Here is a 55326-nt window from a genome sequence, read left to right on the forward strand (position 1 = left end):
CCGGCGCTCGCCGATCTCGGGGGCGGCCGCCGGGCAGGTGAGGCCGGTCTCCTCCCGCAACTCCCGGATCGCCGCCTCCAGGAAGCTCTCGCCCGGCTCGACGGCGCCGCCCGGCGTCGCCCAGTACTCGCTCCCGGCGAGCGCGCCTTTGCGGAAGGCGAAGCGGAACAGGAGCAGCCGGCCCTCGCCGTCGAGGACGAGGAGCCGGGAGGCGGGGCGCTCGCGCATCGTGGCCTAATGGTAGGGATCGGCCGCGTCGCGCAGGCCGTCGCCGAGGAAGTTGAAGGCCAGCACCACGATCACCACCGGCAGGATCGGCGCCAGCAGCCAGGGATGGAGCTGCACCGCCGCGAGGTTCTGGGCCTCGTTGAGCAGCACGCCCCAGCTCGTCACCGGGGGGCGCAGGCCCAGGCCCAAGAACGACAGAGCCGTCTCGCCCAGGATCATCGAGGGGATCGACAGGGTCGCCGAGGCGATCAGGTGGCTCATGAAGTTCGGGATCAGGTGGCGGGCGATGATCCGGCTCTTCGAGGCCCCCATCAGCTCGGCGGCGCGGACGTAATCCTCCTCGCGGAGCGCCAGCAGCTTCGAGCGCACGGCGCGGGCGAGGCCCGGCCAGTCGAGGAGGCCGAGGATCAGCGTGATGCCGAAGAAGACCAGGATCGGGCTCCAGTTCGGCGGCAGCGCCGCCGAGAGCGCGAGCCAGAGCGGCAATTCGGGCAGCGAGCGCAGGATCTCGATCACGCGCTGAATCAGGTTGTCGACCCAGCCGCCGAGATAGCCGGCGAGCCCGCCGAAGAACAGCCCGAGAGCGAAGGACACCGCGATGCCGACGAGGCCGACGGTGAGCGAGATCCGGGTGCCCGAAATGATCCGCGAGAGCAGGTCTCGCCCGAGCCGGTCGGTGCCGAGCAGGAACATCGTCCCGTCCTTCGGCGGACAGACCAGGTGCCAGTCGGTATCGACCAGGCCCCAGAAGGAATAACCCTCGTCGCGGCAGAAGAAGCGCAAGCGCTGCACGACCGTGCGATCGACCGTGTACTTGCGCTGGAAGCTCTCGATGTCGAAGGTGAAGTGGTAGGGATGGGTGTAGGGCCCGACCCATCGGCCCTCGTGGAACAGGTGGATGGACTGGGGCGGCGCGTACAGGTAATCGCCGTGGCGCTTGGACGGGTTGTAGGGCGCGATCACCTCGACGAAGGGGATCAGCGCGTAGAAGACGATCAGGATCAGCCCCGCCGCCACCGCCACCCGGTGCTTGCGGAACTTCCACCAGGTCAGGCGCCAGGACGAGGCACGGTCGACGGCGCTGCTCTCCGCGCCCACCGGCTCGGTGCGGCCGGGGTCGAAGGGGGCGGTATCGACGAAGTGGTGCGGCCGGTCCCGCAATTCCAGACTCATCGACCGTCCCCTCCGAGGCGGATGCGCGGATCGAGCCAGGCGAGCAGCAGGTCGGAGATCAGCATGCCGATCACCGTGAGCATCGCCACGAACATCAGGATGAAGCCGGCCAGGAACTGGTCCTGGCTCTTGAGGGCGGCGAGCAGGATCGGCCCGACGGTCGGCAGGCTGAGCACCAGCGACACCAGCACCGAGCCCGAGATGAGATGGGGCAGGAGGTTGCCGATATCGGCGATGAACGGGTTCAGCGACATCCGGAACGGATACTTGATCAGCGCCCGGGTCGGCGGCAGGCCCTTGGCGCGCGCCGTCACGACGTATTGCTTGCCCAGTTCGTCGAGGAGGTTGGCGCGCATCCGCCGGATCATCGCGGCGGTGCCGCCCAGCCCGATCACCAGGGTCGGGACGACGAGATGGGCCATGAGCGAGCGCACCTTCTCCCAGGTCCAGGGCAGGCCCGAATAGGCGCTGTCGTAGAGCCCGCCGATCGACACCCCGAACCAGCGGTTGGCGTAGAACAGCATCACCAGCGCCAGCAGGAAGGACGGCGTGGCGAGCCCGATATAGCCGACGAAGGTCGCCACGTAATCGCCGATCGAGTATTGCCGCGTCGCCGAGTAGAGGGCGATCGGGATCGACACCAGGTGGACGAAGATCACCACCGCCAGGTTGACGACGAGCGTCAGCCAGAGCGCGTCGCCCACCACCTCGCGCACCGGCCGGTCATACTCGAACGACCAGCCCCAATTGCCCTGGATCAGGCCGTTGAAGGCACCTTCCGGGTTGGGCCAGAGCCCGATCCAGCGCAGGTACTGCTCCCAGACCGGGCGGTCGAGGCCGTATTGCTGCATCAGGAACTGCGCCTTGGCGACGGACGCCGCCTCGCCCTGCGAGCGCAATTCGGCGATCTGATTGGTGAGGAAGTCGCCCGGCGGCAGCTTGATGATGACGAAGACGAGGGCGGAGATGATGAGCAGCGTGACCGCCATGGTGAGGAGGCGGCGGGCGAGGTAGCGGATCACCGCGAGGCCTCCTTCGGGTTCGGCCCCCAGAAGAACTGGTCCATGCGGTAGATCCCGATCAACGCGGTCGGCTTCCAGCTGTAGGTCTGCTTGTCGGGCACGTTGAGGAGCCGGGTCTTGGCGACCACCGGCTGGAGCGCGCCCGAGACGGTGCCGATCACCCACTGGTTCTCGGCCCGGTTCTGGAGCATCTCGCCCCAGATCTTGGCCTGCTCGGCATTGTCCGCGGTCGCCATCCAGCGCGCGTTGAGGTCGATCAGCACCTTCGCCGCGGGGATGTCGCAGGGCTCGCCTTCCTTGCCCCGCGTCTCGACGTACTGGCCCCATTTCGGCCAGGCATAGGTGTCCTGGTGGACTGGCGCCAATTCGTCGGGCGACATCTCGGCGGTCGGCATCGCCAGGTCGAGCCCTTGCGCCGCCACCATCACGGCGGCGCCGGAATAGGCGCGGTTGCGCAGGACCGTGCGGTCCTGCGGCTTGACGAACAGCTTGACGCCGATCTCGCGCCAGAATTCCGAGATCAGGGTCAGCCCGTCGGTGAGCATGCTGCTCTCGCCGTCGGTCTCGACCACGATCTCCAGTTCGCGCCCGTCGGGCAGCAGGCGGATGCCGGCGCCGTTGCGCTCTGTCAGCCCGATCTCGTCGAGGAGGCGGGAGGCCTGCGCCGGATCGTAGTCGGCGTGGAGCGTGCGGTATTCCGGCTTGTAGAGCGGGCTCTTCTCGATGACCGTGTCGTTGCCCTCGGTGCCCAGCCCGAACAGCAGGGCGTTGTTGAGCGTGCGCCGGTCGATGGCGAGCGAGAGCGCCCGGCGGTAGCGCAGGTCGCGGTTGAGGGTGCGCCAGACCGGATCGGTCACCGTCAGGTTGGGGTAGAGCGCCAGTTCCGAGCCGCGGGCGGTCGGCCAGAGATGGGTGCGGTAGCCCTTGGCGCGCTCGCCCTCGCGCAGGATCGGGATGTCCTCCATGTTGAGGCCGCGAAACAAGAGGTCGGCCTCGCCGGCATTGGCCTTGGCGGCGAGCAGCCCGCCGGCCGCGACATCCATGAAGACCTTGTCGATATAGGGCAGTTGCTGTCCGTTGGCGTCGACCCGATGGTAATAGGGGTTGCGCACGAAGACGAAGCGGGCCGCCGGCGCGGTGTTGGTGACGCGCCAGGGCTGGAGCGTCGGCAGGTCCGGGTTGGTCTGCTCGAACATCGCGTCGAGCCGGTTGTGGAGCGCCGCCCAGCCCTTGACCTTCGCCTGCTTCACCAGCGGCTCGATCTCGGCCTTCGGCGTGTAGCGCGGGTTGAACTTCTTCAGGTAATGCGCCGGCCGGTAGATGAAGGGATCGCGCGGCGAGGCCAGTTCCGGCAGGAAGCGTGGATTCGGCTTGTCCCAGGTGAAGCGGACGTGCAGCGGATCGATCACCTCGAAGCGCGGCGGCTGCCCGTCGACCATCATGAATTCCGGCGGGCCGGACGGGCTCAAATCCTTGCTGAGGGCGACGTCTTCCCACCAGTAGCGAAAATCTTCCGCCGTGAAGGGCTGGCCGTCGGACCAGCGATGGCCCTCGCGCAAGGTGAAGGTATAGATCCGGTCGCCGTCGTTCTCGAATTTTTCGAGGATGTCGGCCTTGATCGCCAGGGTCTCGTCGTAGCCGACGACGCGGGTATAGCTGTAGGTCGAGATGTAGCGGATGTCCCGGGCCTTCGAGACCAGGGTGACCACGTCGCCGCCGGGTTTGCCGATCTGGCGGCCTTGGGTGGTGGACTCGACGACCAGGGGTTGCCTGGGCAGGCGGTCGGAGGGGGATTCGGCCGCGAGGGCAGGGGAGGCAAGGAGCGGCAGCAGAACGGACAGGACGGCGCCGCACCACCAACCCTCCCCCCTCTGCGGGGGAGGGTGGCCCCCGGAGGGGGCCGGGAGAGGGGCAGCGCGAGGCCGATCCAGCGGGCGCCCTTCAGAACGGCTCGGAATTTTCCGGAGGCGGGGTTTCCCTCTCCCGGCCTGCTCCGTAGGCCACCCTCCCCCGCAGAGGGGGGAGGGTTCAACAGCCGTCGCGTTCTTGAATAGACGTCGGACCCCAATCGTCATGTCCCGTCCCTCCCGTGCAGGCGCACCCAGGTGAGGCGGGTGGGCGAGTAGCCGGTCGCGGCGTGCAGGTCGTCGAAGGCGTGGGTGGCGGCGATCGCAGCACGCGCCGCTTGCGCCTCCGGGTCGTCCGGCCGGTAGACGAATTCCCGGCCGTTGCGACGCCAGCGCACCGGCTCGCCGGTGCGGGGGGCGGTCAGCATCGCGATGGTCGGGAAGGCGGGGCCCCCGTGGGCGTGGAGTCGGTGGGCCGCCGCGTCGTCGTCGAAGATCAGCCGCGTCAGGCCGCGCTCGCGGGCCTCCAGCACTCGCCGGGCCTGGCTGATATGGTCGTCGAAGAACCCGACCGCCCGGTCCGCCTCGAGACGCGGCAGGCGCGCCGCCGACCAGTCGCCGCCGTGGTAATGCGCGCGGGCATCGCGGTAGCGCAGGCCGGACAGGTCGGGATCGAAGCAGAAGATCTCGGCCTGCGGGCAGGCCTGGCGCATCACCCAGGTGGTGAGGCCGCGAAACACGCCCGATTCGACGATCACCTCGGGGTTGAGCGCGCGCATCAGCACGTAGAGCTGGAGCGCGCCGTTGAAGCCGTTGCCGCCCCGCTTCTGCGCCACCGGGGCCGTCGCGATCAGGTCCCAGAAGGTCGCGACGGCAGGCCCCGCTCCGCCGGGCAGCGACAGGCCGGAGGCGGCGAGGTCGGCATCGAGACGCGCGGCGGCGCCTGCGATCAGCGCCTCGGTCTCCGGACCGGAGAGCGGGCGATGGTTCCAGTCGGACACCGCCGGGACGAGGTCGTAGCCGAGCCGGTCGAACAGGCGGCCGAGGAAGCGGCGGCGCAGCCGCTCGACGAAGGGGTGGGGACGGAGGGCGGCGCCTTGGGACATCGGGGTCTCTTGGAAAAACGGGGTCTCTTGGAAAAGGTCGTCTCTCGGAAAAAGGTCAGGCGGCCTGCCGGAGCACCTGCCCGGCGACCCGGACGCAATGCCCGGGCTCGATCTCGGTCATGGTCCCGGCCGCGCCGCCGGTGAGGCGGTAGGGCTCGGGCCAGCTCGCCGGATCGGAGAAGCGGTCGCTCATCAGCAGCTTCAGGTCGAGGGGGTGGTCGAGATCGGGTTCGGGCACGGCGGCCAGAAGCGCCCTCGTGTAGGGATGGGCGGGGTTCTTGAAGAGCGCCTCCTTCGGCGCCTCCTCCACGATGTAGCCCCGGCACATGACGGCGATGGTGTCGGCGATGTAGTCGACCACCGCGAGGTTGTGCGAGACGAACAGGTAGGACACGCCGAGGCTCGCCTGGAGGTCCTTCAGCAGGTTGAGAACTTGGGCCTGGACCGAGACGTCGAGGGCCGAGACCGGCTCGTCGCAGAGCAAGACCCGGGGCTTGAGGGCCAGTGCCCGGGCGATGCCGAGGCGCTGGCGCTGGCCGCCCGAGAAGGCGTGCGGGTAGCGGCGCAGCGAAGACTGGTCGAGCCCGACCATGTCCAGGAGTTCCTTGGCCCGCTCGTAGCGCTCGTCCGAGCTGCCGACACCGTGGATGCGCAGGGGCTCGGTCAGCAGTTCGTAGACCGTCATCCGCGGGTTGAGCGACGAGAACGGGTCCTGGAACACGAACTGCACCGCGCGGCGGAAATCCTTCAGCTCCCGGTCCTTGAGGGCGAAGACGTCGCGAGGCCCGCGGCCCGACCCGTCGTCGAAGGTGACGGTGCCGGCATCGGGACGCAAAGCCCGCATCACCACCTTCGAGAGTGTGGTCTTGCCGCAGCCCGACTCGCCGACGAGGCCCAGAGTCCGGCCCGGATGAAGGCTCAGGGACACGCCGTTGACGGCGTTGATCGTGCGGGTCTTTCCCTTGAACCAGCCCGAGCGCAGGGTGAAGGACTTGCGCACCCCCTCGATGGCGAGAAGCGGCCCGGCCGGATCGGGCCGATGCGGCTCGCCGGCCTTGCGGGCGAGCACCGCGCTCTTCACCTCGCGGATCGGGGTCAGGCGCTCGCCGGGCGCCATGTGGAAGCGCGGCACCGCCCGCATCAGCGCCTTCAGGTAGGGGTGGCCGGGACGGCGGAAGATCTCTTCGCGCGAGCCCGCCTCCATCACCCGGCCGCGATACATCACCACCACGTCGTCGGCCATGTTGGCCACCACCCCGAGATCATGGGTGATGAGCAGCATCGCCATGCCGGTCTCGGCCTGCAGCTCGCGCATCAGTTCCAGGATCTGGGCCTGGGTCGTCACGTCGAGGGCGGTCGTCGGCTCGTCGGCGATGAGGAGGGCGGGCTTGGTGATCAGCGCCATGGCGATCATCGCACGCTGGCGCAGGCCCCCCGACAATTCGAACGGGTAGGTGACGAGCGCCCGCTTCGGATCGGGGAATCCGACACGGTCGAACACCTCGACCGCCCGCGCCTTGGCCTGGTCGGCCGAGACGTCGGCATGCAGCCGCAGGGCCTCGGTGACCTGATCGCCGACCGTGTGGAGCGGCGACAGCGAGGTCATCGGCTCCTGGAAGATCATCGCGATCCGCCCGCCGCGCAAGGCTTGCATCCGGGCGGAATCGGCCTTCAGCATCGCGATGTCGGTGCCGCCGGCGGGACCGGACGGGTCCTGGAGGCGTATGCCGCCGCCGGTGATCCGGGCGACCTTGGGCAGGATCTGCAGGATGGCCTGAGCGGTGACCGACTTGCCCGAGCCCGACTCGCCGACGAGGGCCACGGTGCGGCCCGCCGGCACGTCGAGGGACAGGCCGTCCACCGCCCGGAACGAGCCGGTATCGGTGGTGAAATCGACCGTGAGGTCGCGGATCGACAGGAGCGGTGCCGTCATCCTGGTGCCGTGCGGTCCTCTCGGGGGGCATCCCCGGATCTTCAAGGGAAGATAGGGTCCGTTTGTGACACGGGCGACGGCGGGGGCGCAAACAAAGTGGCGGCCCGCGATATTCGCGAAGCCCGATCTATCGCAACATGAGTTGCGAGACGGTCGAGGAGGCGTTCGCAGAACTCCCAGGTCGCGTCGTCCTGCACCAGATGGTGGGTGAGGAGCCCGACCGGGCCGCCCTCCGCCACCGCCCGGGCGGCGCGGGCGATCACCCAGGCCGGGTCGGCCAGCCCGCCACCGGCGCGCCAGGCGATCGGATCGATCGCGGCGTGGGCCTGCACGAGCCCGGGCACCGGGGGCAGGGGGCTGGCCGCCGAGAGGCCGCGGTACCCGAGAGCCGGCAGGGCCTCGGGGAAGGCGGGGGCGATGCGGTTCCAGGGCGGGACCAGCACCGGCAGCAGGCGGGGGCCGAGGCGGGCTGTCGCGAGGAGCAGGGCTTCCGCCGCGTCGGCCTCCAGCGCGGCGAGGGGGCGATGCGGGCCGAACTCCGCCTTCTTGGCCTCGATCGGGGCGTGGTTGGCATGGGCGAGGCCGTGGACCAGGAGATCGACCCGGGCCTCGTCGGCGAGACGCGCCGCCAGCGACGGCGCGGCCCGGGCCGGCACCGCGGCGAGCGCCACCGGCCAGCCGGTCCGGGCGGCGAGCGCGAGCAGGCGGTCGAGGGCGGGGGTGTGGGCGACCGCGTCGTCGTCGCGCCACCAGAGAAGGGTGGTACGGCCTTCGTCCGTGGCGCGGGCGAGGGCGTCGATCAATGGATTCAAGTCGAGATTGGTGGCAAGGAAGGGCACTTTCCCCTCCCCCTTGTGGGGAGGGGCTAGGGGTGGGGGTGGTGCCGGATAGAGCATTGCGGTGCCTCCTGCACCACCCCCACCCCTGACCCCTCCCCACAAGGGGGAGGGGAAGAGTGTCATCCGGCCACGTTGGACATCTGCATCGACGCCAGCCAGCATCCCCTCGACGATCGCCACGCTCCGCCGCGCCCCGTCGCGGGCGATAGCGTGGTCCGTGGCCCGCAGGGGTGCGGCCAGGACCGCCTGCGCCAGGCGTTCCGCCGTCAGCTCGCTCTCCGGCAGCACCCGCGCGAGGCCGTGGGCCGCCAGGGTCTCGGCGCGCCGGCGCTGCTCGGTCTCCTGGCCGGCCTCGAACGGCACCAGCAGGGCCGGGCAGCCCCCGTGCAGGAGATCCAGCACCGTGTTGTAGCCGGCCTGGCTGACCGAGAGGGCGGCCCGCGACAGCAGGGCGCGGAAATCGGGCCGCGCCCGTTCGACGACCGCGTTCGCGGGCGCGGCCGCCGCCAGTGCCGCGAAAGCGGGCTCGGGCACCGCGCGGCCGACGAGGATGCGCCAGGACAGGGCGGGGGTGAGGTGTGCGGCCGCGACCGCCGCCTCCTGCAGCGGCAGCCCGGCGGCGCTGGAGCCGCCCGAGACCACGATGCCGGAGCGGGGACCGCCCGGCGCCGGGACGGTCTCGGCCTCGTCGACGTAGCCGGTATAGCGCAAGCGCGCCGCCACCGTCGCCTCGACCGGCCAGGAGGCGTCCAGCGGCAGGAAGGCCGGATCGCCGTGGACCAGAACGGCGTCGTAAGCCTCGAGGCGGGCATGGGTGGCGGCGATCCGGTCACGCCGGCTCGGGGTCGCCAGGATGTCACGGATCGAGGCCAGCAACAGGGGGCGCGGCGAGGCCGCCTGCACGACCGCGACCAGGGTCTCGAATTCCGGCGCCAGCACCCGGCGGCCGAACGGGTAGAGTTCGGTGATGACCGCGTCCGGCGCGGCCTCAGCGACGGCGGCGAGCAGGGTCTGGCGGCGGGCCGCCAGGCGCTCCGGTGTCACCGGCGTGCCCTCCGGGTCGAGGAGCGCCGTGAAGGCGGTGCCGGTGATCCGCACCGGCGGCAGCTGCACCAGGCGGATGCCGTCGAGGCGCGGCAGCGCTACCGGCATGCCGCCGGAGACGAGCGTCACGGTGTGGCCGGCCTCCGCGAAGGCCCGCGCCAGGGACGCCGCCCGGGTGAGGTGCCCGGCCCCGAGGAGGTGGGTGACGGCGATCAGGATCCGGGTCATGCGCGCTCCCGGAGCAGGGGGCCGAGCGCCGCGCGCAGGCGGGCGGCGGCGGCGATCAGGCCGCGCTCCTCGCGGGCGAAGGCGAGGGCGGCGCCTTGCATCGCCGCGAGGGTCCCGGGCGCCCCGGCGAGGTCGCGGATCGCGGCGGTGAAGGCCGAAACGTCGCCCGGCGGCGTCACCCGGCCGGTCACGCCGTCCCGCACCACGTCCGGTACCCCGCCGTAGCCGCCGGCCACCACCGGGCAGCCATGGGCCTGCGCCTCCAGCAGCGCCATGCCGTAGGCCTCGTTCACGGCCGGCCAGACCAGGAGGTCGGCGGCGGCGTAGAGGGCCGAGAGGCCGGCGGGCGGCACGGCGCCGTGGCGTCGCACCCGGTCGCCGAAGGGGGCGAGCAGGGACGCGACTTCCGCTGCCGCCGGGCCGTCGCCGGCCACGTCGAGGGTCCAAGAACGATCGCCGAGCTGCGCCAGCGCTTCGGCAAGAAGGCGGTAGGAGGCGAGCTTGTCGCCCTCCCGCATCATCGCGACGGTGAGGAGGCGCAGGGGGGCGGGCGAGTTCGCGATGGACAGGGCCGTTCGGGGAAGAACGAGGCGCGGGGTCTCTCCTCTCCCCGCGGGTGGGGAGAGGGCTTCATCGACCTTGTCGTCGATGAAGTGAGCGCAGGCGAAGCCGGAGCGAGGGGGTCTCGACGGATGAGACTCCTCCGGAAATTCCCCCTCACCCTCGGCTGCGCCTCGCTGCGTTCCCTGGACAGGAACACAGCCCTCTCCCCGCCCGCGGGGAGAGGAGATCCCGCGCCGATCTCGGCTCGGCTCGTCGACGGAACAAGGCTGCACGGGCAGCAGCCAGTCGCCCGGATCGAGAAACGGCGGCAACTCGGCGAGCACCTGTCCCGTCGGCCGCGCCGCTTCCAAGGCCGGCCGGTCGCGGCGGTTCATGACGAGGATCAGGTCGGCGGCGTCGAGGGCCGCCTCGGCGCCGGCATGGCCGAGGGCGTGCGGGCCATGGGCGCGCCTCGGCGCCCGCGAGCCCTCCGCCACCACGTAGAGGATGCCGAGCGCCCGCGACACCGCCGGGCCGATCCAGTCCGGCGCCTTGTAGTAGACGTGATAGGTGAACCACAGGGCGGGCGGATCGGCCCGGTAGGCCGCGACCAGGCGCTCGGCCTCCGCCAGGGATTCCGCCTTCAAGCCCGGATGCCGCGTCCCGTCGGCATCGCGGGTGCGCAAGCGGCTGGCGAGATCCGGCGCGAATCCGGCCGCCGCCAGCGCCCGCAGGAGCAGCCGCGCCATCGTGCGCTCGCCGGAGGGCACCGGGTGATCCGGGGCCTTGAGCGGCGCGTAGAAGGCGACCCGGCTCATCGCCCCGCGGCGTCCCGCAGGAGCCGGGCCACCGTCTCGAACCCGGCCTCGGCGCCGAATTCCGACCGCAGGCGGGCGAGCGCCGCCGCGGCGAGGTGCGCCCGCCCGGCGGGGTCGCGGGCGAGGAGGTTGATGGCGTTCGAGAGCGCCCCCCAGTCGCCCGGCGGCACCAGCCGTCCCTCGACCCCGTCGCGCAGGAATTCCGGGATGCCGGCGAAGTCGGTGGCGATGACGGCGAGGCCCTGCGAGGCCGCCTCCATGATGACGTTGGGCAGCCCGTCGCGGTCGCCGGAGGGAGCACGCTTGGCCGGCAGCACGAACAGGTCGGCCTCGCGCATCAGCGCCACGACCTCGGGCTGGGGCTTGGAGCCGAGAAAAATCACCTTCTGCGACAGGCCGAGGGCGGCGGCCTTGTCGCGCAAGGAGGCCAGCGCCTCGCCGCTGCCGATATGGGCGAGGCGCCAATGCAGGTCGGGGGGAAGGGCGGCGAGCGCGTCGAGGAGGTCGTCGAAGCCCTTCTTCGCCACGGCCCGGCCGACGGTGACGAGGCGCAAGGGATCGGCCGGGTCCGAGCCGTCCCGGGCCGGGCGGCTCTCCGGGGGCGCGGGAAACCGCGACAGGTCGAGGCCGTGATAGACGAGGGAAACCCGGCCCGGATCGCCCGCCACCTCGCGCAGCCGCGCGGCGCCGGACGCCGTACAGGTCACCGCGAAGGCGAGCCGCGCATCGTCGAGCTTCTCCGCCAGCTCCCAATCCGGCGTGGTCCAGATGTCCTTGGCGTGGGCGGACGCACTCCAGCTCCGCCCGCTCAGGAGGGCGGCGTAGCGCGCCACCGAGGCCGGGGTGTGCAGGTAATGCACGTGGACGTGGCCGATCTCCGCCGGCAGCTCGCGGGCGAGCACCAGCGCCTGGCCGAGTCGCCGGCCGCGATTGGGCGTACAATCGCGGGCGAGGTCGCGCCGAACGAGCTTCAAAAGGGGCCACAGACCCGGCTGCCCCAGGGCCGAGAGGGCGCCGCGCAGCACCCGCCACGGCGCCTGGTAGAGGTATTCCGGCAGGTAGGCGACGGGGGCGCGGATCTGCCGGTGCATCGGGTGCACGGCGCCGTCATGCGGCTGGCGCAGCGACCAGATCGCGAGGTCGAGGCCCCGCGCCTCGAGCCCCAGAAGTTCCTGGGCGATGAAGGTCTCGGACAGGCGCGGGTAGCCCTTGACCAGGACGGCGATGCGGAGCGGAGGCATGGATCAGGGTCGCTTACTCGGCGGCCACGCAACGGGTGTCGGCGGCGGCGGCGAGGCGGCGGATCGCCGTCAGGCCGTCGAGGAGGCCGGGGATCGGCCGGGCCGACGGGGTCGGCCGGTCGGGCAGGGTGTCGAGGGCCGCGGCCATGCGGCCGGTATCCTCGTCCTCCCCGGGCTCGATGACGCCGACGAGGCCGAGCCGGGCGGCGGCCCGCGCCCGGATCAGCTGCTCGCGCCGGGGCCGCACCCGCGGCAGGATCAGGGCCGGGCGGTCGAAGGACAGGATCTCGCAGAAGGTGTTGTAGCCGCCCATCGCCACCACGCCGGCGGCCCGGCGCATCAGCCGCTCCAGCCGCGCGTCGAAATCGAGGGAGGCGAGATGCGGATGGGCCGCGATGCGGGCGCTCAAGTCGGCCTGCTCGGCGGGCGGAAAGAACGGGCCGAACACGACCAGCGCCCGGTGGGCGATGGGGTGCGCCTCGTAGGCCCGCACCACCGCCTCGACCAGCTCGACCCCGTCGCCGCCGCCGCCCGGCGTGACGAGGAGGAACGGCTCCTCGGCCGTCTCGTCCGGCAGCGCTGCATCGGGCGCTTCGCGGCGGAGATAGCCGGTATAGGTCAGGCGCTCCGCGACGCCCCCCGGCAGCGCCAGCCCGTCGAGGGGGGCGTAGATCTCCCGCAGGCCGTAGACCCAGAGCGAATCGTAGAGCGGCAGCACCGCGAGCGCGCCCTTGCGCTCCCATTCGGGCGCCAGCAAATCCGGATCGTCGAGGACGTCGCGCAGGCCCAGCACCAGCCGGCAGCCCCGGGCCTTCAGGCGGTGGAGCGTCGGCAGCACCTCGCCGTGGAAGCCCGCCGGCTCCTTGTCGACGAGGAAGAGGTCGGGATCGAAGCGCTCGGCGACGTGGCGGATCAGGGCGGCGCGGGTCGCCACCACCTCGCCGAGGCCGTGGCCGGGACCGAGGCTCTGGTACTCGCCGCTGGCGAGCTTGGTCACCCCGGGCAGGCGCCGGCAGCTCACCCCGGGGGCGAAGCGGAAGGCGTGGCTCACCGGCGAGCCGGACAGGATCACCACCCGCCGCTCCGGCGCCCCGGCCACCAGGGCGTGCGCGATCGCCCGCGCCCGGCGCAAATGGCCGAGCCCGAACGTGTCGTGCGAGTAGATCAGCACCCGCTGCGGGGAGCCGCCGGGCAGAGGCGAAACGAAGCTCATCCGCCGGACATTTCGGTCCGGGACGGCAGGGAGGCCCGTGCGGACACGGCGGGCCGGGTGCGGCTCAACGGTATCGGCATCGGGTTCTAGGACCTCCCGGGCGCGGGAGGCAAGACTAGCGCATCCGCCCCCGGTGCGGCTACCCGGGTGGCGCAGTTATGGCCAGGCTTGTGGCGGCGCAGCATCGTCGGGCAGGGTGGCGGCGCATTTGCAAGGGCGGGCGCCGGCCGTCGCGCCGCCCGGCCCCGTCGACGGCAGCCCCCGAGAGTTCCCGATGCCCGAATGCCTCGTCTTCCGCGTGCCGACCCGCCACCCCGCCGACGTGTCGGGGCTCGAGGCCCTGATCGAGGCCGGCACCGTGGCTCCCGACGAGATCGTGGCTTTGTTCGGCAAGACCGAGGGCAATGGCTGCGTCAACGATTTCACCCGGCCGCTCGCCGTGATGGCGCTGGAAGCGGCGCTGGCCGCCCGCCTCGGCGTCTCGCCGGCCGTGGTCGGCGCCCGGGTCGCCCTCGTGATGTCCGGCGGCACCGAGGGCGGGCTCTCGCCCCACCTGCTGATCGTCGCCCGGCGCGAGGGGCCGGCCGGCGAGGTGAAGGCGGCCGATGGCAAGGCGCTCGCGGTCGGCACCGCCTTCACGGACGACTTTCTGCCCGAACAGATCGGCCGCATGGCGCAGGTCCGCGCCACCGCCGCCGCCGTGCGCCGCGCCATGGCGACGGCGGGCCTCGCCGACGGGGAGGACGTGCATTTCGTGCAGGTGAAATGCCCGCTCCTCACCAGCGCCCGAATCCAGGAGGCCGCCGCCCGGGGCGAGCCTGTCGCCACCCATGACACCTACGCGTCGATGGGCCTGTCCCGCGGCGCCTCGGCGCTCGGTATCGGGCTGGCGCTCGGTGAGATTCCCGAAGCAGCGCTCGACGATTCCGTCATCGGCACCCGCACCGACCTCTATTCCGGCCGCGCCAGCGCCTCGGCGGGGATCGAGCTGATGCGCAACGAGGTCATCGTGCTCGGCAATGCGCCGGGCTGGAGCGGACCCTTGCGCATCGCCCATCGGGTCATGCGCGACGGGATCGATTTTTCGGCGATCCAGGGGGCGCTGGCCGATCTCGGCCTGCCGACGGGCGGCCAGCTCCCGCCCGAGGCGTCCGAGCGCGTCGTCGCCCTGCTCGCCAAGGCCGAGCCGACCGGCGACGGGCTGATCCGCGGGCAACGCCACATCATGAACGACGACAGCGACATCAATGCCACCCGCCACGCCCGCGCCCTGGTCGGAGGCGTGGCGGCGGCGGCGATCGGGCGGACGGACCTGTTCGTGTCGGGCGGCGCGGAGCACCAGGGGCCGGATGGCGGCGGGCCGGTGGCGGTGATCGGGCGAGTGGGGGTGTAGCGCACCGGCTCGGCCGGCTTCAGCGCCTGCGGCCTGCCGACTGCTTCTCGCAATTGCTCCCACCCACGACCTCATCCTGAGGTGTTAGCCGATTGAAAATCGGCTGACCTCGAAGGAGACCTCCAGGAGTCACAGTGGTTTCTGGAGCCCTCCTTGGAGGCTCACTCCGTTCGCTCCTCAGGATGAGGTCGTGGGTGGGAAGGATTGCGTGGATTCGAACGGCATTGATGAACGGACTCACGGGAACCGCTCACCCCGGCGGAATCACGTCGATCTGGATGCCGCTGTAATACGCCGCCAGGTTCGCAATATCGGCATCCGACAGATCCTGCGCCGCCACCGACATGACCTCGTTCTTCCGGGTCCCGTTGCGGAACTCGGTCAGGGCCTTGACGAGGTACGGCTCGACCTGGCCGGCGAGGTTCGGCGCGTCGGGCAGCTTCGAGAGGCCGTCGAGGCCGTGGCAGGCCTGGCAGCCCACCGCCTTGGCCCGGCCGGCCTTGGCGTCGCCGGCGGCGGCCGGCACGGTCGCGCCGAGAAGGAGCAGGAGGGCGAGGGTGCGGGTCATGAGCATCTCCTGGAGGGGAGCGGGGCGGCAGCGCCGCCCCAACTCCGAAAGAACCTACTTCTCGTAGGAGATGCGGTAGATCGCGCCGGCCGTGTCGTCGGAGACGAGCAGCGAGCCGTCGGGCAGCGTCGCGACGTCGACCGGGCGGCCGAGATACTCGCCGCCCTCGGTCAGCCAGCCCTCGGCGAAGGGCTCGGGCTTGCCGGCGGTGCCGTCCTTGTTGACCGGTACGTACATCACCCGGGCGCCGATCGGCGTGGTGCGGTTCCAGGAGCCGTGCTCGGCGGTGAAGATGCCGCCGCGATACTTCTCCGGGAATTGCTTGCCCTTGTAGACGATCATGCCGAGATCGGCGGCGTGGGGCGGGAGTTCCGCCTTCGGCGGCACGACGTCAGCCGGGACCTTGTCGTCCTTGTACTCGACCGTGCGGACGCCGCCGCCGCCGTACCACGGGAAGCCGAAATTCTGGCCCGGCTTGGTGATCTGGTTCAGTTCGCCCGGCGGCTGGTCGTCGCCCATGCCGTCGACCTGGTTGTCGGTGAACCACAGCGTCTTGTCGGAGGCGAAGTCCATGCCGACCGAGTTGCGGATGCCGGTGGCGTAGACCTCGCGGTTCTTGCCGTCGGCATCCATGCGGATGATGCCGCCGATGCCGGTCTTGGCGTAGAGGTCGGCCTTGTCCTTGGGCGGCACGTTGTAGGGCTGGCCGAGCGAGACGTAGAGCTTGCCGTCCGGCCCGATGCGGCACATCCGGGCGGTGTGGTTGTAGCTCTCCTCGCTAGGGGGGATCAGCTCGCCCTGCTTGACCACCACGACCGCCGGGCCGTCCGTGCCCTCGTAGAAGAACTCGGCCGCCGGGAAGGCCAGGATCCGGTTCTGCTCCACCACCGTCAGCACGCCGTCGCGGGAGAAGCAGACGCCGTTCGGGATCTTGAAGTCGACGCCGGGGGCGTAGACCTTGACCTCGTCGGCGACCCGGTCCTTGTCGCGGTCGGTGACCGTGTACATCTTCGACTTGCGGGTGCCGACGAAGACCACGCCGGCATTCGGGCCGACCGCCATGGCGCGGGCATCCGGCACCACGGCGTAGAGCTCGATCTTGAACCCGTCCGGCAGCTTGATCTTCTGGAGGGTGCGGTTGATCGCGTCGGCGCGCCGGCCGGTCTGCGGGATCGGCGGCGGCTCGGCGACGCCGGTCTGCTTGAAGCTGCCGAGCTTCTCCAGGTTGTCGACCTTGGCCTTGGTGTCGCCGGCGGTCGTGTCCTGTGCAAGCGCTGCTCCTGCCGAGGAAAGACTTGCGAAGGACACGCTGGCGGCGAGCGCCGCCATCAGGAAGGGCTTCATCTCGTGTCTCCTCCGGTGCCGGCCGTTCGAGCGTGGCCGAGCTTGTTGCCCGCCATTTATGCCGTCGGGCCCTGTCGGCGGCAAGCGGAGCAGGCAGCCTATCCCGTTCGCCGCCCCGCGTTTTTCAGCCGCGCAAGGCCGGCGGCAGGGTCCGGTCGAAGCCGGTCACGGCCTCGTAGGCCGCCGCGATGGCCAGCAGCCCCGCCTCGTCCTGGTTCGGGGCGATGAGCTGGAGCCCCATCGGCAGCCCGGCCGGGTTGAGGCCGACCGGCAGGCTGATCACCGGGCATCCGGACATCGTGCCCGGCACCACCACCTCCATCCAGCGGTGATAGGTGTCCATCTCGCGCCCGTTGATACGGCGCGGCCAGGTCTCCCCGGCATCGAACGGAAAAACCTGCGCGGCGGGCAGGGCCAGCACGTCGAAGCGCTCGAACAGGCCGCGCACGCACTGGTACCAGGCGGTGCGGGTGATGCTGGCAGCGTGCAGGTCGAAGGCCGTGAGCCTCTCACCCTGCTCGACCTCCCAGACCGCTTCCGGCTTCATCTGCGCTCGCTTCCCCGGATCGCGCCAATGCGCCGCGAGGCCGGCACCGATGATCCCCTGGCGCAAGGTCACCCAGGCGCGCCAGATCGCCTCCGGATCAAAGGGCGGCAGGACCGGCTCGACCACGGCACCGTGGTCGGAGAAGACTTTCAGGCCGGTCTCGCAGAGGTCGAGCACGCCGGGCTCGAAGGCCAGGTGCCCGCCGTAATCGCCGATCCAGCCGATGCGCAGGCCCTTCAGCTCACGCGGCCGGATGGTGGCGAAGCCGGCGGGGTTCTGGCGGATCGCGTTCGGCGTGCGCGGGTCGTCACCGGCCTGGACCGAGAGCAGCAGGCCGAGATCGGCGGTGCAGCGCGCCATCGGCCCGAGGACTCCGAGCTGGGGCAGGAAGACCTCGTCGGTGCTGTTCGGAATCCGGCCGGCGGCGGGGCGCAGGCCCAGCACGTTGTTCCAGGCGGCGGGGTTGCGCAGCGAGCCGCCATGGTCGCTGCCATCGGCGAGCGGGACCATGCGGAGCGCCAGCGCCACCCCAGCCCCGCCGCTCGAGCCGCCGCCGGCCTTCGCCGGGTCGTAGGCATTGCGGGTCGTGCCGAAGACCGGGTTGGTGCTGTGCGAGCCGAGGCCGAATTCCGGCACGTTGGTCTTGCCGATCAGGATCGCACCGGCGCTTTTCAGCCGCGCGACGTGGATCGCATCGGTCTCCGGCACGGTGTCGCGGAAGAGCGGGGATCCTTGCGTGGTGCGGATCCCGGCCGTCGCCGAGAGGTCCTTCACCGCGTGCGGCAGCCCGTGCAGCGGCCCGCGCGGGCCGTTCGCCGCCAGTTCCCGGTCGGCGGCCTCGGCCTCGGCGAGCAGGATATCCGGATCACGCTGGGAGACGATCGCGGTCACCGACGGGTTGTGGCGGGCGATCTGGTCGAGATGGGCCTGCATCACCTCGCGGGCCGAGACGGCCCGGTCGCGGATCGCCCGCGCGAGATCGGTGGCATGCATCATGACGAGATCGGACGAAGGCATCGGGGGTTCCTGCACGGTCGCGGCAGCGGAGCACGGGAGCGGGGGCTGGACAAGCGCCGCGCATGGGCAGGCCTCCGCTGCCCCGTGCATGGTTCACGCTCCGCGCAAATTACATCACACGGGAAATCGATCTGGCATAAACGCCGACAAATCTCCGCGTCATACCAATGGCCCAGGATGCTGACGCATCGGGCCATTGATCCAACTCGAATTGTCGATTTCAAGCCAGAGGCTTGGCGAAAATTCGAGAACGGAACCAAAGGTCGTTTCCAACGACCGTTGGTATCATTCCGGGGCCGCGCAGCGGAGCCCGGAATGACGCGGAGGGCTCGAGATCGGCCGATCCTCGCCAGACACGAAAATCAGCCGAAGCCTGACCATAAAAAAGGCTCGGCGCACGAGGCGCCGAGCCGGCCTGATGGAGCTTTAACTTATTATTGGGTCAGCTCGTTACCGGTATAGTCGATCCGGCCGTCGCTGCCCTTCTTCCACATGTACATCACGTAGTCGGGACGGGTGATGTCACCCTTCTTGTCGTAGGCGATGTCGCCGATCACGGTCTTGAACGGCTTGCCCTCATGCATGTAGGCCGCGACCTTCTTGCCGTCGGCCGACTTCGTGGCCGTCATGGCGTCCTTCAGGATCTGGACGGCGGCGTAGGAGTAGAGGGTGTAGGCTTCCGGGTCGATGTTCTTGGCCTTGAAGGCCGCGACCACGTCCTTGGCGTTGGGGTTCTTGCGGGCATCCGGCGCGAAGGTCATCAGCGTGCCGTCGGCGCCGGGGCCGGCGATCTGGGCGTATTCCTTGTCGGTGATGCCGTCGCCGCTCATCAGCGGGGCGTTGAGGCCCTGGTCGCGCATCTGGCGCACGATCAGGCCGGCCTCGGTGTGCAGGCCGCCGTAATAGACCACGTCGGCCTTGGCCTGCTTCAGCTTCGAGACGAGGGCCGAATAGTCCTTCTCGCCCGGGTTGATGCTCTCGAACAATACGTCCTTGCCGCCCTTGGCCTTCAGGGCCTTCAGGGTCTCGTCGGCCAGCCCACGGCCATAGGGCGTCTTGTCGTTGACGAAGGCGATGTTCTTACCCTTGAACTTGTCCGCCAGGTAGGCGCCGGCGACCGCGCCCTGCTGGTCGTCGCGGCCGCAGGTGCGGAAGGTGTTCCACAGCTTGCGGTCGGTGAATTTCGGGTTGGTCGAGGCCGGGGTGATCTCGACGATGCCGGATTCGGCGTAGACGTCGGAGGCCGGGATCGAGACGCCGGAGTTGAAGTGCCCGACCACGGCCTTCACGCCCTCGGCGGCGAACTTGTTGGCGACCGAGACGCCCTGCTTCGGATCCGACGCATCGTCACCGACGACCAGGACGATCTTCTGGCCGTTGATGCCGCCGGCCTTGTTGATGTCCTCGACGGCCTGCTCGGCGCCGTTCTTGAGCTGGGCGCCGAAGGCGGCGTTGGGGCCGGTGATCGGGCCGGCCACGCCGAGCTTGATCTGGGCCTGCGCCGATCCGGCCCAGGCGACGGTGGCCGCGAGGGCGAAGCCGGCCAGTAGCGTGCGCTTCATCTCAATACTCCTCTGGATCGACGGTCACGGCGGGCTCGCAGGCCCTTTCGGCCGGGAAACCGGGGCGTGGGGACCCCGGATCGGTTGCCGGGGCGATGAACGCTCCGGATCGCCCGCATCCTGCACCCGTCGCGGGGCGCAGGAACAGGGGGCGTGGGGCTTAAGCCTTCGCCCGCCAGGAGAGCGGGCCGCTGCGCTCGTAGAGCCAGCGATACTGCGTCGTCATCTGCCGGGCGCGGGTGGCACGGTAGCCGGCCGAACCGATGATCAGTAGCACGATCGTGTCGACGACGTAGTAGTACGGCGACAGGAGCGTGCCCCCGAACAAGGCGTAGTGGATGAAGCGCACGGCAAAGCCGAGCAGCAGCAGCGAGACCACCGCCTGCCAGTACGGCTTCCAGCCGAGCGCGATGCCGCGGCCGATCATCCAGGCCATCCAGCCGCCCATCACCACGGTGACGAGCAGGAAGAGCCAGATCGTGCTCTCCTCGTGGAGGAATCCCTGCATCAGTGCCGTCCCCCTTCGAGATAGGCGGCCTTCACCGACGGGTCGTCGAGGAGTTGCTTGCCGGTGCCCGACATCGTGATCGTGCCCGTCACCATGACGTAGCCGCGATGCGCCAGCTTGAGGGCGTGGTAGGCGTTCTGCTCGACGAGGAAGACCGTCATGCCGTCGCGCTCGTTCAGCTCCTTGATGGCGGAGAAGATCTGCTTGACGATGAGCGGCGCCAGGCCGAGCGACGGCTCGTCGAGCAGCAGCAGCCGCGGCCGGCTCATCAGGGCGCGGGCGATCGCCAGCATCTGCTGCTCGCCGCCCGACATCGTGCCGCCGCGCTGGTAGAGCCGTTCCTTCAGGCGCGGGAATATCGCACAGACCCGCTCCAGGTCCTGCTCGAAATGGGCGCCGCCATTGACGGCGGCTCCCATCTGCAGGTTCTCGTAGACGGTCATGCGCGGAAAGATCCGCCGCCCCTCCGGCGATTGCGCCAGGTTGAGCCGGGCGATCTCGTGGGTGGGCATCTTGGTGATGTCCCGGCCCGCATAGGTGATGGTGCCCTCGCGCGCCCGGGGGGAGCCGAAGATCGTCATCATCAGGGTCGACTTGCCGGCGCCGTTGGCGCCGATCAGCGTGACGATCTCGCCCTCGTTGACGTCGAGATCGACGCCCTTGAGCGCGATGATGTTGCCGTAATAGGTCTTCACCCCGCGCACGGTGAGGAGGGGGGACCGGGACCCGGCTTGCCGGGCGCGGGTCTCGTCCACCAGGACGTTGATGCCGGCGACGCTCACGGGGTGCTCCGGGCGGCGGCGAATCCGGCGCCGATGAGGAGGCTGCCGCCGACGCGGTTCATCAGCCGCACCCGGGAGGGGCTGGCGAAGAACCCGCGGGCCTGGGAGGCGGCGAGGGCGTAGCCGAGCGCGTTGAGGAAGGCGAGGGCGACGAAGGTCACCTCGAACACCACCATCTGGGTCAAGAGATCCCCTTGCGGATCGAGGAATTGCGGCAGGAACGCCACGAAGAAGGTCAGGCTCTTCGGGTTGAGCGTGGTGACGAGCCAGGAATGCGCCACCATCCGCAGGGCCGGCGCGCCGGAGCGCGGCGCGGCCTGGAACTGGCTGCCGGCCCGCCACAACTTGATGCCGAGCCAGACCAGGTAGGCGGCACCGCACCATTTCAGCACCGTGAACAGGGTGGCCGAGGCCGCGAGCAACGCGCCGAGGCCCAGCAGCGACAGCGTCATGGCGGTCAGATCGCCGAGGGCGACGCCGATCGCCGCCGGCAGGGCGGCCCGCAGGCCGCTGCCGATGGCGTAGGACACGACGAGGAGAATCGTCGGGCCCGGAATGACCAGCAGGATCGCCGAGGAGGCCGCGAAGGCGGCCCAGGTTGTGAACGTCATACCCCCACCTCCGCCTCGACCTGCTCCACCTCGTCGTCCTCGACGCCGAGATAGGCGGCGATGACGCTCTGGTCGCTCTGGATCTCCGAGGGCGTGCCGTCGGCGATCTTGGTGCCGTAATCGAGCACCACGACGTGGTCGGAGATCTCCATCACCACCGACATGTCGTGCTCGATGAGGAGCACCGAGGTGTCGTAATCGTCGCGGATCGCCCGCAGGAGATCGTTGAGCAGCAGCGATTCGCGTGGGTTGAGGCCGGCGGCCGGCTCGTCGAGGCAGAGCAGGACCGGGTCGGTGCACATCGCGCGGGCGATCTCGAGCCGACGCTGGTCGCCGTAGGGCAGGGCGCCCGCCGGATCGTCGGCCCGGTCGATCAGCTGGATGCGCTCCAGCCACGCCTTGGCCCGATCCAACGCCGCCTTCTCGGCCCGGCGATAGGCCGGCAGGCCGAGCAGCCCCGCGATGGTGTAGCCGGAGGCCAGCATCAGGGGATTGTGCTGCGCGACCAGCAGGTTCTCCAGCACCGTCATGCCGGTGAACAGGCGGATGTTCTGGAAGGTGCGGGCGACCCGCGCGTTCCGGTTCACCGCGTAGCCCGGCAGCCGCTCCAGCAGGAACTCCGCGCCGTCGCGGTGGCGCAGGGTCATCATGCCTTCCGTCGGCTTGTAGAAGCCGGTGATGCAGTTGAAGACCGTGGTCTTGCCGGCGCCGTTCGGGCCGATCAGCGCCGTGATGTCGCCGCGGCCGACCTTGAACGACAGGTCGTTGACGGCGACGAGGCCGCCGAAGCGCATGGTGACGTGGTCCACCGTCAGGACCGGATCGGCCATGCGGGGGGAAGCGAGAGAAGCGGAGGACATCGAGGTCGACATCAGCCGTGGCCCTCCTTCACGAGGGAGCCCGAGATGCGCTTGCGCTCCTTGAGCACGATCGAGGGCGCGCGTTCCGAGATCAGGCCGCGGGGGCGCCAGATCATCATGATCACCATGGCGAGGCCGAACAGCAGCAGGCGGTACTCGTTCGGATCGAAGCCTTCGCCGAACACCGCCTTGAGGAAGCCGAGGTTGCGCAGCATCTCCGGCCCGCCGACCATCGCCACTGCGGCGACGGCGACGCCGATCTGCGAGCCCATGCCGCCGAGCACCACGATCGCCAGGATGATCGCGCTCTCGAGGAAGTTGAAGCTCTCGGGGCTGACGAAGCCCTGGCGCACCGCGAAGAACGAGCCGGCGAAGCCGCCGAACATCGCGCCGAGCGCGAAGGCCGTGAGCTTGGTGTTGGTGGTGTTGATGCCGAGCGACCGGCAGGCGATCTCGTCCTCGCGCAGGGCCTCCCAGGCCCGGCCGATCGGCAGGCGGCGAAGCCGCAGGGTCACGCCGTTGGTGATGAGGGCGAGTGCCAGGATCAGGTAGTAGAGGAAGATCACCCGGTGCATCGGGCTGAAATCGAGCCCGAACTTCGCCGCGAACCCGTCCTCGTCCGCGGTGAACGGCACGCCGAAGAAGGTGGCGCGGGGGATCGACGAGATGCCGGCGGCGCCCCCTGAGAAATCGGTCCAGTTGATGAGGACGAGACGGATGATCTCGCCGAAGGCCAGCGTCACGATGGCGAGGTAGTCGCCGCGAAGCCGCAGGACGGGGAAGCCCAGCACCATGCCCCAGAGGCCCGCGAACAGGCCGGCGAGCGGCAGGCAGACCCAGAACGACAAGCCGAACACCGTCGACAGCAGCGCGTAGGAATAGGCGCCGACGGCGTAGAAGGCGACGTAGCCGAGATCGAGCAGGCCCGCGAGCCCGACCACGATGTTGAGGCCCCAGCCCAGCATCACGTAGGTGAGGATCAGGATGCCGAGGTCGATCCAGTAGCGGGATTCGCCGAGGCCCCCGGTGCCGAGCACGGCGAGCAGCGGGAAGGCCAGTGTCACGCCGAGGAAGGCCGGCAGGGCGTAGGTCGACAGCCTCTGCGAGGCGTTCGGCTCGGCGTGCACCGCCTCCGTCGCCTGGACCGGCGAGGGGGTCAGCGCCCGGCGGGCGTCGCGGTTGGCGAGGATCAGCCTTTGCGCGAGGCGTCCGACGAAGACGATGCCGCACAGGATCGCGACGAGGCCCCAGCGCGGCACCAGGTCGAGGGCGGAGGTCTGGCTCAGATCGGTGCGGAAGGCGACGATCGGAAAGCAGAGGCCGAAGGTGACGAGCGCGAACAAAGCCGCGTCCTTCACGATCGCCGCCATGTCGGTGGCGGCGCGGTCGGCGGCGTTGGGCGCCGGCAGGGTGTTGGCCGGGTTCGCCATCAGACCTTCTCGACCTCGGGCCGGCCGAGGATGCCGGACGGCATGAAGATGAGCACGATCGCGAGGATCGAGAACGCCGCCACGTCCTTGTACTCGATGGAGAAATACGCAGACCAGAAGGTCTCGACGAGGCCGATGAGCAAGCCCCCGAGCACCGCGCCGGGCAGGCTGCCGATGCCGCCGAGCACCGCCGCCGTGAAGGCCTTGACGCCGGGGGTGAAGCCGTCCGCGAAGGACACGACGCCGTAATAGAGCAGGTACATGGTGCCGGCGACGGCAGCGAGGGCCGCCCCGAGCACGAAGGTCAGCGAGATGGTGCGGTCGACGTCGATGCCCAGCAAAGCTGCCATCTTGCGGTCCTGCTCGCAGGCGCGCTGGGCCCGGCCGAGCGGCGTCTTCTGCACCAGGTACCAGAACCCGGCGAGAAGGAAGACCGTGGTCAGCATGATGATGATCTGCTTGTAGGAGAGCGCCACGGCGTAACCGTTATCACCGGTCCACAGCGTGATCACCTCGCGCATCATCGGTGGGGTCGGCTTGTTGCGGGCGCCCTGCACCACCTGGACGAAGTTCGACAGGAAGATCGCGACGCCGATCGCCGAGATCAGCGGCGCCAGGCGGAACGAGCCGCGCAGCGGCCGGTAGGCCACGCGCTCGATCGCCCAGCCCCACAGGGCGGTGAGCACCATTGCGCAGATCAGGACGATCAGCAGCGCCAGGGCGATCGACGAGATGCCGAGCCAGGTCGTGACGATCAGGAAGGTGATCAGCGCGATGAAGGCCGAGAGCATGAACACGTCGCCATGGGCGAAGTTGATCATGCCGATGATACCGAACACCATCGTGTAACCGATGGCGATGAGGCCGTAGATCGACCCCAGCGTCAGCCCATTGATGAGCTGCTGCGCGAAGACCTCCATGCGGTCACGTTCTCCATTCGCGGGCTTGTCGCCCGGGCCTCCCTGGCCGTGCCCCGTCATCCGGGTGTCACGACCGTCCCTTGGCGCGAGGCTTAGCAAGCACCGCACCACTCGACAATCCGGAGTTGCCGGGCGGGTGTGCGAAAGCCCCGCTGGCCCCGACGCTACGGCTCCGCTACCCTCCCCGGGAAGCCCGTTTGACCACGAGCAAGGGGGGAGCGCCGCCATGGCGATGACGATGACCGGCGAGGTGCTGCTGCCGGCCGACCAGCAGACCGTGTGGGAGAAGCTGAACGACCCCGAGGTGCTCAAGCGCTGCATCCCGGGCTGCGAGACCCTGGAGAAGGTTGGGGACAACGAGCTGCAGGCGTCGGCCAAGATCGCGGTCGGTCCCGTGAAGGCGACCTTCAAGGGCAAGGTGACGCTCACCGACATCGACCCGCCGAACGGCTACCGCATCACCGGCGAGGGCCAGGGTGGCGTCGCGGGCTTCGCCAAGGGCGGGGCGGTGGTGCGGCTGGAGCCCGCCGAGGGCGGCCAGACGAAGATGACCTACGACGTCGAGGCCAGCGTCGGCGGCAAGATCGCTCAGCTCGGCGGCCGCCTGATCAACGGCGTGGCGAAGAAATACGCCGACAACTTCTTCGACACGTTCGCCAAGGAGGTGCAGGGCGGCGAGGGGGGCGAGACCTCGGCGGCCTGACGCCGCTTTCGATCGCCTGCGATCAATTTGCTGCGAGGCGAATCGGCAGAATGCCCGAAACCGGGCGAAAACGGCCGGTTTGCGCGCCAAAAAGTCGGAGCGCCGCGCCTTGACCGGCGCTTCCGGCCGGTTGACACTCGAATTCGAGCGATTCCAGAAAGGCAGGCCGGCCCGGCCACCATGAGCGACAGGGTCCGACGGACAGGACCCGCGGGTTTCGGCCAAGAAGCCTTTGGGGCAGGAGGAGGACGTCACCCATGAGCGCTGTCAGCCTGACGGTGAACGGCAAGGCCGTGACCGCCGACATCGATCCGCGCACGCTGCTGGTGCAGTACCTGCGTGAGAATCTCCGCCTCACCGGTACCCATGTCGGCTGCGATACCAGCCAGTGCGGCGCCTGCGTGGTCCATCTCGACGGCGAGGCGATCAAGGCCTGCACCGTGCTGGCGGTCCAGTGCAATGGCCGATCGGTCACCACCATCGAGGGCCTGGCGTCGGGCGGCGAGCTGCACCCGATGCAGGCGGCCTTCCGCGAGCATCACGGCCTCCAATGCGGCTACTGCACCCCCGGCATGATCATGACCGCCGTGGATCTGGTGCGCCGCAAGGGCAATTCCCTCGACGAGCACACCATCCGCGACGAGCTGGAAGGCAATATCTGCCGCTGCACCGGCTACCACAACATCGTGAAGGCGATCGCGGCGGGCGCCGGGAACATGGCGGCCGAGCCGCAGAAGGTCGCGGCGGAGTAGTGCGACGCTTCTGAACCCTCCCCCCCTCTGCGGGGGAGGGTGCCCGGCGGAGCCGGGCGGGAGAGGGGGCGACGCTTCCGGAGAGGTCGCGCCTCGATGAGGAGCGCCCCCTGGATCAGCGTCGCGCTGCCCCTCTCCCGGCTCGCTTCGCTCGCCACCCTCCCCCGCAGAGGGGGGAGGGTTGAAACCTGCGCTTTACGAAAAATCCGTCCGCGCCATCCGGACCGACAACAAGACGCCATCAAGAACGAGGCCGGCCCCGCGGCGCCGGCCCGCGAGGCCAGATCCGGGAGATACACGCCATGACCGCCACGGGTATCGGCGCCTCGGTGCGCCGCAAGGAAGACCAGCGCTTCATCACCGGCAAGGGCCGCTACGTCGACGATTACAACCGTCCGGGCCAGGCCTACGCGTATTTCCTGCGCTCCCCCCACGCCCATGCCGAAATCCGCGGCATCGACATCTCGGCCGCCGCCGCGATGCCGGGGGTCGTCGGCATCCTGACCGGCGAGGATTTGGCGGCCGACAAGGTCGGCGGCCTGATCTGCGGCTGGATGATCCATTCCAAGGACGGCACGCCGATGAAGGCCGGGGCGCATCCGGCGCTGGCCCAGGGCAAGGTGCGCTATGTCGGCGACCACGTCGCGGTGGTGATCGCCGAGACCCTGGCCCAGGCCAAGGACGCCGCCGAGGCCATCACCGTCGATTACGACCTGCTGCCCGCCGTGGTCGAGACCGCGAAGGCCGCGGGCGCCGCCACGGTGGTGCACGACGTTGCCCCCGACAACACCGTCTTCAACTGGCATCTCGGCAACCAATCCGACGTCGAGGCGGCCTTCGCCCGTGCGGCGCACGTCACCAAGCTCGACATCGTCAACAACCGCCTGGTGCCGAACCCGATCGAGCCCCGCGCGGCGGTCGGCGAGTACGACGAGGCCGAGGAAGCCTTCACCCTCTACACCACGAGCCAGAACCCGCACGTGGCGCGCCTCGTGCTCTCGGCCTTCATCGGCATCGCGCCGGAGAACAAGCTGCGGGTGGTGGCGCCGGATGTCGGCGGCGGCTTCGGCTCGAAGATCTTCATCTACGCCGAGGAGACGATCTGCGTCTGGGCGGCGAAGAAGGTCGGCCGGCCGGTCAAGTGGACCAGCGACCGCACCGAGGCGTTCCTGTGCGACGCGCACGGCCGCGACCACGTCACCCATGCCGAGCTGGCAATGGACGAGGGCGGCAAGATCTTAGGCCTCAAGGTCCACACGATCGCCAATCTCGGCGCCTATCTGTCGACCTTCTCGTCGTCGGTGCCGACCTACCTCTACGCGCCGCTGCTATCCGGCCAGTACAACATCCCGGCGATCTACTGCGAGGTCGACGGAGTCTACACCAACACCGCGCCGGTGGATGCCTATCGCGGCGCCGGGCGACCGGAGGCGACCTTCGTCATCGAGCGGCTGGTCGAGGTCGCGGCGCGCGAGTTGAACCAGGACCCGGCGAAGTTCCGGCGCAAGAACTACATCAAGAGCTTCCCGCACCAGACGCCGGTCATCATGATGTACGACGGCGGCGACTATTCCGCTTCCCTCGACAAGGCGCTGGAGATCGCCGACCACAAGGGCTTCGCCCGGCGCCGGCGCGAGAGCGCCCGCAACGGCAAGCTTCGCGGCATCGGTTTCTCGTCCTACATCGAGGCCTGCGGCATCGCCCCGTCGCAGGCGGTCGGGTCGCTCGGTGCCGGCGTGGGCCTGTGGGAATCGGCCGAGGTGCGGGTGAACCCGACCGGGTCGATCGAGGTGCTGACCGGCTCGCACAGCCACGGGCAAGGGCACGAGACCACCTTCGCCCAGCTCGTCTCCGACCGGCTCGGCGTGCCGATCGAGAGCGTCACCATCGTCCACGGCGACACCGACAAGGTGCAGTTCGGCATGGGCACCTACGGCTCGCGCTCCGGCGCGGTCGGCATGTCGGCCATCGCCAAGGCGATCGACAAGGTGGTGGCCAAGGGCCGCAAGGTCGCGGCCTACGCGATGGAGGCGGGCGAGGACGACATCGAGTTCAAGGACGGCCGCTTCTCGGTCGCCGGCACCGACAAGTCTCTCGCTTTCGGGGAAGTGGCGTTGCAGGCCTACGTCGCCCACAAGTTCAGCGGCGCGCAGCTCGAGCCGGGGCTGAAGGAGGGGGCGTTCTACGATCCCACCAACTTCACCTTCCCGGCCGGGATGCACATCTGCGAACTGGAGGTCGATCCCGATACGGGTGTGGTGACCATCGAGAAATTCACGGCGGTCGACGATTTCGGCAACGTCATCAATCCGATGATCGTCGAGGGCCAGGTCCATGGCGGTATCGCGCAGGGCGTCGGACAGGCCCTGTTCGAGGGCGCGCTCTACGATGCCGACGGCCAGCTCGTCACCGCGAGCTTCATGGATTACCGCATGCCGCGGGCGGCCGACCTGCCCTCGTTCGAGGTCGGCATGACGGTGACGCCGTGCCCGTCGAACCCGCTGGGCATCAAGGGCTGCGGCGAAGCCGGCGCCATCGCGGCGCCTGCCGCGGTGATGAACGCGCTCACCGACGCGCTCGGCCACGAGAACATCGCGATGCCGGCGACCCCGTTGGCGGTGTGGCGGGCGGCGCAAGCCAGCCCCCACCTGCGCCCGGAAGCCGCGGAATAAGATCAAGTCTGGAGAGCCCCATGTACGCTTTCGCCTATCACCAGCCGACCAGCCTCAAGGAGGCCGTCAGCCTGCTCGCCGGCGAGGATGCCAAGCTCGTTGCCGGCGGCCACACCCTGATCCCGACGATGAAGCAGCGGCTGGCCGCCCCCGGCACGCTGATCGACCTCGGCAAGGTGCCGGACCTCGTCGGTATCGAGCGCAGCCCGCGCTCGATCACGATCGGCGCCATGACGACCCACGGCTCGGTGGCGGCGTCCAACGACGTGAAGGAGGCGATCCCGGCTCTCGCCGAGCTGGCGGCGCTGATCGGCGATCCGGCGGTGCGCCACCGCGGCACGATCGGCGGCTCGGTCGCCAACAACGATCCGGCGGCGGATTACCCGGCGGCGTGCCTGGCGCTCGGCGCCACGATCAGCACCAACAAGCGCAAGCTCACGGCAGAAGAATTCTTCACCGGCCTGTTCGAGACGGCGCTGGAGGAGGGCGAGATCGTCACCGGCGTCTCGTTCCCGATCCCCCACAAGGCGGCCTACGAGAAATTCCGCAACCCGGCCTCGCGCTACGCCCTCGTCGGCGTGTTCGTGGCCAAGCGTCCGAGCGACATCCGCGTCACGGTGACCGGTGCCGGCTCGAACGGGGTATTTCGCTGGACCGAGGCCGAGGAGGCTTTGGCCAAGCGCTTCGCCGCGAAGTCGCTGGAGGGGATGTCGCCGTCCGCGAGCGGCCTCAACAGCGACATTCACGCGGATGCCGATTACCGCGCGCACCTGATCGGCGTGATGGCGCGGCGCGCCGTGCAGAAGGCGGCGGATCGGTAAGGCGCGACGCGCGCGTGAGAATCCTCCCCCCTCTGCGGGGGAGGGTGCCCCACGGAGTGGGGCGGGAGAGGGGCAGCGCGGACGGTGCCGGACTTGGCGCCCTTCATGACGGTCGCGACTTCTCCGGAAGCGGCGTCCCCTCTCCCGGCCTGGCACGAGTGCTGCGCACTCGCCGCAGGCCACCCTCCCCCGCAGAGGCTAGCGTGTTCACACATCTCGGTTTGAGCGCTTTCCCCTCAAAGGTAGCGCGCCTCTCCTCCCCCTTGTGGGGAGGAGCCGGAGGTGGGGGTGGTGCCAGATAAGGCTCAGCGGTGCCTTCTGCACCACCCCCACCCCTAGCCCCTCCCCACAACTTGCAGCGATACCGGGCAAGCCCGGGATCGCCGGGGGGAGGGGAAGCGCGCTTACCTTCAATGGGTTAGCATTCAGAGGAAAAGTGTGAATCCGCTAGCCCGCAGAGGGGGGAGGGGCTGGATCGGCGGCGTTCCGCTCCAATATCCCACCACTTGAATACCATCGGCGGACGCGACCGCCCCCGCGAGAAGCAGCGCCCGCCACGATGAATCTCCCCACCTCCATCGACGCCACCCAGGCGCTGCTCTCCTCGGCCGGCTACGTCGCCGACCGGGCGCTCTCCACCGTGGTGTTCCTGTCGCTCAAGCTCCAGCGCCCGCTCTTCCTCGAAGGCGAAGCCGGGGTCGGCAAGACCGAGATCGCCAAGGTGCTGGCAAAATCCCTCGGCCGGCCGCTGATCCGGCTGCAATGCTACGAGGGGCTCGACGTCGCGGCGGCCGTCTACGAGTGGAACTATGCCGGCCAGATGATGGCGATTCGCCTCACCGAGGCCGGCGGTGCCGTCGACCGCGAGCGGCTGGAATCCGAATTGTTTTCCGAGCGCTACCTGATCCGCCGGCCGCTACTCCAGGCGCTGGAACCGGGCGCGGGCGGGGCGCCGGTGCTGCTGATCGACGAACTCGACCGCACCGACGAGGCCTTCGAGGCGTTCCTGCTCGAGGTGCTTTCGGATTTTCAGGTCACGATCCCCGAACTCGGCACGATCCGCGCGCCCGAGCCGCCGCTGGTGATCCTGACCTCGAACCGCACCCGCGAGATCCACGACGCGCTCAGGCGCCGCTGCCTCTATCACTGGGTCGATTACCCGGATGCGGAGCGCGAACTGCAGATTCTGCGCACCCGCCTGCCGCACGCGCCCGAGGTCCTGTCGCGCCAGGTGGTCGCCTTCGTGCAGGCGATCCGCAAGGAGGACCTGTTCAAGGCGCCCGGCGTCGCCGAGACGCTGGACTGGGCGACCGCGCTCGTCGAACTCGACGCCATAGCCCTCGATCCGACGCTGGTCATCGACACGCTCGGCGTGCTCCTGAAGTACCAGGACGACATTCAGGCGATGCAGGGCGGGCGCGCCAAGGCGCTGCTCGACGCGGTGAGATCGTCGGCCGGATGAGCGACGCGCCCGCAGGCTCCGGCCGGCTTGCCGACAACATCGCCTATTTCGCCCGGGCCCTGCGCGCGGCCGGCGTGCCGGTCGGGCCCGGCGACGTGATCGACGCCGTCGAGGCGGTCGAGGCCGCGGCGATCGGCAGCCGCGAGGACTTCTATTGGACCCTGCACGCCGTGCTGGTGCGCCGGCGCGAGCACTCGACGCTGTTTGCGGAGGCCTTCCGGCTGTTCTGGCGTCGGCGCGACCTCATCGAGAAGATGATCGCCCAGATGTCGCCGGTGGCCCCCGACAAGGCGCCGCCCAAACCCCCGACTGCCGGGGCGTTACGGGTGCAGGACGCCCTGTCGCCGAAATCCGAGCGGCCCAAGCCCAAGGTCACCGAAGAGGATCTCACCACCGTCACCCTGTCGGTGTCGCAGGCCGAGGTGCTGAAGGCCAAGGACTTCGCCCAGATGAGCGCCGAGGAGGTGGCCCAGGCCCGCCGGCTCATCGGCTCGCTCCGGCTGCCCGACGACGCGACCCGGACCCGGCGGTTCGAGGCGCGCCCGCGCGGGCGCATCGATCCCCGCCGCAGCTTCCAGCGCACGGTGCGGGCGGGCGGGGCCATCGATCTCGCCTTCCGGGCGCCGCGGGAGCGGCCGCCGCCGATCGTGGCGCTCTGCGACATCTCCGGCTCGATGGCGGAGTATTCGCGCCTGTTCCTGCACTTCCTGCACGCCCTGTCCGAGCAGCGGCGGGTTCATAGCTTCGTCTTCGCGACGCGGCTCACCAACATCACCCGGGAACTCACCCGCCGCGATCCCGACGAGGCGCTGGCGCGGGCCAGCGCCCGGGCGCAGGACTGGGAGGGCGGCACCCGCATCGCCGAGGCGCTGCACCTGTTCAACCGGCACTGGTCGCGCCGGGTGCTCGGCGGCGGCGCGGTGGTGCTGCTGTTCACCGACGGGCTGGAGCGCGAGGTGACGCCGGAGCTGACCCACGAGATGGACCGCCTGCGCCGCTCCTGCCGACGACTGGTCTGGCTCAACCCGCTGCTGCGCTTCGAGGGCTTTTCCGCCCGGGCCAGCGGCATCCGGGCGATGCTGCCGCATGTCGACGATTTCCGGCCGATCCATAGCCTGTCGGCGATGGCGGACCTCTGCCGCGCGCTCGGCGCGCACCAGCCGCGCGGCCGCGAGCCGAAGGCATGGTTGCGCGAGGCCGGCTGACACCTAACTGTTGTGGCGGGGCTGACCGTCCCGGAGATTTTGCCCGATGCTGTCGACGGACACAGACATCCTCGCCACTGCCGAGGCCTGGCGCGAGGCCGGCCGCGGCGTGGCGCTCGCCACCGTGATCGAGACCTGGGGCTCGGCCCCGCGCCCGGTCGGTAGCCACCTCATCATCGACCAGGAAGGCAACTTCCTCGGCTCGGTCTCGGGTGGCTGCGTCGAGGGCGCGGTCATCGCCGAGGCCGCCGACGTGATCGAGGACGGCAAGCCCCGGGTGCTCGAATTCGGCGTCGCCGACGAGACCGCCTGGCGGGTCGGCCTGTCCTGCGGCGGGCGCATCCGCGTGCTGGTCGAGCCGGTCGCGTGAAGCTCGACATCCTGCGGGAGATGAACCGGGAGCGCGCCGCCCGCCGCGCCGTCATCCTGGTCACCGATACCGCCGACGGCGCCCAGCGCCTGGTGCGCGAGGCTCAAGCCGAAGGTGATCCGCTGGCGGCCGAGCTGGCGGCCCGATTCCGCTCGGGCAAGAGCGGAATCGTCGAGGCGGAGGGGCGCTCGCTGTTCCTCACCGTGCAGGTGCCGCCGCCGCGCCTCGTGGTGATCGGCGCCGTCCATATCAGCCAGGCGCTCGCGCCGATGGCGCAGGCGACCGATCTCGACGTCACCATCATCGATCCGCGCACCGCCTTCGCGACGCCGGAGCGGTTTCCCGACGTGCCGCTCCTGGCACTTTGGCCGGACGACGCCCTGGCGCAGCTGCCGCCGCTCGATCGCTATACGGCGGTCGCGGCCCTCACCCACGACCCGAAGATCGACGATCCGGCGCTGATCGCGGCGCTGAAGGTCGAGTGCTTCTATGTCGGGGCGCTGGGCTCGCGAAAGACGCATGCTAAGCGCGTCGAGCGCCTGACCGCCGCCGGTCTCACGGATGAGCGGATCGCCCGCATCGCCGCGCCGATCGGCCTCGATATCGGGGCGGTCAGCCCGGCGGAGATCGCCGTCTCGGTGCTGGCCCAGGTGATCGCGGCCCTGCGCCAGGATCGCCGCCGGGCCCCCGCATGAGGTTCGGCCCGGTTCCGATCGCACAAGCCGTCGGGCTGATCGCCGCCCATTCGGTGCGCGCGGGCGAGGCGGTGGTGAAGAAGGGCCGGACGATCACCCCGGACGAGGCCGCGCGGCTTGAAGCCGCCGGGATCGGCGAGGTGGTGGCGGTGGCGCTCGAACCGGGCGATGTCGGCGAGGACGCGGCGGCGGATCGGCTCGCGGCGGCCGTCGCCGGGCCGGGCGTCGCCGTCGAGCCGCCCTTCACCGGCCGGGCCAATCTCCACGCGTCGCAAGCCGGCCTGCTCGTCCTGGACGAATCGGTGATCGCGGCCGTCAACCGCGTCGACGAGGCGGTGACGCTGGCGACCCTGGTGCCGTTCAAGCCGGTGGTGCCCGGCGAGATGGTGGCGACCGTCAAGATCATCCCCTACGCGGTGCCGGGTGCGGTCCTCGACCGGGCCCTCGCTGTGGCCGCACCGGCGATCCGGGTCGCCCCCTACCGCCTGACGCGGGTCGCGGCGATCTCGACCGTGCTGCCCGGGCTTAAGCCGAGCGTGGTCGACAAGACCCTTCGCACCCTCGACGCCCGCCTGGGCCCGGCAGGCGCCCGTATCGTCGGCGAGGCCCGGGTGCCGCACGAATCCGGCGCGGTCGCCCGGGCTCTGCGCGAGGCGATCGAGCGGGACGGCGCGGAGCTAGCCGTGGTGTTCGGCGCCTCGGCGATCGCAGACCGGCGCGACGTGATCCCGGCCGGGATCGAGGCCGCGGGCGGCATCGTCGACCATCTCGGCATGCCGGTCGATCCCGGCAATCTGCTGCTGCTCGGCCGATTGGGTGAGGCGCCGGTGATCGGGGCGCCTGGCTGCGCCCGTTCGCCGAAGGAGAACGGCTTCGACTGGGTGCTCCAGCGCCTGCTCGCCGGCCTGCCGGTCACCCGCGACGACATCGTCGGGTTCGGGGTCGGCGGACTTTTGATGGAGATCGTGTCGCGGCCCCAGCCGCGGGACGGCGGGGAGAGCACGGATGATGCCTGAGCCGGTCGGCACGGTGCTGCTCGCCGCTGGCCGCGGCACCCGCTTCGGCGCGAACCCGAAGCTCCTGAGCCCGCTGGACGGCAAGCCCCTGGTGCGCCACGCGGCGGAAGCGGCGGTGGCGGCGGGTCTCGGCCCGGTGGTGGCGGTGCTCGGCCATGCGGGTGAGCAGATTCGCGCGGCCCTCGCCGGCCTGCCGCTCACGCTCGTCGAGAATCCGGACTACGCTGAGGGCCTGTCGACCTCGCTCCGCGCCGGGCTCGATGCCCTACCGGGCGAGATCACGGCGGCTTTGGTTCTCCTCGGCGACATGCCGCGGGTCGGGCCCGGCCTGCTGGTGCGGCTCGCCGAGGGTTTTCGCTCCGCATCCGTCGCTCCGTCCGCGGTGGTGCCGGTGCGGGACGGGCGGCGCGGCAACCCGGTACTGCTCAACCGCCGTCTCCTCGGACCGGGGATCGCCACCCTCGACGGTGACCGCGGCGCCGGCCCGCTACTGGCGCGACGCGACGATGTCTTTGAGTTGCCGGTGGACGAGGCCGGGGTCCTGATCGACGTCGATACGCCGGCCGCCCTGGCGGGCCTGACCTGACTCGCGCGGGCGGTGACCGCTCAGATCGGCAGCCGCGCGGTGAGAACCCGCAGGCCCGCCCCGGCGAAGAGCAGGGCGAAGGCGCCCTCGAACCAGCGTCGCAGGCGCAGGTAGCCGCGAGCCATCCGGCCGTTCGAGAACAGCCAGGCATACCCGGTGAAGATCAGGGCGCTCTGCAGGCCGATGGCGGCGATCACCATTACCAGTTCCGCCGGCGAGGTCCGGGGCGACAGGCCCAGCGTGTAGAGCGAGCCGAAGAACAGGATCGCCTTGGGGTTGGTCAGGTGCAGGGCGAGGCCCTTGGCGTAGGCCCGCGAGACCGAGCCCTCGACGGCGTCGGGCGGCCGAGCCAACGGCCCGCGGATCGCGCTGCGCGCCGACCTGTAGGCGAGGTACAGCAGGTAGGCGCCGCCGCAATGGCGCATTCCCTCGATCATCCAGACGCTCGATGCCATGACCGCCGCCAGCCCGAGTGCCGCGGCGATCGACCAGGTCAGGGAGCCGGTCACGACGCCGAGCGCGAGCGCGAGGCCGGTGCGGCGTCCGGCCTGCATCGCGCGGTGTCGGCGATCGCCAGCGTCGCCGGGCCGGGGCTGGCGCTGGCGACGAAGGCCGCCGAGAGGATCAACGGGAGACTGATCGAGAGGGACATCGCGTCGGTCCACTTGAGCACCACATGGGCCATGGCCGGACGCGCCAGGGCGCCCGACCGCGACCAACGCAACGCCAGCAACCCGGCCGGGCTCCGGACCTCATCGGAACGTGAGGGGCCGCCTCACGCCGCCGCGGCCGCACCGAGGTTCAGGAGCCCCATCACGGCGGTGAACACCGCGTAGACGAAGCCGAGATTAAGGGCCACGCCGAGCACGCCGACGCCGAGACCCGCCGCCACCACGATGCCGTCGCGCTCGACGAGGCCGAGGCCGACCAGGGTCACGGCGAGGCCGAGCGGAATCTGGCCGACCAGGGGAGCGGCGACGATCAGCACCAGGGAGAGTGCCAGGATCAGCACCCCCATGGTGCGCATGCCGATGTCGTTCTCGAATACCCGCAGCCGCGGCCGCGACCAGCGCTCGAGCCGGCGCAGCAGCGGCACCGCGCGGGAGACCGCCCGCTGCAAGTCGGACCGGGCGATCGAGCGGCCCAGCAGCGCCCGCGGCAGCCAGGGCGCCGACATGCCGGCGGCGATCTGCGCCGCCACGAGGGCGAGGAGCAGGCCGCAGATCAGCGGGATGGGCGGCGGCATCGGCAGGCAATTGGGCAGGCCGAGCAGCACGACGAGGAGCGCGAAGGCCCGGTCGCGCAGGACAGCCACGATGTCGCCGACGGTCAGCCGCTCGGTTTCCTGGGCGGCGAGGACGGTCAGGACCTCGGAGGTGCGGGCGAATTGGGTCACGGGGCTCTGGTCGTCCGGTGCCGGGGAGGCGCTGCCCGGCGGGACCGCGGGACCCTCGAACGAGGGCGCGACGCTCGCCGCCGGAGTCGCTGCGGCCCGGGCCGGGGTCGCGCGGCTCCCTCTAGCCCACTCCGCCGCTCGGGCCAACCCGCGCGCATGGGTGGTCCCCGCGCCGAGATCGGCGCGGGCCGGGCCTGCGGCGAGAAGGGGCCCGAGCCGCCGTCGAAGCGGTCCGGCCGCGGAGAGGATGCGCCTGTGCATGGTTCACCGACGTGAGCGCCGCGCTGCCAGAGCGCGACCGTTGAGGGCCTCACACACGGCCAACCGGGCAATCGTAGGGCAAAGCGCCAAAAAAACGCCGCGCCGCCCGATTCAGTGCAGCGTCAGCACCCCGTTCACGGCGCGGAATTCCGCCGGCTTGATCAGGTGCGAATGCGCCACCCGGACCGAGTGCAACGGCCCGTCCAGCTCGCGTTTCCAGAAATCCAGGAAGCCGTTGAGCACCGGGAAGCGCGGGGCGAGGTCGTAATCCTGCCAGACATAGGTCTGCAGCACGCCGGGATGATCGGGAATGCGGTAGAGGATATGCGCCGTGGTCAGGCCGTAACCCTCGATCTGCTGCCGAAACTCCTTGGAGACCATGGAACCTCCTGAGCGTTAGACGATCCTTCTGGGGTGCACAGCGCTTTGCCGACCAAGCGTCCGATGATGCGGTTAATCAATGGTTACGCTCAAGCGAAAACAGAAGCTAATACGTTGATTTTTCAGGTAATAGCAGCCTATCCGCGCGAGTGCTGACAGCGCCGGGGCGCGTCCGTGCATTCGTTCCGCGCCAGGGTCCTTCCGGAGACGAAGGCTCTCGACGAGATCCGGCAGCGTGGCCGTCTTCGGGCGAGGCTGCGGGCGATGACGCGAATCTGTGACGTAGTCCCGACTGCCACTTGACGTTGCGTTTCATGGAAAAGATATTTCCATATTCGCAACGTCAAGCCCGGCCGCCGTGCCTCTTCTCCGCGCCCGTCCAGCCCTGCTCTATGCAGCAGTCAGCCTCGCCTGTCCGGAGGGCGCCCTCGCCGACGAGCGCGAGGAGGTACGGACCGTGCTGTTCGGCAGCCTGGATGCCGGCCGCTCGACCTTCGTCAGCGCCGGGGCCAAGGTCGCACCGGGCGGGATCGGCCGGGACGGGTTCGTGACCCTGGCGACCCTCGGCTACGGCCTGCGGCCGGAGCGGGACTGGTGGGGCGATCCGCGGGGGAAGGCCGGGCTGACTCCGCCCCGGACCCTGCGCCATACCGTCCAGGCCGGTGCCGTCGCGGGCTGGCAATGGGTGCGCGAATGGGGTGTCGCCGCGCTGTTCGCCGGGCCCGAAATCGCCTTCGAGGTGCTGGACAGCCCCGGCACGAAAAGGCTGCCCACGCCGCGAATCGGGGCGCGGGTGCAGGGCGAGCTGTGGGCCCGGCCGACCGAGACGACGCTCCTGACCACGACGCTGATCGCCGGCACCGCCCGCTGGAGCGCCTGGGGCCGGGTCTCCTGGGGCATCCGGGTGCCGGAATGGAGCGCGGCCTATCTGGGGCCCGAGGCGGCGCTCTACGCCGACCGGACCGGCTACCGGAAATGGAGCCTCGGCCTCCACGCCACCGATTTCGCCATTGCCCGTTTAAGCTTTCGCGTCTCCGCGGGCTGGGTCTACGAGGAACAGATCCGGCGCCCGGGCGCCTACGGCACGCTCACCGCCTGGCTGCCGCTCTGACCCGCTCAACGAATCGAGAAAGCGGCCGGCATCCGCCACGATCGCCTTGCGCCGCGTCGGCGCCATCGTATCGAGGGTGCGGTAGGGCATGGCGAGGCGCGGGTTGCCGCGCAAGCGATCTTCGTTCGCGATCAGGAAGTTCCAGTACAGGTAGTTGAACGGGCAGGCCGTCTCGCCGGTCTTCGCCTTCACGTCGTAGGCGCAAGCCCGGCAGTAATCCGACATCCTGTCGATATAGGCGCCGGACGACGCATAGGGCTTGGAGCCGAGGAGCCCGCCATCGGCCCACAAAGCCATGCCGTGGACGTTGGGCAATTCCACCCATTCATAGGCATCGGCATAGACCACCAGGAACCATTCCTCGACCTGGCGCGGGGCGAGGCCGGCCAGAAGCGCGAAATTGCCCAGCACCATCAGGCGCTGGATGTGGTGGGCATGCGCGTGGGCCCTGGTGTCCCGCACGCATTCGGCGAGGCAGGCCATGTCGGTCTCGCCCGACCAGTAGAACCACGGCAGGTCGCGGGTGGCATCGAGCGCGTTGGTCTCGGGGTATTCCGGCATCCGGGCCCAGTAGAGCCCGCGCACGTATTCGCGCCAGCCGAGGATCTGGCGGATGAAGCCCTCGACGGCGTTGAGGGGCGCCGAACCCTCGCGCCAGCGGCCCTCCGCGGCGCGGCAGACCTCCTCGGCATCGATAAGGCCGAGGTTGAGGGCGGGCGCGACCAGCCCGTGATAGAGGAACGGCGTGCCGGACCGCATCGCGTCCTGATAATCGCCGAACCCGGCCAGGCAGTCGTCCAGGAAGTGCCGCAGGGCCTCCAGCGCCTCCGTGCGCGTCACCGGCCAGGCGAAGCCGTCGAGATCGCCGAAATGGTCGGGGAAGCGACGGGCGACGAGATCCATCACCTCGCGCGTCACCGCATCGGGCGGGAAGCGGCGGCGCTCCGGCACCGCGTGGTCCGCGGGCAGGCGGCGGCGGTTGTCGTGGTCGAAGTTCCAGCGCCCGCCCGCCGGCTCGCGCCCCTCCATCAGGAAGCCGGTGCGCCGGCGCATGGCGCGGTAGAAGGTCTCCATCCGGAGGGCCTCGCGCCCCTCCGCCCATCGGGCGAAGACCGGGCGCGGGCACAGGAAGCGGGTATCGTCCCGGATCTCGACCGGCAGCCCGAACCGCTCCTCCCAATCCCGCATCATCGCCTCGACCCGCCACTCGCCGGGTTCCGTCACGACGATGCGGTCGGGCCGGTGGCGGTCGATGGCGCGTCCTACCTCGCCGGTGAACGAGCCGGCATTCTCCGGATCCTCCAGGGCGACGTAATCGACCGTGACGCCGCGCTCGCGCAGCTCGGCCGCGAAGTGGCGCATGGCGGAGAAGACCAGCACCAGTTTCTGCTTGTGGTGGCGCACATAGGTCGCCTCCTCGAGAACCTCGACCATCAGCACCGTGTCGGCGGCGGGATCGAGGTCGGTGAGGGTGGCCAGCCGCGGATGGACTTGGTCGCCGAGGACGAGGCGGAGGGTACGCGACAAAGGTCAGCCTCGTGAGAGCCTGTGCGAAACATCGGCTAACACACGCACCATTGCGACTCTCCTGCGACTGCCCATAACACACCCCTAGCTAGGGCGCGTGGCGCTACCGGACGTCGGGGTGCAGGGAGTTCGCGACGTGAAATTCGCCTTCGCGGGAATCGATTTCCTGGGCGGTGTGTTCGAGGGGCTGGTCGCGTCGGGCTGGCAGCCCATCAAGCTGTTCTCCCGCCCCTGCGACGGGATCTACGACCAGAACGAGACGGTGGTGGCGCTCGCCCGGCGGCACAGGGTGCCGATCCAGCTCTCGCGCATCCGCGTCGCCGACATCGAGGCCCTCTCGGCCGAGCACGGGCGCGACTGGGCGCTGGTGGTGGCGGGGTATCCGTGGCTGGTCACCGGCTGGCCGGGCCGGGTGCGCTACGCCCTCAACATCCATCCCTCGCCGCTGCCGGACGGGCGCGGGCCCTACCCGCTGTTCCGCGCCATCCTCGATTCGTACGAAAGCTGGGGCGTGACCGCCCACGTGCTGGCCGAGGGCGGGTTCGATATCGGCGACATCCTGGCCCAGGACGTCTTCCCGATCTCCGGCACCGAAACGCACGAGACCTTGCTGACGCGCTGCCAGATGGCGGCGGTGCGGCTCGCGCGCGGGCCGATCGCCCGGGATCTGCCCGGCCTGTGGCGCAAGGCCGAGCCGCAGGGCGACGGCGCCTACTGGCCGCGGGTCACCGACCTCGACCGGACCCTCGATTTCCGCCAGCCGGTGGCGGCGATCCTGCGCCGGGTGCGGGCCTTCGGCGCCATCGAGACCCTGGCGCGGGTCAACGACAACCGCGTCTTCGTGCAGGAGGCGAGCGGCTGGACCGAGGGCCACCGCCATGCCCCCGGCACGGTGGTGCATTCCTACCGCCGGCAGATCCTGGTGGCGGCCCGTGACGGTTACGTGCAGATCACCCGCTGGAGCGCCATCCCGCTCGCCGATGCGGACAAGACCGGACGCTGATCCCCGATGCCGAAGATGCGCCGCAAGGGCGACCTGCCGCAGAAACTGTGCGCCCAGTGCGGCCGGCCCTTCGCCTGGCGCAAGAAGTGGGAGCGGGTCTGGGACGAGGTGCGCTACTGCTCCGATGCCTGCCGGCGGGCGGCGCATCGGGGCGAGCCGGCGCGGCCGCCCGAATCTCAAGCTTCCAGATGACGCGGTGCCTGTTCGACTTGCGAGGTCAGCATCGCGAAGGACTTTTCTCTTCCATCTGCAACGATATCACGAAAGCACGCTTGAGGCGGAATTTTATCTTCAAGACTTGAGATAATCGGTATTATCCTATCCATTCTCCTCATCCTGAGGTGCGACCAAAGGAGGCCTCGAAGGAGGGCTCCAGAAGTCTCGCGATCCCTGGAGCCCTCCTTCGAGGCCAGTCGATTTTCAATCGACTGACACCTCAGGATGAGGTCGAGACTTGGATGGATTGCGCCGATCGGTCGAGCGGGCTCTCAAGCCTCGAGGTGACGGGCGGGCAGGAGCCGCCAGACCAGGCCGCCGCGGGGCCCGAGCAGCATCGAGGCGATGTAGAGAACGCCGGCGGCGAGTACGATCGCCGGCCCGGTCGGCAGGCTGGCATAATAGGAGACGAGGAGCCCGGCCACGCTCGCCGCCAGCGCCAGGATCACCGCTGCCGGCATCAGCCCGCTGAGGTCGAGGGCCCAGAACCGGGCGGTGATCGCCGGCAGCAGCATCAGCCCGACGGCGAGCAGGGTGCCGAGTGCCGCGAAGCCGCCGACGAGGTTGAGCACCACCAGGGCGAGGAAGCCGTAATGCACCGGCCCGCTCGCCCGGCCGACCGAGCGCAGGAACAGCGGATCGACGCATTCCATCACCAGCGGCCGGTAGGCGACGGCAAGTCCCGCGAGGGTCACGGTGGCGATGCCGCCGAGCAGCACCAGGGCGTCGTCGTCGAGGGCCAGCACCGTGCCGAACAGGATGTGCAGGAGATCGATCGACGAGCCCCGGGCCGAGATCAGCAGCACGCCGGCGGCGAGCGAGATGAGGTAGAACGCCGCCAGGCTCGCATCCTCGCGCAAGACCGTCGAGCGGGCGATGAGGCCGGAGAGGAGCGCCACGGCGAGGCCGGCGACGAGGCCGCCGAGCGTCATCGCCGGCAGCGACAGGCCGGCCCACAGGAAGCCGATTGCCGCGCCGGGCAGGATGGCGTGGCTCATCGCCTCGCTCATCAAGCTCATCCGGCGCAAGGTCAGGAAGACCCCGACCGGCGCCGCGCCGACCGACAGGGCGACGCAGCCGGCGAGCGCCCGGCGCATGAACGAGAACTCCACGAAGGGCGCCGTCAGGAAATCGATCACGCGGCGTGCCCGTGGCTGTGGTCGCGACCCGGCGCGCCGTGGCTGTGCGACGCGTGGTCGTGCGACGGGTGGTCGTGCGGCGCGGCGGCCGGGGCGCGGCAGACCGGGGCGTCCTCGTCCCAGGCCTCGCAGAGCCGGCGGGCGCGGCGCAGGTTGTCGGCGGTCAGCACCTCGTGCGTCGGCCCCCAGGCCACCGCCTCGCGGGCGAGCAGCAGGGTCGAGGGGAAGTGGCGGGCGACCTGGTCGAGATCGTGCAGCACCGCCACCACGGTGCGCCCCTCCGCGTGCCAGCCATGGACCAGGTCCAGCAATTCCTCGGTGGTGCGCGCGTCGATCGCCGCGAAGGGCTCGTCGAGCAGGATCACCCGGGCATCCTGGAGCAGGACGCGGGCGAACAGGGCGCGGCGCAGCTGGCCGCCCGACAGGGTGCCGATCGGCCGGCGCTCGAAGCCGGTGAGCCCGACCGCCGCCAAAGCCGCCTCGACGGCGGCCCGGTGCGGCTTCAACGAGCGCCACGGCCCGACCCGGCGCCACAGCCCCATCGCCACGAGGTCGAACACGCCGATCGGGAAGGCCCGGTCGATCTCGGCGGCCTGCGGCAGGTAGGCGATGTCCTGCCGGGCGAGGCCCGCCCGGGCGACCTCGCCCTCGAGCGGCGCGATTTCGCCCATGATGCCCTTGAGCAGGGTCGACTTGCCGGCACCGTTCGGCCCGACCACCGCGGTGAGCGATCCCGGCGCGATCGTGCCGTCGAGGTGATGCACCGCCGGATGGCGGGCATAGCCGAGGGTGAGGCCGCGGAAGACCAGGGCCCCACCGCCCGTGGCCGGCTTTGAGGCGCTCCCTGGCGCGAGATGTCGAAGCGGCGCCGTCACGCGGTCGCCCAGCCGATCAGGCCCCAAAGTGCCGCCGCCAGCGCGGCGGCCATGGCGAGGCGTGGACCGACGCCGACTCGCAGCAACGAGAACGGCGCGGCCTGAGGGCGCGGGGCGGCATCGGCCCGCAGGTCGGGGGCGTGGGAATGCGGCATCGGCGAATCGGTCGCTCGGGTTCGGTCCGCGCCCTCGGCGGGCGCCTGCGCGAACCCCATATGGAGGGCGGCCGGCTGGCGCCCCAGGGCGGATCGTTACACTGTAACAGGCGGGGCCTGTCAACCGCCGCCCAGGTAGGGTAGGACGGCGCGGGAGGGTGTCGGATGGACGAGCACGGAACCTGCGGGCATCACGGCCACGCGCATGGCGAGGACGGGCACGCCCATGGTCCCGCCCGCACGGCCGACCTGATCGCGCGGGCCGAGCGGCTGGCGCAGGATCTCGGCCTGCAATTCACGACGCTGCGCCGCCGCACCCTGGAGGTTGTCTCCGAGGAGGGACGTCCGCTCGGCGCCTACGACATCGCCGAGCGCCTGAGCGCCCCGGGCAAGCGCGTCGCCGCGGTCTCGGTCTATCGCGCCCTCGACTTCCTCACCGAGCACGGCCTCGTCCACCGCATCGCCAGCCGCAACGCCTTCGTCCCCTGCGAGCACGGCCACGGCGCCGGCGAGAGCGCGGTGTTCCTGATCTGCCGCAGCTGCGGCAGCGTCGACGAGACCATTTCGGCCGAGATCGAGCGCAGCCTGGATCGGACCCTGGCACAGGCCGGGTTCAAGCCGGCGAGCCGGATCGTCGAGATCGAAGGGGAGTGCGGTGTGTGCCAGGGGCGGCAGGACGCCGGGTGACGGCGGCATTCGGCCCGGCACCTCACGGACGGAATGCGACGAAGCCGGAAGCGGCGATCCGATCCCGCTTCTGCTTGTGGAGATTTCGTTAATGCTCTTCCCGAACAGCCCGTCATCGGCAGGGACCCTGCGCCCGGCGCGCAGGTTCTAACAGCACATCCCTACTCGAGGATGATGACGGCAGCGGGTGCTCTCCCGAGCAATCTGGAACCGTCGGCTGGAGTGAAGCGTCCGATGATTCACCAACTCGTCTACTACAGCCGCAACACCGTTCCGGGCGGCGACCGCGCCATGCTGACCAACATGCGCGAGATCCTGTCTATTTCCCAGCGCAATAACAGCCGTGACGGCATCACGGGCTTTCTCATCTTTGACAAGACATGGTTCGTGCAGATTCTCGAAGGCGAACGTGCCAAGGTAACGGTTACCTACGACCGGATCGCCCGCGATCCGCGCCACGCCGCCGCGACGATCATCAACGTGCGCGACGTGTCGGGACGGCTCTTCCCGAACTGGACGATGGGTGGCGCGATGCGCACGCCGGAGGTGCAGGAAGTCTATCTGCAGCACGGTTTCGGCGGCCCGCTGGACCCCGTCCAGCTCAAGTCGGACCAGATCGTCGGCCTGGCCCTGGATCTCCAGGCCTTCGAGGCGAGCCGCCGGCAAGGCCTGAAGCTCGCTGGCTGATCCGTCGGCGGCACTGCCGTGGCGGCGCGAGACAGAAAAGAGGGCAGCCGGCTCGACCCGTGCCGACGGACAAGCAATAGCATTTTCTCACCGGAGCACTCCGTTGCAAGATTACTCCTGTGCCCCTCGCGCCGCTCTTCTTCGCCGAGATGTCGCGGCCGGCCAGGCTGAAGCAGTAACGGATCACGCTGCAATGGGATGATGCTCTCTATTTTGGTTCTGCCGCATTGCCTGCGAGAAGCCGGCATCCCCTTGGCGTGACGCTGCGCCAGATCACAGTGCCGCGAGATCGTATCGTCGTTCTCGCGGCACACCGGATCGATTGCCCCTGCGTCGGCGAACAGTGCACCCGCGCCGCCAGCGTCGCGGATTGAGGCAGGGTCGGCAAATCTGTTTCCCGTCATCGATCCATTGACAGTGCAGAGAATCGAATATTTCCTCCGGCCGAGCTTCTTGTCGGAGGGCTTCATTCATGTCTCGTTCCGGTTCCGGGTCTGGTCGCGGGGCATCCGACGGAGATGGAGCGCGCTTCGCACAACTCGTGAGTTGGCTCGACGCCCACGCCGACGCGCTCCTGGATGATCCCAGCAATAATCTGATCGGTGTGGGGATCGGCAAGAAGAGCGCCGGCCCCCTGTCGGACGACTCGCCCTTCTGCATCACCGGCTTCGTCGAGAAGAAGCTGCCCGAGAAGACCGTCAAGCAACAGGGAATTCCCCTTTTCGCTGTCGCGGCGGCGGCTGTGAGCGGGGTCGGGCGCCCCCGGGATCTTCCGTTCGAGATCGATCTCGTCGAGACCGGGGCGCGGTTCGCAGCGCAGCCCGGCCTCACGGTCTCGAATTCGCAACGTGGTCTTCATGGCGGAATGCCGCCGACGCTCGACCTGCAGAAGCGGTTTCAAGTCCTGCGGGCAGGCATCGGAATCACCAATCCGCAACGGGCCTATCCGCAGACGCTGTCGGTCGGGACGCTCGGCTTCTTCGTCGTCGACGATCAGGGCCGTCACTACCTGGTGTCGAACAACCACGTCATCGCGGCCGAGAATGCCGGCAGGAAGGGCGACGCCATCGTTCAGCCGGGAACGCTCGACCTGACGGCGAGCGAAATGGCTCTGATGAGCACGCCCGCCAAGCTGAACGCACAGCTGAAGATCGCGACCCTGTCGGCCTGGATCGACCTCCAGTTCCGTGGCCCGTCCGGAATCCCCTTCAACGACGTGGATTGCGCGGCGGCCGAGCTTGCGGTGGGTGAATCCGGTGCGGCGAAGCGCGACGTGACCGAGATCGCGCGGGTCGGGCTCGGCGGCAACCTCAGGGGCGTCGCCACACCGTTCGCGGTCGATCCCGTCACGGGCCAAGTTGCGGGCTCGACCCGGGTCTACAAGGCCGGTCGCACGACGGGCTGGACCGAGGGCGACGTCACGCAACTCGCCGTCGTGACCGACGTGACCTATGGTGCCGGCGTCGCGCGGTTTCGCAATCAGATCGGCATCCAGGCGTCGGCGGACAATACGGGGCCGTTCAGCAAGCCCGGCGACAGCGGGAGCGGCATCGTCAATCGCGATCAGGAACTCGTGGGACTGCTCTTCGCCGGCACCGAGACGCAGACCCTGGCCAACCCGATCCAACTCGTCCTTAATGCGCTGAAGACCGCGTTGGGTGTCAAATCGCTGGATGTGGTGACCTGATCGCCGGCCCATCGCACCGGCCGCCGGAGTTCCTACATCTCGTGGATGAGCCCGTCCCGCCGCAGCCGGTTCGAGGAATTCGCATGTCCGATCTCGCCAACTACGCCGAAGTGCAGCGCGCCCTGCAGGAGCAGGCTCCGAGCATTCTGGAGCAGATTCCCGTCTCGGCCGCGCAGCTTTCCCTTCCCCTGGACGGCCGCGGAGCCCGCATCCGGGCGAGCGTCAAGTCGAACGAGCGGGCCCGTGTGCCGTCACGGGTCGAGGTAAAGATCGACGGCCACCCGGTGACGATCCCGATCGAGGCGGTCGACGATTACGCCGAGTACAAGGCCTACTGAATGGCGGCGTGATGTGTCGCCCGTTCGCATCGTCGACCGGCCCCGCGACGCGTATTGCCCCTGCCGAGGCCGACCTTGCGAGCCGCGACGCTCCTGCCGCCGAGGACGGACCCCGTTTACGCTCGAGGCGCGCCACGCCCTGAGGCGTGTCCGGAACAGGCGCGGGAGCGTGTTCACGGAGCCAGGGTCGGGCGACAACGCTCCCCGGGGCCCATGTTCCTCAATAGGCGTTCCGGAACGCACTTCTGGCCACCACCGTCATCACCAGGATGCGCAGGTCGAACCACAGCGACCAGTTGTCGATGTAGAACAGGTCGTGCTCGACCCTCCGCTGCATGTCGGCATCGGTCAGGGTCTCGCCCCGCAACCCGTTCACCTGCGCCCAGCCGGTGATGCCCGGCCGGACGTTGTGGCGCCGGGCATAGAGCGCGATGCGGCGCTCGAAGCTGCGGTCGTGGGCGACCGCATGGGGGCGGGGGCCGACCAGCGACATGTCGCCCCGGATCACGTTGAGGAGCTGGGGCAGTTCGTCGAGGTTGGTGCGGCGCAGGATGCGGCCGATCCGGGTGATGCGGTCGTCGTCCCGGGTCGCCTGGCGGAAGGCGGTGCCGGAATCCGAGCGCATGCTGCGGAACTTGAACACCCAGAACGCCTCCTGGTTGAAGCCGTAGCGCTTCTGGCGAAACAGGCTCGGACCCCGGCTGTCGAGGCGGATCAGGATTGCGATCAGCAGCAGCAGCGGCGAGAGAACCAGGAGCGCGAGGGCGGCCACCACGACGTCGAAGACGCGCTTGGCGGCGACTTCCAGGGGGGAGAGGGGCGCGCGGCCGACATTGATGCCGGTGAGCAGGCCGACCCGGCCGAGGCGCACGTCGCTGAAGCGGTCCATCACCCGGCCCGGCCGCAGGTGCAGGGCGACCGGCACCCGCAGAAAGGCGTCGACGCAGGATTCCAGGTCCTCGACCTCGGCCCAGGGCACGAGCACGAACACGTCGTCGGGGCGCAGGAAGCGCACCACCGAGACGCTGAGGTCCAGGTCCTCGGCGAGCTGGGCCCGGCGCGACTCGGTGTCGCCCCCCGGCGGCGCATCGCGCAGGGTGCTGACGCCGATCACCCGCAAGCCCAGCGCCGCGGTGTCGTGGGTCGCGTAGAAGCTCGCGACGTCGTCCTCGTAGCCGATCAGGTGGATGCGGCGGGCAGAATCGGACCGGGGGGTGATCAGCCGGCGCACCAGGCCCACGGTGGCGAACCGGGTGGCGACGAGCACCGGCAGGCCGGCGAGGAAGGTCGCCAGCGCCGCGGCGCGGGAATGGTCGCCGGTGGTCTTGCTGAGGAAGCCGAGGACCAGCACCACCGCCCAGGCGGCGAGCCACAGGCTGAAAGTCCGTCGCAGGTGGGGAGCGCGGGCGAGGTAGTTCTCGATGCTGTACTCGCCCCGGGCGGCGTTCGGCAGCACCACGAACAGGCCGAGGAACAGGCCGACCGCCAGCGAAGGCCCGAGCTCGGGCTGCCGCTCGTAAGTGACGAGATGGTAGATCATCTCGCAGGCGAGTCCCGTCAGGGTTACCGCCGCGAGCTCGGCGCAGGCCGCGCCGCCTGCAATCGTGAGCCGCAGGACCGCCCGGCCGCGGCGGGGCAGGAGCGCGTTCCAGACCGCCCGCGCCTTCGACGAGGCGAGGCCGGCGTTGCCGTCTCCCGGGAACCGTTCGTGTCGCATGGCGAGATGACCCGTGACCCGCATCTGTGCCGGCATGGGACGGGCCGGGCGGGAGCGTGCCGTTTGCGCACGCATCCCGGACCGCCGCCGGCTGGTTGCCGGACAGGCAGCAAGCCCGGGACCGGCGGCATCCCAGCCCTGCTTCGACCGATGGGACGGGTCGAGGCGGCGGGTGTATGAGAGGCTCGCCGTAACCCCTGGATTTTGCGACGGGCGGCGCGGCGAGAGCGGCCGACATGGCGGCCGCCAGGGGGGAGCGGACCGAGCGATGGATGCGCGAGCGAGCGAGGGCGGCGTGGCCGTGGAGACGCCGGCAGCCGCGGGCAGGGGACGGCCGCCCGCGGCGGCGGGACCGGCTGCGGTGGTGCTCGGAGGCTTGAGCCTGTCGCACCTCCTCAACGACATGATGCAGTCGCTGCTGCCGGCGATCTACCCCCTCCTGAAGCAGGCCTACAGCCTGGATTTCGGCCAGATCGGCTTCCTGACCCTGGCCTTCCAGCTCACGGCTTCCGTGCTGCAGCCGGTGGTCGGCCTGTTCACCGACAAGCGGCCGATGCCGTTCTCGCTGGCCACCGGCATGCTGCTGTCGCTCTGCGGCCTGCTGCTCCTGTCCCATGCCGGCTCGTACGGCCTGCTGATCGCGGCCGCCTGCCTCGTCGGCCTCGGCTCGGCGATCTTCCACCCGGAAGCCTCGCGGGTCGCCCGCCTCGCCTCGGGCGGCCGCTACGGCCTGGCGCAATCGGTGTTCCAGGTCGGCGGCAATGCCGGCACGGCGCTCGGGCCGCTGCTGGCCGCCTTCATCGTGGTGCCGCTGGGCCAGCCGAGCGTCGCCCTGTTCGCGATCGCGGCGCTGATCGGCTTCGTGGTCCTGAGCCTCGTCGGGCGCTGGTACCGCGACCGCCTGCGAGCCGGCGCCGCGCGGGGCAAGAAGGGCGGGGCGGCCGTGCGCGCCCTGCCGCGGGGCAAGGTGGTCGTCACCATCGCGGTGCTGCTGGTGCTGATCTTCTCCAAGTATTTCTACATGGCGAGCCTCAGCTCGTACTTCACCTTCTACCTCATCCACCGCTTCGGCGTGTCGGTGCAGGAATCGCAGCTCTACCTGTTCGTGTTCCTGGGTGCGGTCGCGGCCGGCACGGTGGCGGGCGGGCCGATCGGCGACCGGTTCGGCCGCAAGGTGGTGATCTGGGGCTCGATCCTCGGCGTGCTGCCCTTCACCCTGGCGCTGCCGCACGCCAACCTGTTCTGGACCGTGGCGCTGACGGTGCCGATCGGCCTGATCCTGGCCTCGGCGATGCCGGCGATCCTGGTCTACGCGCAGGAATTGCTGCCCGGGCGGGTCGGCCTGGTGGGCGGCCTGTTCTTCGGCTTCGCCTTCGGGATGGGGGGCCTGGGCGCCGCGGTCCTGGGCGAGGTCGCCGACCGCACCAGCATCGAGTTCGTCTACGGACTCTGCGCCTTCCTGCCGGCGGTCGGCCTGCTCGCGGTGTTCCTGCCGCGGCTCGAACAGCCGAAGGTGGCCTGAAGCCGGACGGATCGCGGGGGCGGGGGCGATCCGCCCCCGCATATGACCGTTAGCCGGTGATCGTCAGCCTGCGATCGTCAACCTTCTCGGGCGACGGTCTGGATCGTCTCGAAGCCTTCGAATTGCGGGTGGCCGAGATAGAGCGGCTTCGTCCCCGGGGCGCGGCTATGAGCCTTGCGGAACTGCTCGGAGCGGGTCCAGGCCTCGAAATCCGCCCGTGAGGACCAGATCGTGTGCGAGGCGTAGAGGACGTGGTCCTCATGTTCCGGCCCGCGCAGAAGATGGAACTCGACGAAGCCCGGCATCTCCCCCAGGTGGCTGTCGCGCCCGAGCCAGACCTGCTCGAAGTCCTGGGTGGCCTCCTTGTAGACCTTGAACCGGTTCATGGCGATGAACATGACGGGTATCCTCCTGTACGTTCGGGCTCGGCCGGGAGATGGGAACCGCCCCGCCATCGGCAAGGTCACCCGCACGGGCCGGCCGGCCCCACGGGACGGCAACCTGCGAAGGCTGTGCAACTCAGTATTTTTTTCACATTTGTTCCCTTTGGGAATTCACTCGGAGCGTGTAGACGGGAGTCCGGTTGCATGGCAGACCCGCATCCGTACCGTGAGCCCGACGGCAGGACGGCCTCGAACGGATGGGAATGACTAGTCTTTCATGCAGTCCGATCGCGGTCCGCGCGCCCCGGCGGGGCGGTGGTGCCGGGATCGGAACGGGACGGCGAGAGGATTGAGCGGACCGGATGCGAGGCGTCGTCGCCGCCGGCCCGAGGACGAGCATCCGTGGTGTCGCCGGAGCGGGGAGCCCCGGCCGTCGCGGGCATGAACGACGCGGGACGGCGGCCCTCTGGAATCGGGGAGGGGGCTTCCGGCAAGCCAGCACGAAGATGTCGAGGACCGATGCCCAAGCAAACCACTGAGGTCGACCGTCTCGTCGGAGTCCGCATCACGGCCCTGCGCAAGGCCAAGGGGCTGAGCCAGACCGCCCTCGGCAATGCCGTGGGCGTGACTTTCCAGCAAGTGCAGAAATACGAGAAGGGCCAGAACCGCGTCGGCGCCGGGCGCCTGCGCGAGATCGCCCGGCTGCTGGAAGTGCCGGTCTCGGCCTTCTTCGAGGACCAGGCCGGCGGCGAGTCCGGCGACGACAACGTCTTCGGCTTCCTGAGCGCGCAAGGCGCCATCGAGCTGCTGCGCGCCTACGTGCAGATCGAGGACGAGCAGCTGCGCCGCGAGGTGCTGGCGATCGTCCGCTCCGCCGCCCGCCTCGGCCGCCACGCCAGCGCGGCGGTCAGCGAGGACAGCGTCGCGGCGGCCGAGTAGGGGCCGGCTGTCAGCGCAAGCCCCGCTCAGCGCTAAGTCCCGGTCAGCGCAAGCCCACGAGGTGGAAGAAGCTGCCGCTGACCCGGCCGCGCCGGTGACCGGCCAGCCCCAGGGCGCGCCCTTCCGCATCCGTGACATCGGCCAGGGCCTCGTCGGGCTCGGGCGGCGGCGTGAGTTCGCTCGCATAGTGGAACTCGTGGCCGACCAGGCCCTGGCCGGCGGCACCGAGCGACCCCGCCCCGACGAGGGTCGCGATCCGGTAGCCGAGATGCAGCCGGCGCCGGGCGTAGGAGGTCGCGACCGGCAGGAGGCCGGCCATGCGGTGGGTCGTCCCCTCGGCATCCTCCAGGCTCTCGCCCAGCACCATGTAGCCGCCGCACTCGCCGTGGACCGGCCGCGTCTCGGCGAAGGCGCGTAAGCCCTCGAGGAAGCGCGCGGCGGCGGCGATCCGGCCGGCATGGAGCTCCGGATAGCCGCCGGGCAGCCAGCAGGCATCGCACGCCTCGGGCGGCGCCTCGTCGGCGAGCGGCGAGAACGGCACGATCTCGGCCCCCGCCGCCCGCCAGCCGGCTTCGAGATGCGGGTAGACGAACGAGAACGCGGCATCGCGCGCGACCGCGAGGCGCTGGCCGGGCGGTGGCGGCAGATGTCCGATCCCAGGAACCGGAATCCTGCCGCCAGCGGCGGCCGCGACCGCGTCGAGGTCGATCGAGGCCTCGGCCAGATCGGCCAGGCGATCGAGGCGGGACTCCAGATCCTCGGTCTCGCCGGCCTGGATCAGCCCTAGATGGCGCTCCGGCAGGACGAGCGCGGCCTCCCGCGGCACGGCGCCGAGCACCGGGATTCCGATCCGGGCAAGCCCGACCTCGACCAGGCGGCGGTGGCGCGGGCTCGCGACCTTGTTGAGGATCACCCCGGCGAGCGTCAGGCGCGGGTCGTAGGCCCGCACGCCGAGGGCGGTCGCGGCGGCCGATTGCGCCGCCCCCGAGACGTCGAGCACCAGCACGACCGGCCAGCCGTAGCGGGCGGCGATGTCGGCATTGGCGCCGCTGCGGCCCTCCTCCGCCACGACGCCGTCGAACAGGCCCATCGAGCCCTCGGCGAGCAGCAGGTCGGATTCCGCACCGGCCCGGCCCGCCACCGCGTCGAGGAGGGCACCGTCCATGGCGAAGCTGTCGAGGTTGTAGCTCGGCCGGCCGGTCGCGGCGGCATGGAAGGCGGGATCGATGTAATCCGGCCCGCATTTCGCCCCGGCGACCGCCAGCCCCCGGCGGCGCAGGGCGCGCAGCAGGGCGAGGGTCACGGTGGTCTTGCCGGAGCCGGAACGGGCGGCGGCGATCAGCAGGCCGCGGGCGGGTAGGGTCACGAAGCTGTCCATCATTGGGCGACATGGCGCGCATTCACCGCGCCGCTCCCGGGTGATACCACGCCGCATGGATGCGACACGACCACGGGAGACCCTGCGCCGCGGCTGGACCACCGGCGCCTGCGCGGCGGCCGCCGCCAAGGCGGCCTATGCGGGCCTCGTCACCGGCCTCGTCCCGGACCCGGTCGAGATCCCGCTGCCGAGCGGCGCCCGCCCGGCCTTTGCGCTAGCGCGGAGCGGGCTCGTCGAGGGCGGGGCCTTCGCCGGGGTGGTGAAGGATGCCGGCGACGATCCCGACGTGACCCATGGGGTGCTGGTCCTGGCGACCGTGCGGCGGGGCCCGCCGGGCTCCGGCATCGCGTTCCGGGCCGGACCCGGCGTCGGCACCGTGACCCGGGCCGGGCTGCCGCTGCCCGTCGGCGAGCCGGCGATCAACCCGATGCCGCGGCGGATGATCGCGGCGGCGATCGCGGAAGCCGCGACCGGCCTCGGCGGTCCGCCGGACGTGGTGGTGGAGATCGCGATTCCCGGCGGGGAGGCCCTGGCGCAGAAAACCCTGAACCCGCGCCTCGGCATCCTCGGCGGCCTGTCGGTGCTCGGCACGACCGGGGTGGTGGTGCCCTATTCCTGCGCCGCCTGGATCGACAGCATCCATCGCGGCATCGACGTCGCCCGGGCCGGCGCCCTCGACCATGTCGCGGGCGCCACCGGCTCGACCTCGGAAGAGGCGGTGGCGCGCCTGCACGGCTTAGCCCCCCAGGCGCTCATCGACATGGGCGACTTCGCCGGCGGCATGCTCAAGTACCTGCGACGCCACCCGGTGCCGCGGGTGACGGTGGCCGGCGGCATCGCCAAGATGGCGAAGCTCGGCCACGGCCTCCTCGACCTGCATTCGCGCTCCGGGCCGGTCGATCTGGCCTGGCTCGCCGAGCGCATCGTCGAGGCCGGAGGCGGGCCGGACCTCGGCTTACGGGCCGCAGGCGCGAATACGGCGCTGGAGGTGTTGCGCCTGGCGCAAGGGCACGATCTGCCGCTCGCCGACCTCATCGCCCGCTACGCCTGGGCGACGGCGGCGCGGGCGCTCGCGGGCTCGGGCAGTTCGCTGGAGGTGGTGGTGTTCGACCGGGAGGGCGGGCTGGTCGGGCGGGCGCCGTTCCATCCGGTGGGGTGAGGGGCACTCGACGCCGGCCGTCGGGATCGTCGTTTCGTTGCGTGCAGGCTACAGGAAGTCACGATGATCCGCACGATCCTTCCGGTCGTCTCCTTTAATCCGTTCAGGCGCCGGAGACCGACCGGCGTTGAAATAATTTTTCAGATTGCCTTCGCAGTCCTGCTTGCAGGCTTATTTCATGAATTTTTCGAGGCTTACTACTCGCCGAGTTGTCGCGATCCGATACGGCCCGGGAGCGTTGATTGCTATCCATGGGGGTAATTACCCAGGGGGGTGCCGTGACGGGCGGCTCGGTCGCGGCTTAGGTGTCATGTCGCCCCCCCTTGCCGTCTGATGGTTTGGCTGATTCCCTGTCGGGATGAGCCGCAGCGATTTGGAGCGCCTGAGCAAGGAGGAACTGATCGAGCTGGTGCTGAAGCTGCACCGGCCGGAGAAGACCTCGCGCACCTCGTCCAAGCCGCCGGCCACGGATCGCAAGGAGAGGCGGGAGAAGTCCCGTCCCGGCGGGGCCAAGCCCGGGCATGAGGGCCACAAGCGGGCGCTGACCCCGGATCCGGATCAGGTGGTGGAGCATCGGCCCTGCGCCTGCTCGTCGTGCGGCGAACCACTGCCGGCCGACCTTCCGGCCGAGGTCGTCAGCGTGCACGAGCGGATCGACCTGCCGCTGGTTCGCCCGGTGGTGGAGCAGCACCGGCGCCTGTGCGTGACCTGCCCGGCCTGCCGGACCCGGGTCGCCGCCCGACGCCCGGCGGGAGCCGACGCGACACCCTTCGGGTCGCGGCTGCACGCGGTGGCGACCTACCTGAAGACCTTCCAGGCGCTGTCCTACGAACGGTTGCAGGCGGCGTTGTCGGACCTGTTCGGGCTGAAGCTCAGCCAGGGCGGGCTGATGAACGTGCTGCGGCGCGCCCAAGGCTGCTTTGCCGGGGGCCGGGACGCGGCGCTGGCGCGTCTGCGGCAGGCGCCGGTGGTGGCCTCGGACGAGACCGGGGTGCGGATCGAGGGCACCAACAGCTGGCACTGGGTGTTCCGCTGCGAGGAGGCGGTGGTGCATCACGCCGCCCCGAGCCGGTCTGCTGCTGTCGTCGGCGAGGTGATGGCCGGGCACCGGCCTTTGGTGTGGCTCTCGGACCGGTACTCGGCCCAGCAGGGACACGGCGAGCGCCAGCAGACCTGCCTGGCGCACCTCGCCCGCGACGTGGCCTATGCAGCCGAAGCCAGCGACGACCTGCTCGCCCTGCGGTTCAAGTGGTGGCTCGACAACGCCTTCGGGCTCGCCCGCCGGCTGACCGCGTTGGCCGCCTCGACCCTGGCGCGCAAACGGCGCGAGTTGGAGGGGGATCTCGACGCCCTCCTGAAGGTGCCCGCCACCTGCGACCTCACCCGAGCGCTCCAGACCCGGATGCAGCGGGCGCGCGACCAGCTCCTGACCTTCGTGGCCTTCCCGGGGAAGGTCGACGTGACCAACAACGCCTGCGAGCGCGACCTCCGGCCGGCCGTGGTCCAGCGCAAGGTGACAAACGGCTATCGGGCGATGTGGGCGGCCAAAGGCGAGGCAGACGTGCGCACCGTCGTCGCCACCGCCGCCCTCCGGACCAAGGCCACGCCCTTCACCACCCTGCTCGCGACCATCACCGCCTGAGCAACCCCCCCTCCAAGTGAAAGAGGGGGGGGCGGAAAACGCGCGTGCCGAAAAATACCCCCTG

53 protein-coding genes (1 of these 53 cut by a window edge) are annotated in these 55326 nt (G+C 70.2%); 22 read left to right on the forward strand and 31 right to left on the reverse strand.

Going from position 1 to position 55326, the window contains the following annotated elements:
* The 10 genes from AC3AOF_RS20425 to AC3AOF_RS20470 all read right to left on the reverse strand — a co-directional run.
* Positions 1-228: the start of an NUDIX hydrolase gene (locus tag AC3AOF_RS20425; protein WP_488346334.1), read on the reverse strand. It extends 237 nt beyond the left edge of the window; the window shows 228 of its 465 coding nt (coding positions 1-228); it begins with the start codon at positions 226-228; the stop codon falls past the left edge of the window.
* 6 nt (positions 229-234) lie between these two features.
* The gene (locus AC3AOF_RS20430) at positions 235-1401 is read right to left on the reverse strand and encodes an ABC transporter permease (protein WP_488346335.1); all 1167 of its coding nucleotides are present in this window, start codon (positions 1399-1401) and stop codon (positions 235-237) included.
* The gene (locus tag AC3AOF_RS20435; protein ID WP_236989142.1) at positions 1398-2423 is read right to left on the reverse strand and encodes an ABC transporter permease; all 1026 of its coding nucleotides are present in this window, start codon (positions 2421-2423) and stop codon (positions 1398-1400) included. The genes AC3AOF_RS20430 and AC3AOF_RS20435 overlap by 4 nt, the downstream gene beginning before the upstream one ends.
* Positions 2420-4255 carry an ABC transporter substrate-binding protein gene (locus tag AC3AOF_RS20440; protein ID WP_488349024.1) on the reverse strand — a complete coding sequence of 612 codons (1836 nt, stop codon included), beginning with the start codon at positions 4253-4255 and terminating at the stop codon, positions 2420-2422. Before AC3AOF_RS20440 ends, AC3AOF_RS20435 begins: the two co-directional genes overlap by 4 nt.
* A 239-nt stretch (positions 4256-4494) precedes the next feature.
* The gene (locus AC3AOF_RS20445; RefSeq protein ID WP_488346336.1) at positions 4495-5376 is read right to left on the reverse strand and encodes a hypothetical protein; all 882 of its coding nucleotides are present in this window, start codon (positions 5374-5376) and stop codon (positions 4495-4497) included.
* Positions 5377-5431: 55 nt separating this feature from the next.
* On the reverse strand, positions 5432-7309 hold the full coding sequence (locus tag AC3AOF_RS20450) for an ABC transporter ATP-binding protein (protein WP_488346337.1): 1878 nt from the start codon (positions 7307-7309) through the stop codon (positions 5432-5434).
* Between the two features lie 41 nt (positions 7310-7350).
* Positions 7351-9420: a glycosyltransferase gene (locus tag AC3AOF_RS20455; RefSeq protein ID WP_488346338.1), complete on the reverse strand. Its 2070-nt coding sequence runs from the start codon at positions 9418-9420 to the stop codon at positions 7351-7353.
* Positions 9417-10781 (reverse strand): glycosyltransferase family 4 protein, encoded by a 1365-nt coding sequence (locus tag AC3AOF_RS20460; RefSeq protein WP_488346339.1) that lies wholly within the window; start codon positions 10779-10781, stop codon positions 9417-9419. The genes AC3AOF_RS20455 and AC3AOF_RS20460 overlap by 4 nt, the downstream gene beginning before the upstream one ends.
* The gene (locus AC3AOF_RS20465) at positions 10778-12022 is read right to left on the reverse strand and encodes a glycosyltransferase (RefSeq protein WP_488346340.1); all 1245 of its coding nucleotides are present in this window, start codon (positions 12020-12022) and stop codon (positions 10778-10780) included. Before AC3AOF_RS20465 ends, AC3AOF_RS20460 begins: the two co-directional genes overlap by 4 nt.
* A 13-nt stretch (positions 12023-12035) precedes the next feature.
* On the reverse strand, positions 12036-13235 hold the full coding sequence (locus AC3AOF_RS20470; RefSeq protein ID WP_236989136.1) for a glycosyltransferase family protein: 1200 nt from the start codon (positions 13233-13235) through the stop codon (positions 12036-12038).
* A 274-nt stretch (positions 13236-13509) separates the two neighbouring features.
* On the opposite strand from AC3AOF_RS20470, the gene atzD reads away from it, so the two are divergent.
* Entirely contained in the window at positions 13510-14628 is a 1119-nt protein-coding gene (gene atzD / locus AC3AOF_RS20475; protein WP_488346341.1) for a cyanuric acid amidohydrolase, read from the forward strand.
* Between the two features lie 250 nt (positions 14629-14878).
* On the opposite strand, the gene AC3AOF_RS20480 is transcribed toward atzD, so the two are convergent.
* The 10 genes from AC3AOF_RS20480 to AC3AOF_RS20525 all read right to left on the reverse strand — a co-directional run bounded on the left by AC3AOF_RS20480 (position 14879) and on the right by AC3AOF_RS20525 (position 24777).
* A complete protein-coding gene (locus AC3AOF_RS20480; protein WP_488346342.1) occupies positions 14879-15196 on the reverse strand; it encodes a c-type cytochrome in 318 nt (105 codons plus the stop codon).
* Positions 15197-15250: 54 nt separating this feature from the next.
* On the reverse strand, positions 15251-16540 hold the full coding sequence (locus AC3AOF_RS20485) for a PQQ-dependent sugar dehydrogenase (protein ID WP_488346343.1): 1290 nt from the start codon (positions 16538-16540) through the stop codon (positions 15251-15253).
* 124 nt (positions 16541-16664) lie between these two features.
* Positions 16665-18104, reverse strand: coding sequence for an amidase (locus AC3AOF_RS20490; protein WP_488346344.1), 1440 nt, complete (start codon positions 18102-18104; stop codon positions 16665-16667).
* A 434-nt stretch (positions 18105-18538) separates the two neighbouring features.
* A complete protein-coding gene (locus AC3AOF_RS20495; protein ID WP_236989131.1) occupies positions 18539-19666 on the reverse strand; it encodes a branched-chain amino acid ABC transporter substrate-binding protein in 1128 nt (375 codons plus the stop codon).
* A 160-nt stretch (positions 19667-19826) separates the two neighbouring features.
* On the reverse strand, positions 19827-20174 hold the full coding sequence (locus AC3AOF_RS20500; protein ID WP_236989130.1) for a DUF6867 family protein: 348 nt from the start codon (positions 20172-20174) through the stop codon (positions 19827-19829).
* A complete protein-coding gene (locus AC3AOF_RS20505) occupies positions 20174-20956 on the reverse strand; it encodes an ABC transporter ATP-binding protein (protein ID WP_236989129.1) in 783 nt (260 codons plus the stop codon). The genes AC3AOF_RS20500 and AC3AOF_RS20505 overlap by 1 nt, the downstream gene beginning before the upstream one ends.
* Complete coding sequence (locus tag AC3AOF_RS20510) at positions 20953-21567, reverse strand: LysE family translocator (RefSeq protein ID WP_488346345.1); 615 nt, start codon at positions 21565-21567, stop codon at positions 20953-20955. Before AC3AOF_RS20510 ends, AC3AOF_RS20505 begins: the two co-directional genes overlap by 4 nt.
* Positions 21564-22439, reverse strand: a complete 876-nt coding sequence (locus AC3AOF_RS20515) for an ABC transporter ATP-binding protein (protein ID WP_272913256.1) — start codon at positions 22437-22439, stop codon at positions 21564-21566. The genes AC3AOF_RS20510 and AC3AOF_RS20515 overlap by 4 nt, the downstream gene beginning before the upstream one ends.
* A complete protein-coding gene (gene livM / locus AC3AOF_RS20520) occupies positions 22439-23857 on the reverse strand; it encodes a high-affinity branched-chain amino acid ABC transporter permease LivM (RefSeq protein ID WP_236989127.1) in 1419 nt (472 codons plus the stop codon). The genes AC3AOF_RS20515 and livM overlap by 1 nt, the downstream gene beginning before the upstream one ends.
* Positions 23857-24777, reverse strand: coding sequence for a branched-chain amino acid ABC transporter permease (locus AC3AOF_RS20525; protein WP_236989126.1), 921 nt, complete (start codon positions 24775-24777; stop codon positions 23857-23859). Before AC3AOF_RS20525 ends, livM begins: the two co-directional genes overlap by 1 nt.
* 226 nt (positions 24778-25003) lie before the next feature.
* Between AC3AOF_RS20525 and AC3AOF_RS20530 the strand changes: the two genes are divergently transcribed.
* The 10 genes from AC3AOF_RS20530 to AC3AOF_RS20575 all read left to right on the forward strand — a co-directional run bounded on the left by AC3AOF_RS20530 (position 25004) and on the right by AC3AOF_RS20575 (position 35059).
* Entirely contained in the window at positions 25004-25480 is a 477-nt protein-coding gene (locus AC3AOF_RS20530; protein ID WP_236989125.1) for an SRPBCC family protein, read from the forward strand.
* A gap of 257 nt (positions 25481-25737) precedes the next feature.
* Positions 25738-26232 carry a (2Fe-2S)-binding protein gene (locus AC3AOF_RS20535; RefSeq protein WP_236989124.1) on the forward strand — a complete coding sequence of 165 codons (495 nt, stop codon included), beginning with the start codon at positions 25738-25740 and terminating at the stop codon, positions 26230-26232.
* Positions 26233-26534: 302 nt separating this feature from the next.
* Complete coding sequence (locus tag AC3AOF_RS20540) at positions 26535-28904, forward strand: xanthine dehydrogenase family protein molybdopterin-binding subunit (protein ID WP_236989123.1); 2370 nt, start codon at positions 26535-26537, stop codon at positions 28902-28904.
* Between the two features lie 20 nt (positions 28905-28924).
* The gene (locus AC3AOF_RS20545; RefSeq protein ID WP_488346346.1) at positions 28925-29725 is read left to right on the forward strand and encodes an FAD binding domain-containing protein; all 801 of its coding nucleotides are present in this window, start codon (positions 28925-28927) and stop codon (positions 29723-29725) included.
* Positions 29726-30284: 559 nt separating this feature from the next.
* On the forward strand, positions 30285-31187 hold the full coding sequence (locus AC3AOF_RS20550; protein WP_488346347.1) for an AAA family ATPase: 903 nt from the start codon (positions 30285-30287) through the stop codon (positions 31185-31187).
* Positions 31184-32392, forward strand: a complete 1209-nt coding sequence (locus AC3AOF_RS20555) for a vWA domain-containing protein (RefSeq protein WP_488346348.1) — start codon at positions 31184-31186, stop codon at positions 32390-32392. Before AC3AOF_RS20550 ends, AC3AOF_RS20555 begins: the two co-directional genes overlap by 4 nt.
* 46 nt (positions 32393-32438) lie before the next feature.
* Positions 32439-32762: an XdhC family protein gene (locus tag AC3AOF_RS20560; RefSeq protein ID WP_048452524.1), complete on the forward strand. Its 324-nt coding sequence runs from the start codon at positions 32439-32441 to the stop codon at positions 32760-32762.
* On the forward strand, positions 32759-33457 hold the full coding sequence (locus AC3AOF_RS20565) for an XdhC family protein (RefSeq protein ID WP_488346349.1): 699 nt from the start codon (positions 32759-32761) through the stop codon (positions 33455-33457). The genes AC3AOF_RS20560 and AC3AOF_RS20565 overlap by 4 nt, the downstream gene beginning before the upstream one ends.
* The gene (locus AC3AOF_RS20570; RefSeq protein ID WP_488346350.1) at positions 33454-34473 is read left to right on the forward strand and encodes a molybdopterin-binding protein; all 1020 of its coding nucleotides are present in this window, start codon (positions 33454-33456) and stop codon (positions 34471-34473) included. The genes AC3AOF_RS20565 and AC3AOF_RS20570 overlap by 4 nt, the downstream gene beginning before the upstream one ends.
* Complete coding sequence (locus AC3AOF_RS20575; RefSeq protein ID WP_488349025.1) at positions 34466-35059, forward strand: nucleotidyltransferase family protein; 594 nt, start codon at positions 34466-34468, stop codon at positions 35057-35059. The genes AC3AOF_RS20570 and AC3AOF_RS20575 overlap by 8 nt, the downstream gene beginning before the upstream one ends.
* A gap of 20 nt (positions 35060-35079) precedes the next feature.
* On the opposite strand, the gene AC3AOF_RS20580 is transcribed toward AC3AOF_RS20575, so the two are convergent.
* From AC3AOF_RS20580 to AC3AOF_RS20595, 4 genes are all read right to left on the reverse strand, one after another.
* Positions 35080-35613, reverse strand: a complete 534-nt coding sequence (locus AC3AOF_RS20580; protein WP_488346351.1) for a LysE family transporter — start codon at positions 35611-35613, stop codon at positions 35080-35082.
* The gene (locus AC3AOF_RS20585; protein WP_488346352.1) at positions 35565-35792 is read right to left on the reverse strand and encodes a hypothetical protein; all 228 of its coding nucleotides are present in this window, start codon (positions 35790-35792) and stop codon (positions 35565-35567) included. The genes AC3AOF_RS20580 and AC3AOF_RS20585 overlap by 49 nt, the downstream gene beginning before the upstream one ends.
* Before the next feature lie 42 nt (positions 35793-35834).
* Entirely contained in the window at positions 35835-36455 is a 621-nt protein-coding gene (locus AC3AOF_RS20590) for an exopolysaccharide biosynthesis protein (RefSeq protein WP_236989116.1), read from the reverse strand.
* Positions 36456-36827: 372 nt separating this feature from the next.
* Positions 36828-37097, reverse strand: coding sequence for an usg protein (locus tag AC3AOF_RS20595; protein ID WP_236989115.1), 270 nt, complete (start codon positions 37095-37097; stop codon positions 36828-36830).
* Between the two features lie 358 nt (positions 37098-37455).
* Between AC3AOF_RS20595 and bcsS the strand changes: the two genes are divergently transcribed.
* Complete coding sequence (gene bcsS, locus AC3AOF_RS20600) at positions 37456-38208, forward strand: cellulose biosynthesis protein BcsS (RefSeq protein ID WP_488346353.1); 753 nt, start codon at positions 37456-37458, stop codon at positions 38206-38208.
* Here the strand turns inward: bcsS and AC3AOF_RS20605 are convergent.
* The gene (locus AC3AOF_RS20605) at positions 38116-39735 is read right to left on the reverse strand and encodes a cryptochrome/photolyase family protein (protein WP_488346354.1); all 1620 of its coding nucleotides are present in this window, start codon (positions 39733-39735) and stop codon (positions 38116-38118) included. The genes bcsS and AC3AOF_RS20605 overlap by 93 nt on opposite strands.
* Before the next feature lie 136 nt (positions 39736-39871).
* On the opposite strand from AC3AOF_RS20605, the gene AC3AOF_RS20610 reads away from it, so the two are divergent.
* Positions 39872-40738, forward strand: coding sequence for a methionyl-tRNA formyltransferase (locus AC3AOF_RS20610; RefSeq protein ID WP_236989112.1), 867 nt, complete (start codon positions 39872-39874; stop codon positions 40736-40738).
* A 6-nt stretch (positions 40739-40744) separates the two neighbouring features.
* Positions 40745-40930: a DUF2256 domain-containing protein gene (locus AC3AOF_RS20615; RefSeq protein ID WP_488346355.1), complete on the forward strand. Its 186-nt coding sequence runs from the start codon at positions 40745-40747 to the stop codon at positions 40928-40930.
* Between the two features lie 296 nt (positions 40931-41226).
* On the opposite strand, the gene AC3AOF_RS20620 is transcribed toward AC3AOF_RS20615, so the two are convergent.
* Genes AC3AOF_RS20620 through AC3AOF_RS20630 form a run of 3 tightly spaced genes read right to left on the reverse strand, consistent with a single transcriptional unit; the run spans position 41227 to position 43123 of the window.
* Positions 41227-42051: a metal ABC transporter permease gene (locus AC3AOF_RS20620; protein ID WP_236992719.1), complete on the reverse strand. Its 825-nt coding sequence runs from the start codon at positions 42049-42051 to the stop codon at positions 41227-41229.
* A gap of 38 nt (positions 42052-42089) precedes the next feature.
* Positions 42090-42968: a zinc ABC transporter ATP-binding protein AztA gene (gene aztA / locus AC3AOF_RS20625; RefSeq protein WP_236989110.1), complete on the reverse strand. Its 879-nt coding sequence runs from the start codon at positions 42966-42968 to the stop codon at positions 42090-42092.
* The gene (locus tag AC3AOF_RS20630) at positions 42965-43123 is read right to left on the reverse strand and encodes a hypothetical protein (protein WP_236989109.1); all 159 of its coding nucleotides are present in this window, start codon (positions 43121-43123) and stop codon (positions 42965-42967) included. Before AC3AOF_RS20630 ends, aztA begins: the two co-directional genes overlap by 4 nt.
* A 165-nt stretch (positions 43124-43288) precedes the next feature.
* Here AC3AOF_RS20630 and AC3AOF_RS20635 point away from each other — a divergent pair, with 165 nt between their 5' ends.
* From AC3AOF_RS20635 to AC3AOF_RS20650, 4 genes are all read left to right on the forward strand, one after another.
* Positions 43289-43810, forward strand: a complete 522-nt coding sequence (locus AC3AOF_RS20635) for a Fur family transcriptional regulator (protein ID WP_236989108.1) — start codon at positions 43289-43291, stop codon at positions 43808-43810.
* Between the two features lie 234 nt (positions 43811-44044).
* The gene (locus AC3AOF_RS20640; RefSeq protein ID WP_236989107.1) at positions 44045-44497 is read left to right on the forward strand and encodes a BLUF domain-containing protein; all 453 of its coding nucleotides are present in this window, start codon (positions 44045-44047) and stop codon (positions 44495-44497) included.
* Positions 44498-45038: 541 nt separating this feature from the next.
* Positions 45039-46184 carry a trypsin-like serine protease gene (locus AC3AOF_RS20645; protein WP_488346356.1) on the forward strand — a complete coding sequence of 382 codons (1146 nt, stop codon included), beginning with the start codon at positions 45039-45041 and terminating at the stop codon, positions 46182-46184.
* Positions 46185-46267: 83 nt separating this feature from the next.
* On the forward strand, positions 46268-46522 hold the full coding sequence (locus AC3AOF_RS20650; protein WP_236989104.1) for a hypothetical protein: 255 nt from the start codon (positions 46268-46270) through the stop codon (positions 46520-46522).
* A 220-nt stretch (positions 46523-46742) separates the two neighbouring features.
* Here AC3AOF_RS20650 and AC3AOF_RS20655 read toward each other — a convergent pair whose 3' ends face one another.
* The gene (locus AC3AOF_RS20655; protein ID WP_488346357.1) at positions 46743-48239 is read right to left on the reverse strand and encodes an undecaprenyl-phosphate glucose phosphotransferase; all 1497 of its coding nucleotides are present in this window, start codon (positions 48237-48239) and stop codon (positions 46743-46745) included.
* A 268-nt stretch (positions 48240-48507) separates the two neighbouring features.
* Here AC3AOF_RS20655 and AC3AOF_RS20660 point away from each other — a divergent pair, with 268 nt between their 5' ends.
* Positions 48508-49761, forward strand: a complete 1254-nt coding sequence (locus tag AC3AOF_RS20660; RefSeq protein WP_236989102.1) for an MFS transporter — start codon at positions 48508-48510, stop codon at positions 49759-49761.
* Positions 49762-49838: 77 nt separating this feature from the next.
* Here AC3AOF_RS20660 and hmuQ read toward each other — a convergent pair whose 3' ends face one another.
* A complete protein-coding gene (gene hmuQ, locus AC3AOF_RS20665) occupies positions 49839-50159 on the reverse strand; it encodes a heme-degrading protein HmuQ (protein ID WP_236989101.1) in 321 nt (106 codons plus the stop codon).
* 504 nt (positions 50160-50663) lie between these two features.
* Between hmuQ and AC3AOF_RS20670 the strand changes: the two genes are divergently transcribed.
* Positions 50664-51083: a helix-turn-helix domain-containing protein gene (locus tag AC3AOF_RS20670; RefSeq protein ID WP_236989100.1), complete on the forward strand. Its 420-nt coding sequence runs from the start codon at positions 50664-50666 to the stop codon at positions 51081-51083.
* Positions 51084-51126: 43 nt separating this feature from the next.
* On the opposite strand, the gene AC3AOF_RS20675 is transcribed toward AC3AOF_RS20670, so the two are convergent.
* Positions 51127-52449: a cobyrinic acid a,c-diamide synthase CobB gene (locus AC3AOF_RS20675; RefSeq protein WP_236989099.1), complete on the reverse strand. Its 1323-nt coding sequence runs from the start codon at positions 52447-52449 to the stop codon at positions 51127-51129.
* 67 nt (positions 52450-52516) lie between these two features.
* Here AC3AOF_RS20675 and AC3AOF_RS20680 point away from each other — a divergent pair, with 67 nt between their 5' ends.
* Positions 52517-53620 (forward strand): cobalt-precorrin-5B (C(1))-methyltransferase, encoded by a 1104-nt coding sequence (locus AC3AOF_RS20680; RefSeq protein ID WP_236989098.1) that lies wholly within the window; start codon positions 52517-52519, stop codon positions 53618-53620.
* A 358-nt stretch (positions 53621-53978) separates the two neighbouring features.
* Entirely contained in the window at positions 53979-55262 is a 1284-nt protein-coding gene (gene tnpC, locus AC3AOF_RS20685; RefSeq protein ID WP_236993540.1) for an IS66 family transposase, read from the forward strand.
* Positions 55263-55326: the final 64 nt, after the last annotated feature.

The sequence above is a fragment of the Methylobacterium sp. 142-1Y genome (assembly GCF_057747795.1).

What these genes read in the sequence shown, in the direction of transcription:
- AC3AOF_RS20430 (WP_488346335.1), bottom strand. Translation starts at nt 1,401, where the DNA reads ATGAGTCTGGAATTGCGGGACCGGCCGCACCACTTCGTCGATACCGCC.
- AC3AOF_RS20445 (WP_488346336.1), bottom strand. Translation starts at nt 5,376, where the DNA reads ATGTCCCAAGGCGCCGCCCTCCGTCCCCACCCCTTCGTCGAGCGGCTG.
- AC3AOF_RS20450 (WP_488346337.1), bottom strand. Translation starts at nt 7,309, where the DNA reads ATGACGGCACCGCTCCTGTCGATCCGCGACCTCACGGTCGATTTCACC.
- AC3AOF_RS20455 (WP_488346338.1), bottom strand. Translation starts at nt 9,420, where the DNA reads ATGACCCGGATCCTGATCGCCGTCACCCACCTCCTCGGGGCCGGGCAC.
- AC3AOF_RS20460 (WP_488346339.1), bottom strand. Translation starts at nt 10,781, where the DNA reads ATGAGCCGGGTCGCCTTCTACGCGCCGCTCAAGGCCCCGGATCACCCG.
- AC3AOF_RS20465 (WP_488346340.1), bottom strand. Translation starts at nt 12,022, where the DNA reads ATGCCTCCGCTCCGCATCGCCGTCCTGGTCAAGGGCTACCCGCGCCTG.
- AC3AOF_RS20470 (WP_236989136.1), bottom strand. Translation starts at nt 13,235, where the DNA reads ATGAGCTTCGTTTCGCCTCTGCCCGGCGGCTCCCCGCAGCGGGTGCTG.
- atzD (WP_488346341.1), top strand. Translation starts at nt 13,510, where the DNA reads ATGCCCGAATGCCTCGTCTTCCGCGTGCCGACCCGCCACCCCGCCGAC.
- AC3AOF_RS20480 (WP_488346342.1), bottom strand. Translation starts at nt 15,196, where the DNA reads ATGACCCGCACCCTCGCCCTCCTGCTCCTTCTCGGCGCGACCGTGCCG.
- AC3AOF_RS20485 (WP_488346343.1), bottom strand. Translation starts at nt 16,540, where the DNA reads ATGAAGCCCTTCCTGATGGCGGCGCTCGCCGCCAGCGTGTCCTTCGCA.
- AC3AOF_RS20490 (WP_488346344.1), bottom strand. Translation starts at nt 18,104, where the DNA reads ATGCCTTCGTCCGATCTCGTCATGATGCATGCCACCGATCTCGCGCGG.
- AC3AOF_RS20495 (WP_236989131.1), bottom strand. Translation starts at nt 19,666, where the DNA reads ATGAAGCGCACGCTACTGGCCGGCTTCGCCCTCGCGGCCACCGTCGCC.
- AC3AOF_RS20500 (WP_236989130.1), bottom strand. Translation starts at nt 20,174, where the DNA reads ATGCAGGGATTCCTCCACGAGGAGAGCACGATCTGGCTCTTCCTGCTC.
- AC3AOF_RS20510 (WP_488346345.1), bottom strand. Translation starts at nt 21,567, where the DNA reads ATGACGTTCACAACCTGGGCCGCCTTCGCGGCCTCCTCGGCGATCCTG.
- AC3AOF_RS20515 (WP_272913256.1), bottom strand. Translation starts at nt 22,439, where the DNA reads ATGTCGACCTCGATGTCCTCCGCTTCTCTCGCTTCCCCCCGCATGGCC.
- livM (WP_236989127.1), bottom strand. Translation starts at nt 23,857, where the DNA reads ATGGCGAACCCGGCCAACACCCTGCCGGCGCCCAACGCCGCCGACCGC.
- AC3AOF_RS20525 (WP_236989126.1), bottom strand. Translation starts at nt 24,777, where the DNA reads ATGGAGGTCTTCGCGCAGCAGCTCATCAATGGGCTGACGCTGGGGTCG.
- AC3AOF_RS20530 (WP_236989125.1), top strand. Translation starts at nt 25,004, where the DNA reads ATGGCGATGACGATGACCGGCGAGGTGCTGCTGCCGGCCGACCAGCAG.
- AC3AOF_RS20535 (WP_236989124.1), top strand. Translation starts at nt 25,738, where the DNA reads ATGAGCGCTGTCAGCCTGACGGTGAACGGCAAGGCCGTGACCGCCGAC.
- AC3AOF_RS20540 (WP_236989123.1), top strand. Translation starts at nt 26,535, where the DNA reads ATGACCGCCACGGGTATCGGCGCCTCGGTGCGCCGCAAGGAAGACCAG.
- AC3AOF_RS20545 (WP_488346346.1), top strand. Translation starts at nt 28,925, where the DNA reads ATGTACGCTTTCGCCTATCACCAGCCGACCAGCCTCAAGGAGGCCGTC.
- AC3AOF_RS20550 (WP_488346347.1), top strand. Translation starts at nt 30,285, where the DNA reads ATGAATCTCCCCACCTCCATCGACGCCACCCAGGCGCTGCTCTCCTCG.
- AC3AOF_RS20555 (WP_488346348.1), top strand. Translation starts at nt 31,184, where the DNA reads ATGAGCGACGCGCCCGCAGGCTCCGGCCGGCTTGCCGACAACATCGCC.
- AC3AOF_RS20560 (WP_048452524.1), top strand. Translation starts at nt 32,439, where the DNA reads ATGCTGTCGACGGACACAGACATCCTCGCCACTGCCGAGGCCTGGCGC.
- AC3AOF_RS20570 (WP_488346350.1), top strand. Translation starts at nt 33,454, where the DNA reads ATGAGGTTCGGCCCGGTTCCGATCGCACAAGCCGTCGGGCTGATCGCC.
- AC3AOF_RS20575 (WP_488349025.1), top strand. Translation starts at nt 34,466, where the DNA reads ATGCCTGAGCCGGTCGGCACGGTGCTGCTCGCCGCTGGCCGCGGCACC.
- AC3AOF_RS20580 (WP_488346351.1), bottom strand. Translation starts at nt 35,613, where the DNA reads ATGCAGGCCGGACGCCGCACCGGCCTCGCGCTCGCGCTCGGCGTCGTG.
- AC3AOF_RS20595 (WP_236989115.1), bottom strand. Translation starts at nt 37,097, where the DNA reads ATGGTCTCCAAGGAGTTTCGGCAGCAGATCGAGGGTTACGGCCTGACC.
- AC3AOF_RS20615 (WP_488346355.1), top strand. Translation starts at nt 40,745, where the DNA reads ATGCCGAAGATGCGCCGCAAGGGCGACCTGCCGCAGAAACTGTGCGCC.
- AC3AOF_RS20620 (WP_236992719.1), bottom strand. Translation starts at nt 42,051, where the DNA reads ATGCGCCGGGCGCTCGCCGGCTGCGTCGCCCTGTCGGTCGGCGCGGCG.
- AC3AOF_RS20630 (WP_236989109.1), bottom strand. Translation starts at nt 43,123, where the DNA reads ATGCCGCATTCCCACGCCCCCGACCTGCGGGCCGATGCCGCCCCGCGC.
- AC3AOF_RS20635 (WP_236989108.1), top strand. Translation starts at nt 43,289, where the DNA reads ATGGACGAGCACGGAACCTGCGGGCATCACGGCCACGCGCATGGCGAG.
- AC3AOF_RS20640 (WP_236989107.1), top strand. Translation starts at nt 44,045, where the DNA reads ATGATTCACCAACTCGTCTACTACAGCCGCAACACCGTTCCGGGCGGC.
- AC3AOF_RS20650 (WP_236989104.1), top strand. Translation starts at nt 46,268, where the DNA reads ATGTCCGATCTCGCCAACTACGCCGAAGTGCAGCGCGCCCTGCAGGAG.
- AC3AOF_RS20655 (WP_488346357.1), bottom strand. Translation starts at nt 48,239, where the DNA reads ATGCGACACGAACGGTTCCCGGGAGACGGCAACGCCGGCCTCGCCTCG.
- AC3AOF_RS20660 (WP_236989102.1), top strand. Translation starts at nt 48,508, where the DNA reads ATGGATGCGCGAGCGAGCGAGGGCGGCGTGGCCGTGGAGACGCCGGCA.
- hmuQ (WP_236989101.1), bottom strand. Translation starts at nt 50,159, where the DNA reads ATGTTCATCGCCATGAACCGGTTCAAGGTCTACAAGGAGGCCACCCAG.
- AC3AOF_RS20670 (WP_236989100.1), top strand. Translation starts at nt 50,664, where the DNA reads ATGCCCAAGCAAACCACTGAGGTCGACCGTCTCGTCGGAGTCCGCATC.
- AC3AOF_RS20680 (WP_236989098.1), top strand. Translation starts at nt 52,517, where the DNA reads ATGGATGCGACACGACCACGGGAGACCCTGCGCCGCGGCTGGACCACC.
- tnpC (WP_236993540.1), top strand. Translation starts at nt 53,979, where the DNA reads ATGAGCCGCAGCGATTTGGAGCGCCTGAGCAAGGAGGAACTGATCGAG.